This is a genomic window from Enhygromyxa salina, from assembly GCF_002994615.1.
Taxonomy (GTDB): domain Bacteria; phylum Myxococcota_A; class Polyangia; order Nannocystales; family Nannocystaceae; genus Plesiocystis; species Plesiocystis salina_A.
This window is the reverse complement of the sequence record NZ_PVNK01000141.1, coordinates 1-41,351: the sequence shown is the minus strand read 5'-3', so window position 1 is coordinate 41,351 and position 41,351 is coordinate 1. Positions and strand designations below refer to the sequence as shown.

Here is a 41,351-nt window from a genome sequence, read left to right as displayed (position 1 = left end):
GTAGACCGACAGCCCCATGGAGGCGGGGAAGCGTTGCGGGCGCTTGGCCTCGGGCTCGTCGCTGCCTGCGTCCTCGGCTTGACTCTCGCTGCCACCCGCGAGTTCACCCTGGGCTCCCTCGTCGTCGATGTCGAGGGCGCGGCCGAGCTGCGGGGCCAGGAAGCCCGTCAGGTACCAGCGCGAGGGCGGCAAGGGGAGGACCTCCTCGCCGGCGCCGGGTTGGCCTTCGCGTAGGAAGGGGCCGACGAGATCGGCCTGCAGCGCGTTCATGAGGTGCTCGCGTACGTCTTCGGGGGTCATGTGGCTGCCAGAGCATAGGTCAGGCGGGGGGGGGTTGTAAGATGTGTTGCTGACGGACAGGCTCGATCCGGTGATCGGGTCAAGAGTCCTCGGAGGAGAATAGGTCGGCCTGCGCGGTGCTGGACTTCTTTTTGGTCCGCTTCTTCTTGGCTCCCTGTTTTTTTGACTTCTTGCCGGCGAGGCCGAGGCGGGCCTCCTCGCGGGCGCGCTCGGCGTTGAGGACGTAGAGGCGGTCGATGACCTCGTCCTCGAAGGCCTGGTGGGCGGCGCGCTCGGCTGGCGTCAGCGGGCAATAGGGGGGGGGCTCGATGTCGGTCCAGCCATAGGCGTCAAGGACGGCGCGGTCCATGGCCTCCGTCAGGCGGCGGAGCTCGAGGATGGCGGGGGTGGTGTTGGTGGGGTCCTTGAGGGCGTTGTAGGTCTTGGTGAGGCCTTGGTTCGTCTCCAGCATGAAGCCGGCGCGAGCTTGATAGAATTCTTTGCCAGAGGATTCGACGGCAGGGATAATTGTGCTGGGTTTTTCACGGGGGAAAGCAAATGTTTCGAAGCAGTCAGATGCAGCATATCGCAAGTCGGTCTTCATTGACGATGACAGTAGACGCGCCCACGCTTCATGGGTCCGCGACTGAAGAACCGCAAAGGCCGTGTAATTCTCAAGCGGGAAAACACAGACGGCCTCGCTCAGTATTCGGTCATTAGGTTGGAAAGAAAAAGACAGATGTTTGGTCACTCGTGACGTGACCAGGCATCGCTCAACATTCTTGATAGCCTTCCGCAATCCGGGCCTAACATCACCAAACTGCCACCAGCGTTCCCTGACCGCCTTACGTTTCTGCCGATCTCGATCCGGCTTGACCCTCTCTCGGACAATGTCCAGTAGCCCTGGCCATCCACTGGCTTCAGCGAGGCTCAGTTGTGCAAAGTCGATCACGTACCTGAAGAATCCCTGATTCGGGCTTGCATTAATCTCCTCGCCGCTCAGATATGGGCGAATGCGATTGCCATTGGGGTCAAGCGCTGGTGCGAGAACTTCGAATTCCTCTTGTGTCAGAGTGAAACCTTGCCCACCAATCCAGCAACCGAGGAAAGCAAACCCCGAGTTGCTGGAAAGAGAAACAGCATCGTCGCGCTCGGGTCCGGGCCGTAGCCGCGAGTCAATGGCCGAGACCTCACGCGAGTCAAGTATGAGGTTGTTGCCAACCTTTTTGGCGGGCTGCCCTTGCGCAATATGAACAACACTGACAGTGACGGCGGCGGCACCGGGCCAGGGCAGGGAAGTAGTGGCATCGTATACTGTGATTCCGTTCGCTAGCAGATTTTGCAATCCGCTCCGGCGAGTGTCGCCTTGGGCGATCGTGTTGGGAGCAAGCATACCTGCTGTCCCATGGGGCCCCATAAGGACGGAAGAACGACGAAAGAAATGAGGCGAAAGGTCGGATTTGCCAAGAGAGCCTGGGTGAATAAAGAAGAGCCAATCCCGGTAGGCATCACCCAGCTCGCGCGATATACGCGACTGCCCCATGAAGGGAGGATTTCCGACGAATGCCTCCATGTAGGCGGCTCCACTTATTCCGTTGTCATCCAAGGGATCGGGGCGCTGTTCGAAAAACACTTCGGGGAACTCAAGCCACCAGTGAAACGGTGTATGGTTTTCGCGGATCTCTTCTGCCAACCTACGAATATCGGACGTCAGCCCCTCTTCGCCCCCAAGCCAGCGTTCGACCAAAGTTTTCCGGCGTTCTCGCTCGCGCTCCCTGGCTTTGCTGCTCTTGCCGTCGGTGAAGAATGACCCTACGCATGCATCCGCGATCATACGAATTTTCTCCGTCGCATGCTCGGCATGGTCCAGCAGTCGCCGCTTCTCCTGTTGACAAAGGCTGTCTTCGTACGCTGAGAGCGCGTGAATCTCTGAGCGATGCTCCAGCGCTTGGCCCAGCGAGTCCTTCAGCAGCGCCGCAAAGATCGGAACCTGCGTCGTTTTCTTCCAGTGGAAACTCGAAAGCTGCTCGAGGTCCAACCCCACTAGCGAGTCTCCATGTCGCAGTGAGTGGTCAACAAAGGTAAACGGCAGCTCCCGGCTCATCGTCACCAGCCACAACGAGAGCTTCGCCAACTCCACGGCTGCTTCGTTCTTGTCCACCCCATACAAACACCGCTGGGCCACCAACCGCCGTGCATGCAGATGCGGATCCCGGTGGTACTCGGCGATCCCCGCCACCGTCCCCTCCCGCGTCCACACCGCAACCAACTGATCTGCAAGCTGACGACAAGTCTCAACCAAAAAAGCTCCCGACCCCATCGCCGGGTCGCACACCTTCAGCGACAAGATCTGGGCCTCAGTCGGCCGCTCCCCCAAGCATGCAAAGATCGGCTCCAGCGTTCGCCGCACGATTCTCTCCGTCAATGATCGCGGCGTATAGTGGCTCCCAGATCGCCGCCGTTCATCCCCAGGCTGTAACACCAGCCGCCCCGCCAGCACCCGATGACGGCTCCGCGCACTCTTCTTCCCGGGCGAGAGCTCATTGAGCACTTCTGCCAGCGCATCATCCCCCTCGTGCGCCTTCAACCCGGCGTTGACCTTCTTTATTTGCCCCGCGCTCAGCGCACACACCTGCTTGAGCCACTTCTTGCGGTCCGCGGTCTTCATCGCCCGCAGCTCCCCGGTCTGCACCCACACCCGGTTCTTCCCGATCCGCACCGCAGGCGACCCCACGCGCAGCACGTGGTAGCCCATCAGCGACTCGTAGATCGACCCGATCTGCTCGACATCCAGCGCTCGGTAGCTCAAGCGCTGCCCCTCGAACAACACGAGCCGCTCCAGCGCCGCGTGCACGATCCCGTCGTCGACCGAGGGCGGCCGCAGCTGCGCCCGGGCTTCCGGCTGCCCAATCGCCGCCGTGCTCCCCGGGAGCCCACCCTCCAAAAAGGGAAAGCTTGACGGATCGAACAGCCGTCCCTGCCGCGGCGGCAGCTCGAGGTCTCCGTGCTTGACGCCCAAGAAGATCGCCCGAAACAGCGACAACAGCCGCCCGTAGGCCCCGAAGCGATGGTGCATCGACTCGGGGTGCATGCCCACGTCCGCGACGAGATCATCGTAGAGGCCCTGCACGCTCATGTACTTGGCGTAGATCGGATGCCCGACGGGCAGCAGCGCCTGGTCCTCGGAGTAGAGCAGGAACACCAGGCGCAGGACCACGCTCAGCACGCCCTGGTACAGGTGGTCGTGCGGAGCGTCCAGGGCAGGGCGAAGCCAGTCGATCAGCCCGCTGCTCGCATCTCGCGCCGAGGCCTGCTCGAAGCCCTCGAGCAAGATCTCTACAGCCTCGAACACCTGCGCGGCCAGATCCTTGGTGACATCCGCCTGCCGTCGTCGGCTCTCGCGCAGCAAGCCCTCGAGCGTGTGCTCCTCGCTGGCCTGGTAGGTCCGTCGTGCCCCCATCAACAGCTCGAAAGCCGCAAGCAGCGGGCGCCCGGCAGGCTCGGCCATATCGGCGAAGCGAAAGGTCAGATGCGAGGTCGACTCGGCCGCGGGCGCATACACCAGCCGAAGCTCGCGGCCGTTGCTCAGCAGGCCGATCGGCACCCCGGTGTGCCGTAGCAGCCGCTCCAGCTTCGAGGTCGGCGGGTAGCGCCAGCTCCCCGTGGCATCCTCGGCCTTGTCCAACGACAGCCCTGTGCCCTGGTCTGCGTCGTCGCGCACATCCCAGACGAGGGCGAGGTAGGGGCTGGCCTCCTCGTCGTCGCTCGAGCTCGACTCACTGCCGTCCTCTGGCTCGTCGCTACCAAAACCCCCAAAGAGATCATCGGCGCTGTCGTCTTCGAAGGGGCCGCGCGCGATCGCAAAGCTCGGGCGAATATCCTGCCGGCCCTCTTCGGCGTAAAAGTGCAAATCCATGGGCAGCGCATCCCGCTCGACCAGCATGCCCTCGGCGTCGTAACCGAGGAAGGTCTTGAACAGCGTGCGCAGATCCTCCAACCACACCGGCTCGTCGAGCTTGTCGGGGCGGTTTTTCCCAGCGAGGTCGGGCACGTGAACCAGCTGCTCCTTGAAGCGAGCCGACAGCTCGGGCCCCGTCGCCGGGGTGATCTGCGCGTCCGCGAGCACGGGCACGGAGAACACGAGGCCCTCGATCGGCTGGGCGAGGCCCAACCACTCCCGGTGGAAGCGAGTCTGGGTGTCGTTGCGGCTCATGTCATCGCCTCCGGCCACGCGACCACGAGCCCGACGGGCGTCAGCCGGGTCATCTGTACGTCGTAGAGCGCCTCGATCGCCCGGGGTTCATCCTCGAGCTCGACCTCGATCCGCTCCTCGCGGCGGCCGAGGTGCTCGATGTCCAGCTCGATCTGCCGGCGCTGGTTCTTGTCGCCGACCTCGAAGAGCTTGGTCTGGCCGAGCTCGCCCTTGGCCTCGCGGATCGCCTCGCGCTGGCGCTCGAGGAGTGCGCGCAGCTCGTCGCTTTCCTTGCGGGCCCGACGGGCGAGGCCGTTCTTGGCCTCGACCCCGCGGGTGTCGGCCTCGGCTCGCAGGTGCGGCCACAAGCTGGCGAACAGCTCGGGGGCCTGCGTGAGCGCCCGGCTGGCCGTCTTGTCGGCCAGCGCCCGACCACTGGCCGCGAGCGCCTGCTCGCTGACCTCGCGGGCCCTGGCGGAGGTCGCAGGATCCTTATAAGGCGTGACCTCGGCAGGCGACGAAGGCCAGGGCGCCGCGACCACGAGCATCTCGTCGTGCAACCGCGCCGCGCCCGGGCCAAAGAGCGTGAGCCGGGCGTAGGCCAACACGCGCGCGACCGTCTCGCCGGGCACGACCACGCCGCACACGCGGGACAGGTCGTGGGCCCCGTAGCCCTGGGCAAGGAAGCGATCCAGGATCCGCTTGACGAAGGGGTGCGCGAGGTGGAGCTGCTCGGCGTCGTCGGTCATGCGCTCGAGGGGCTCGAAGGTCACGGAGCGGGGTGGCTTCTTGCGCCACTCCCAGAACGCCTCCTTGCGCCCGCGCGGTGGACGGAGCGTGTCCAGGGTGCGTTGCCACGAGCGGTCGAGCTCGGGCAGCACGAAGCTCTCACGCCCGCTCGATGTCTTGGGCCCCTCGCCGAGGCCGCTGGAGCCGCTCAACCCCAGCCCGATATCGACGACCCCGCGCAGGGCCTCCGGCCCGACCTCGAGCGCCCGCCGTGATCGCTCGAGGCGCTGCCCCGCCCGGTGGATCTCCTGCTCGAGCAGCTCGAGCTTCTTGCGCTGACCCTCGAGTTCTTCTTCGGCGGTCTGGGTACGGGCGTCGGCGCCGATCGCTTCGACCTTCTTGGCGGTGCGATCGGTGATCCCCGGCTGGAGGGTGCGCTCCATCTCGTCCATCAAGACTGCCCCCACCGAGCCCAGCTCCCGCTGGACCGTGTCGATCTTGCGGATCAGGGTCTCGAGCACTCGGTCTTCCTTGCGGTCGGCATAGACGAAGTAGTGGCAGCGGACCTCATCGGCCTGTTGCAGGGTGCGATCAATGCGACCGTTTCGCTGCTCGAGGCGCGAGGGATTCCAGGGTACGTCGAAGTGGAAGAGATCGGCGCAGTGGGCCTGTAGATTTATGCCTTCACGAGCGGCATCCGTCGCTAGTAGGATCCGCACGGGGTGCTCGGCGGGCTCGGCGTTGAAGGCTCGCTGGACCTCGTCTCGAGTCTCATCGCCCATCCCACCGTGGAACACCAGCACCCGCTCATCGGCGCGCTCGGTGCCGGCGATGGCCTCAGCGATGATCTCTTGTAGGTAGCGCTTGGTGTCGCCGTACTCCGTGAAGATGATGACCCGGCGCTCGGACCACTTGGTCTTGGCTCCGCGCACCTTGGCCACGCCGATCCCCGGGCACAGGTGCTCGCGCAGCCACGCGAGCAGGGCGCGGGCCTTGCCGTCGGGTTGACGCCGGCCCTTCTCGGCCAGGGCCCGCATGGTCTTGAGCAGAGCCGTCGCTTCTTCGGAGGGCGACGGCAGCGCGGCCGAAGACGCGCGCACGAGGGCGTCCTCATCGGCTGCCGCTGCGTCGTCATCTACGCCGTGTAACTCGGGGTCTTCGAAGATCTCCTGTTGGGAGGCGGGCGCTCGCACGCTCACACCGCCGGCCTTGGTCACGGACCAGGAGTGAACCTCGAGTGTGCGCGCGAAGGCCTCGGGGCTGGACAGCAAGCGTTTTTGCAGGTTGACGAACACCAGGCGACCACGGCCCTTAGCCGGTGCGCACAGCTCCGTGTACCGGGCGAGTTGTTGGGCCAGCTCGAGCTCGAGGTCGTCGCCGCCGAGGTCCTTGGCCAGGGTCGTCGGAGGTTCCCGTGTCCCTTCCTCGGCGTCGTAGCGCTCGGCGCTGGCGTTCCACCCACGCTCGCCGTGCTCGAGGATGATGCGTGTCAGGATCCGACTCGGGAAGCGCTCGACGCCGAGCTGCCGAAGGTCGCGCTTGAGCCGGCGAACCATCACCGGGGCCAGGGCCTCGGCGCCCTTGACCGGTACTCCGCGGGTGAAGCGGATCGGGTCGAGGATCTCGAGCAACGCGCTGAAGGAATTCGAGTGCCCATTGTGGGGGGTCGCGCTGAGGAACAGACGGTTATCGAACTTCGGGGCCAGATCCCGAATTGCGCGGGTGGTGTCGCTGTCGACCGCGTACTTGCTCGCCGAGGCCGGGGCTGCGACGTGGGCCTCGTCGAGGATGAGCAGGCCCTTCTCGGCGCGGTGGCCGAGGTGGGCCAGTAAAGGATCGCGGTAGTCTGGGCGGCGGATCAGGGGGTGGCTGACGATGAAGCGGTTGTGGGTCGCCCATGGGTTGACGCCGAAGCCACGTTCGCGGCGGCGGTTGGCGATGAACTGGCGGCTCATGACCTCGAAGCGGAGGCCGAAGCGACGCATCATCTCGTCGCGCCACTGTAGGCTGACGGACGCCGGGCAGACGACGAGCACGAAGCCCGCCTGCTGGCGGAGGATGAGCTCCTGGAGGACCAGGCCCGCCTCGATGGTCTTGCCCAGGCCGACGTCGTCCGCGATGAAGAGGTTGGCGCGGGGCAGCTCGAGGGCCTTCATCAGCGGAGTGAGCTGGTGGGCCATGAGCTTGATGCCGGCACGAAACGGCGCCTGGAAGCGGGTGGGGTCCGCTGCGCTGACAGCACTCCACTTCAGGGCGTGTAGGTAGGCGCCGAAGTGGGACGGTGGATCGAGGCGCGTCGGCTTGCCGAGGCCGTGGGCCTCGGGCTCGATGACTCTCGCGCCGATCTCCAGATCCCAGAGGATCTCGAGCTTGCGACCGGGCGCGTCGTCGTCGAGACAGGCCAGGCGGAGCAGCGGTGACTCGCCGTGCTCCGCAGGCTCGACGGCCTCGATCAACCACTGTCGACCCCGAGCTGCGAGCACTTGCCCCGCGTGGGGAACACCGTCGTGCGACATCAGCGGAACGGGGGGGACCTCGCTGGATTCGAGACCTGCGGCGTGAGCGATCCTCTCGATCAGCTCAGGGCGTGTCGCCTTGCTGTCGTCAAGACCATGAGCTCGACAAACGCCCCGGAGTTCATCGCGGCCAAGCTCGCGGAGGATCTCGAGAAGGCGCGCGGAGCCAAGGGTCCTGGCGAGTGTTTCCGCGATTGCGGATTTAGTCTGCCTCGACGCCCGCAACCCAGCCCCAAACACTCGGCCGAGGTCAAAGAGTCGCTCGCGAGTTAGGGCGTCGAGCACCGACGCGGTCTCGGGCTTGCCGACATCACCGCCTGCTTTGGTCTCGATTGACTCGCGCACCGCGACAGGCTCGGGCTCGGGCTCAGGCTCAACTTCAGCGTTGTCGATGGCAGGCTCGGGCTTGACAGCGTTCTGGCCCAAGATCCTCTCGATGAGAGCAGCTTTTTTGCCGCTCGAGGTCAGCTCGTGTGCGCGACAAATCTTGCGGAGCTCAGTGAGCGGTAGCGCAGCGATGACTTTGGTGAAGCTGGCCGCCTTGGAGCGAGCAAGACCCTCGATGAACTCGTCCTTGGGGCTAGCCTGAGTGATCTCCAGTTCGAAATCCCTGGCAATACCGATGAGGCGTTTCTTGCTCAGGCAAGCGAGAGCGCTGCGCTTGGTCGGTCGAGGCATGGGCTGGGGGAGCGTACGCCTGCCGTCGCCCCGAGGTCAACGATGCTGTTGTCCGCGGCCGTCAGCTCAGTCTCGCTGAAACGACGTGGCGTCGCCGAGTGGTCCACGTGGTCGGATGATCGTTCCTGCGACGCGCATGCTCGGGGTAGTCTGCTCGACCTGTGAGTCAGTCCGACATCGAGACACGCATCGACAGTCTGCTCGAACAGCTCGAACGCGGAGACTTGCTCGAGCGTCCGGCCTTGCTCGAGCAGATTGTAGCGCTCGGCGCCGACGCGATCGCGGGCCTGCTCCAACGAAGCGAGCACAGCCAGGCGAAGACGGCCCTGCGCGAGCTCGTCGCTCAACTCGAGGGTGACGAGCGAGAGCGTGCGTGCACGATGTTGCGCTCGGGCGTGCGACGCGATCGGGCCGTTTCGGCACGGATGCTGGCACTGAAACTCCTCGGTGAGTACTTCACGGATTTGACCGGCTTCATCGAGAAGGTTGTCGAGACAGCGCTCGATACAGGGGAGTCGAACGAGGTCCGAGCGCGAGCGCTCTTGACGCTGGCCGCGGCTGCCCTCGATGGCGCGACTGCACGCGAGCTCAGTGGCAAGCTGCTGAGTATGGAAGCACTTGGAGGCACCGAGAAGGCCGGCCTGCGGGCTGCAGCGTTCGAGTGCTTCGTCGAGCACGCCGAGCACCTTCCGGTCGACGTCACGATGGCGAGCTTGGATCCCTTCCTGATCGCCGAAGGTGCAGGCGTGCGGACGCTGGGGCTGAAGCTGCTGGCAGCGGTGGGCGACATCGACGCGGTCGAGCGTATCGCCATGCTGCCAACCGCAAACGAGGATGCTTCCGCGCAGACTGCGATTGAGACGATCCTCGCTCGACCGATCAATCTCTACGCGCTGCGCTGGGAGCACTTCGAACACTTCGTCGGTCAGCTGTTGCGCAGCATGGGGCATCTAGACGTCGAGATCACCCGGACGGTACGCGACGACGGTGTTGACGTGATCAGCTATCGAGAGCGTGAGGACTTTGGGCGACAGACCCGCGAACGGTGGGTCGTCCAGTGCAAGCGCTGGACGAAAAGTGACGTCGACGTGAAGGCTCTCGAGGAGTTCGTCTGTCGCAGTCGAGAACAGGATGCAAAGCACGCCCTGTTTATCACGACTTCGGGCTACACCAAGCGTGCGCAGGACTACGCGGACGCCCACCTGAATGCGATCGAGATCATCGATGGTGACCAGCTGATTGGCATACTGGAGCGCCAGTTCGGGCCTGGTCGATACGTGATCCGCGGGCGCGATTGACTTCGATGCTCCATCCTCTGAACCAGCCGCCCTCGTCCCTGTTCTGGTCCGCCCCCGTCGATCGGGACACGGACTTCACCGCCGAGGATCCCCTCGCCCTCGACTACCTCGGCCAACAGGTCGGCAATTGGCTGTTCCCTGGCTTCACCACCCGCACCGGCCGGGCCCAGTACTACCTCGTCGTCCTCTACGGCCTCCACCTCGTCGAGCGCGCCATCCAACGCCACGGCTATCCCGGCGACGATCAGACCCGCACGAGACTGTTCGAACGTTGGGAACGCCTGTGGGCGCTCGCCACCCTCGAGTCTCGCCACGGCGAGCTCACCCGCGGTGACGTCGACGCCATGCGCGGCGTCCGAGGAGCGAAACGAACCTGGACTTCGGGCACCAAGCCACTGCCCCTCGACTTCATCCTCATCTCCCGTCAAAACGAGCTCGCGGGCCTCGGCGCGTACCTGAGCTCTCTACGCCACTACCGTCTGGTTGTCGATCATACTCTCCGTCCGTCGAGGGCCGCGCGCGAGCTGATCGACGACTTCTGGTCCGAGTCCGGCCCCCGAGGTCGTAGCCAGAGCTACACACGTTACGCCCTCGCCGCGCTCAATCTCGAGCGGACCTCGATCTCCCGCAAGTCGGGCCACGTCACGCTGGAGCTGCTGGGCAAGAAGAGTCGGCTCAGCGCGATCCGTCATCGCCGCCGACAGGCCACCCGCGAGCAGCTGTGGCAACTGCTTTTCGAGGGCGCCCGCGATCCCACCACGCTGGCCCTGGCGCTACAGATCGAGGCTGCCGATCGGGCGGGCGTGCAGGACCCCGCGACCTTGCTCGAAGGCATGGCCCGCGGAGACTGGGGTGAGCTCGACCTGAGCGTGCACGAGCACGTCAGCCTCGCGCTGGCCTTTGGGAAGCTCGCAGTCGCGCTCCTCGACCACTTCGATCGCTGCTACCAGGCGGTGCACGAGGCCGGTTGGATCGCCGACGCCGAGGCCGTCGCCGGGCTCGTGTTCTCGCGCCCAGAGACAGACCTGTTGCGCATCCGCTGTGCGGCGCTGCTCGAACACCCACTTCGCAGTCGCTTTCGAGAGCTGCGCTTCCACGGCCGACCGCTGCTGAAGCTGTGCGGCCAGCTAGCGAGCAGCGACCCCGTGACCTGTCTGGCCGCGTTGCTTGGCTTCCATCGTCAGGTCCAGCGCTCCCGTCGTGGCGGCGGCGCGTGGATCCGCCAGGCCGACACCAAGCTGACCCTGCAGGTGACCCACTACCGTGGCTACCGCAGCTATGCCCAGCTCCCGAGCTTCAAGTTGTGGACCGTCCGCAGCCTGCTGCGCGACCTGGGGAGGATCGCGTGAAGCTGGCCCAGGCCAACGTGCTCGATCGGCTGCCGGCCGACCAACCGTGCCTGGGGGCGGTGTTCACCAGCTTCGCCTTCGATCCCAAGACCTTCGAGGAGCAGGTGCTGCGGGCGGTCCTCGACCTGCGCACGGACCCGGCCGAGCTCCCAGCCCGCTACCTCGACGAAGGTCGGGCGCGGCTGCAGTCCTCGCCGGTCGCCGTGCTCGTCGACGCGGGTCAACGCCAGCCCGGCCGCCGCATGCCCTACGACCTGCTCGAGGTCGATGGCGAAGTCTTCCACCCCAAGGCGACGCTGCTGCTCTACGAGGACCACGCACGGCTTCAGATCGGCTCGGGCAACATCACGCGGGGCGGCTACGGCGGGAACGCCGAGCTCTTCGTGGTCCTCGAGCTGCGCTACGACAAGCCCGCCGATGCCGAGTTGCTGCGCAGCTTCGACGGATTTTTGGACCGCAGCGCGGCCTTGGTTCGGCACCCCGGGACCCAGCTCGCGCTCGTTCGTGCCGAGCTCGGCCGCCGCCTGCCTCCGGGGGCGCGAGGCTCGTCGCGCTTCGCGTTGCTCGACGGCACCCTCGACCGGCCCTTGCTCGACCAGATCTTCGACCTGCTCCCGGCTGGGGCCAAGGTCGTGCGCGTTGGCATGCTCGCGCCCTTCTTCGAGTCCGACAGCAACTCCGGTCGCGGGTCGTTGTTCACTCGTCTCGTAGAGCTCGCTGGCGCCGACATCCGGCTCGACGTCGGCATGGCCTGGGACAACCCCTCGCCGATCTGCGAGCGCGCGGAGATCCCCGCGTTGCGCGAGCGTCTCGACGAGCTGTGGTGTTGGCGTCACGACGGGGATGCGGGGCAGGTCGAGTACCTGGTCCCGACTCGGATCCTGCGCAAGAACTTCGAGTACGTCGATCAACGGGGCGCAACGCAGCGCTGGTCACGAGCCGACGCCGACTACGCTCGGGAGCGCAAGCGTTTTTGGCCCGTCGGCTCGCTCCACGCCTTCGCCCCTGCGCGAGCCCTCGTGCGTGCGGCCAAGACAGTCCGAAAGCTCGACACCTGGCTCTTCCCTGCGGTGCAGCTTTGCGATGGCCGGCCCGAGCCGCGTCCGCTCCACGCCAAGCTCATCATCATCGACTTCGAGCATGAGGGCGCCCGCCAGACTCTGGTCGTCGTCGGCTCCGCGAATCTGTCGCGGGCGGCGCTACTGCGCGGGCCGGACGGCAACGTCGAGGTGTGCGTGGCCTTTTGCCTGAACGGGGCCCGGCGGCTCCACGAGTTCGCGCCCGAGCTGGTGAGGGTGCCGCGTGCGCTCCTGAGCCTGGACGAACGCGAGTTCCCCGAGTTCGGCAGCCACTATGGCCTGTGCATTGAGCATGCCGTGCACGACCCCGAGGCCGGGACCCTCGACGTGATCTGGGATCGGCGACGGTCGGCGTCCGTCGACCTCCCAGCTTGGGAGCTTCGCTACGGCGATGAGCAACTCGCGGGCGGCCAGGGCGCGCCGCCCGAGGACCTTCACTGGGAGCCTTTCGTACTTCGGCCCGATCGCGCCGAGCTGACATTGCGCGTCGGCGAGCGGGAGTTCTCCGTTCCAATCTTCGTCACCGATCTGGCCAAGCTTCCGGTTCGTCACGCGGAGATAGACATGGACCTGCAGCTGCTCTTGCATGTCCTCGCCGGCCGAATGGGACGCGAGCGAGCCGCGGTGTTGCAAGAGCGGGCGCAGCGAGTCTCTGGAGCGCCAGGCTCGGGGGTCGGACTCGAGGCGATCTTTGGCGAGGGCTTTGGCCCTGTCGATGTGTTCCGAGCATGGTGGGGAGCGTGCGCGGACCTGCGCGAGCCTGGCTTCTCCGTCCAGGCGTTTCGGGTGACGATCGTCGGGAGCATGGGTCTGGAGGTCGTGTGGTCGAAGATGCTGGCGGCGGTGAGGGCAGATCCACCCGCACTGAAGAGGGCGCAAGCATGGTTCTTCGGCGCCGAGCTCCTGCGCGAGCTAGGCAAGATCCAGCTCGGTGCCGATCCGACCAGCCGCGCCAAAGCCGAGGTGCTCGAGCGCTTCACCTCACGCTTGCGACGCGAGTTGCGAGAGCTGACGCCGAGCGAGGGTGGGGAGACCTGGATGCGACACGTGGTCGAGTTCTACGGAGTGGCGCCATGACGATGACCTTGGACGAGCTGCGTGCGATCATGAGGTTGGACGTGCGGGCCAGGGCGGACAAGATTCCGCAGGCCGACATTGAGCGGCAGGAGCTGACGGTGCTGCGCGCTCGAGCGCTGCTGGCCGATCAGCCCGGTGTGGTCCTGGCCGACGAGGTCGGCATGGGCAAGACCTTCGAGGCCCTCGGCGTCGCCGCCCTGGTCCACCACGACAAGCCGCGCGCGAAGATCGCTATCATCACACCGGGGCCCGACCTCAACACCAAGTGGTCCAAGGAGCTCCCACACTTTGCCGCGGTCCACGACTTTGGCAGTCACACGGCGGTCAGGCGCCTGGGGGAGTTCGTCCGCGAGGCGCCAAACCACAGTGTCACGATCGCGCCGATGACCATGTTTCAGAGCGGCCACGGGGCTGCTGGGCGGGCGTGGTTGCTGTCGATGTACTTTCACTGGAAGGATCTGCACGGGCGCACCGGCAACGCGATTCTCAAGCGCTACGACAGCTCGCTGCACCGGGTCGATGTCTACGAACGCTTGTTCTTGGGTCGCTTCACCGCGGACGCGTTCAGCGAGAGCTCGCTGCGCCGGGCGTTTTGTAGGACCAAGGCGCACGGTGGCGCCGCGGGGCTCGACGATCTCTTCGAAGACGGGGGGCTCGACGCCTTCCGGTCCCAGCGAGCGGTGCGCGATGCCCTGCATCGCGCACGGACGCAGCTCGCGCGGAGCCAATTGCCGATCTTCGATCTGCTGATCGTCGATGAGGCGCACAAGCTCAAGAACGCCAACGCCCTGCGCACGCGTGGCCTGCAGACGACGATGAGCGGCCGCCACCGCAAGGCGATCTTCTTGACCGCGACCCCCTTTCAGCTCGAGGTCGGAGAGCTGCGCCAGGTCTTTCATTTGTTCGCCACGGCCAAGGGGGCGCCCAAGGATCTCGACGATCAGGTCCACGAGCTGCTCGAAGGGATCCGCGACTACCAGCGCTGCTACACGGAGTTCCAGACCAGCTGGGGGCAGCTCGAGACCGGGCAGGCCGCTGAGTTCCGAACCATCTACGCGGTTGATCCCTCGCTGGGAGGGGAACTCGACGATCCCTCGTTGCGGATCGTCGCGGCCTCGCTCCGCGAGCTCATCCGGCTCAAGGAGCAGACGCTCGAGCCAGGTCTGCGCCGATGGATGATCCGGTCGCTTCGCAGCGGGAAGCGCGAGTACCGAGACCACGACGAGCGCACTTTGGATCCTGTGCACGCCGGCTCAATGCCCTTTTTGGTCTACGAGCGCTTCATCGCCGAGCTTTTTCGCAACCCGGCCGAAGGTGGCACCCACAAGGCTGCTGCCGAGATCAACATGGTCTCGTCCTTCGCTGCTGCGCGCAGCGGCGCGCTGCTGTCCGACTCGGGCCGGAGCATGGGCGTCGAGGCCGAGAGCTACCGCGAGCTGCTGCGCTCAATCCTCGACGAAGCCGGCGAGGGTGATGGGCGCCATCACGCGAAGGTCACCTTCTCGCTCGAGGACGCGCTCGGGGCAGGGATGCGCGACGAGAAGACGCTGGTGTTCTGCACTCGAGTGGCGACGCTCCGTCGCCTGAAAGCGCGCCTCGAGGAAGCCTGGTACGCAAACTTGCTGCAGCGCTGGCGTGACGTCTATCCCGAGATCGAACGAGAGGCAGTGTTCGGTGATGTCGAGCGCGACGCCGCGGGCAGGGAGCGACGGCGCATCCCCGGTCGGCACCAGGCCGTGCAAAAGCGGCTCCACGCCCACAGTGACGCGCTCTATCTGGCACTGCGGGAGCGCTACCTCCACACCGTGTTGCCGATCGCGGCATGGGCACGCGCGCACGTCGATGAGTTCCTCGCCGCGGCGAACACCCGGCTCGACAGCCTGAAAGTGCGCAAGACGGCGGCCGAGCGGCGGGACTTCAAGCTCGCCAAGCGCTGCGTCGAGCAGGCCGCGGCGGCGCACTGGCACGCGCTCGGGAGTCCGACATCAGCGCTGAGCGCGGCCCCTCACCAAGAGGGAGTCGCCGCGTTGCTCGACGAGCGCTTCTTGGCCCTGGGTCTCGACCTGGTCAAAGATCCACTCGAGCAGGACGAAGCTGGGGACCACGAGCCGCGTTGGACGATCGATCGGGAGCTCGCGCTCGACGTCATCGGTGATGGGCGATCGCTGTGGCCGCGGGCGGCCACGCTGCTCAACGAGCTGGACCTCGTGCAGCGCGTGCGAGTTACTGAACTGCTCGCGCGATATCTGGGGTTTCAACAAGTCCCCTTCGTCGCCGAGCTACTCGGGGCGGCCAAAGCCGCGGGGCTCGGTGTGGACTCCATCGAGTCTCGGCCGCTGCGCCGGTTCATCGATCAATTTTGGGATCAGCCCACGGGCCGGCCGTGGCTCGAGCGCTTGATCGATTTCTTGCGCTTCTTCATCGACCGCGACGACAGCCATCGGGAGAGCATCATCGACGAGGTGCTTCAGTCGAGCAAGGCGGCCTTCGCTCGCCATACGAAGGACGGCAGTAGCCGCGAACGCCTCCGCGAGGCGTTCAATACGCCGCTCTACCCCATGGTGCTGATCGCCAACGAGGTCATGCAGGAGGGACTGGATCTGCACCGCAGCTGTCGTCGCGTGGTGCACCACGACTTGGCCTGGAACCCCGCACAGCTCGAGCAACGGGTCGGCCGAGTCGACCGCCTGGGGTCGAAGCTGCTTCGGCTACGGGAGAACGATGAGACGGAGAAGCTCAAGGTCGTCTACCCGATGATCCGCGGGACGATCGACGAGCGCCTGTTCGAGGTCGTTCGTCGACGAGAGAAGTGGCTGGAGTTCCTGCTCGGGGCGCCGCCGAATCTGCGCGAGTATCGGCTTGGAGACGAGGAGCCTCCGCCGCTGCCGGAGGGGCTCGCGGAGCGGTTGGCGGTGGATTTGGGCCCCGGGAGTCGATCGTAGGCTGGGCTGGGATAGTATCTCGCCCCCGTGAACAACCGGCCCATGCACGAGCTCGTCTCCGAGAACCTCCGCCGCCTGACCGAGGGCAAGGGCGTGTCGTTGGCGGCGGTCGCAGACCGAGCCGGCCTCGATCGCCGGGAGTTCTTCGAGGTGATCGCGGGCGAGCGCGAGGGCGACTTCGACTGGCTGCGCAAGGTCGCCGAGGCCCTCGACGTCGAGATCGCAGAGCTGGTTGTGGACCTCTCGTCGCCGGGCACGTGAGCCACCGGCCTACTGAACCGCGGCCTGGATGTGCAGCGTGCCGAGCACAGCGTAGGCAACCTGCTTGTGGGTCTCGGGCAGGCTGCGGATAACAGTGGCGAGCTCGTCGGCCTGGTCATACTCGTCGTGGACCAGAGCGACGACGGGGACCTTGAGCCCCGCGGCGATCTTGATCATCGTGTCGAACGACGGGCTCACGCGGCCCTGTTCGAGACGCCAGATCGAGTCGGCCGCAACTCCGGCAGCCCTTGCCAGCGCAGCCTGAGTGAGACCTCGACGATTGCGAAGGTCTCGGATGCGAGCCCCAAGCTCCTTGGTGTTCTTCACCGCCACGGGAGACTCCGGGAGCTGGGTATCGGCTGGCTGGTCGGGTCGTGCATGGTCACCCTTGCTGACATGCGGGTGCGAAGCGGGTGGAAGGCCACTTCGCTACTGGTCGGGCCCCGGCTTCGCCCAACAGGCCATGAAGCCGCCCAGAAACGCGGCCCCACGGCAGAAGTCTGATTTTTCTGGGGCCCCTTCCACAGGGCCGGAGGACACTCTATCAGTGCCCCGCGACGGTTGCAACGCGCATGTTTCCGTGTGGAGAGGCGGCGGATGCTCACGGCGGTGGTCGAAGTCCGCGACCGACATCGATGTCGATGCCGACCTGACCGGATGTCGGTCGGAGTAACGAGCACCTCGATCGTTATGGCGCAAGCAGAGCCGAGTTCGGGCTGTCAGAGAGTTTGAACTGCTTTGCGACCGGCCACCAAAGTATGGAGATCGGTTGGTGACTCGCTGAACCATCGACGAACACTTGTCGGTAGGACTTGGGCTACTTCGATCGGCGCCCATGGCAGAGCGAAAGCGCAAGCGAGAGCCAGACGCCGAGGACCAACGATTTGGTCGACACATCCGTTCGCTTCGTCGGGCCCGAGGCATGACTCAAGAGGTCCTCGCGGAGAAATCGCGGCTGGCCGCGGACACGATCCGGCGTCTCGAGCATGGGTCGTTCTCGCCGTCGCTCGATACGCTGCGCAAGGCATGCAATGGGCTCGGGATCCGGATCTCGACGTTGTTCGAGAGCTTCGAAATCGGTGAGCGCGACGTCGGTCGGGAGCTCGTCGATGCACTGTCAGGGCTCACCGAGCGCGAGCTAGCGATCGTGGCGGGTATCGTCCGCACTCTGCGGGACTTCAGGGGCGGCGAAGATGGCTAGCCCGCACGTGGCCCGGCCCGGACTCCGATTGATGTCCGGCGACGACTACGACGACCTCGCGGAGGCGGTGTTGCGTGGGGGGATCGACGGGGATGGGAGGCTCGACGGACCGCAGGAGCGGTTCACGGTTAGGCTGAGCTCCTGGGACTCCATGACGAAGGCTCTACTCGTGAGACTCGTGGTCGAAGCTGGCTCTCTTCGACGTGCGTTGCTCAGCGTGGGTATTCAATCGATAGAACTCGTCGATGCCTGGGCACGCGGCGCCATGTCAGGAATGTCTGCGAGCGTAACCTGGCTGGCAGAGCAGCCCGTGGTGACAACATCGGAGCCTCGGGTTCTCACGCGCTCGATGCGTGCTCGCCGGGGCGACGACTATGCTGACCTCGCCGAGCACGCCAGTTGTCTGGGCCTGGTTGGCGACGGTGCACTCGACTCCGCACGGCTGCGCGGTCGTTACCAGGTCGAACGTGGGCCATGGTTGCTGATGCTCGGGGATTTGCTCGGCGCGGTCGTTGCGGATGCTGGCTCCGTCGAGAGGGCAGCCTTGGTCCTCGCTGTACCCCCGGCCATTCTGATCGAGTGGGTCCGCTGGTTCGTGTCTCGGGGATCGATCGACGCTGCGAGTTCGCGGTGGCCGATCGCTCTTCCCGGAGATCAGGTCGATGAGATGGCCTACGCCGATCTCCTTGAAGCGGTCGAGCGTGGAGCTGTTGGTGGCGAGAACGAGCTCGACCCGCCCAGTGTCCGTGCCGTGTACGAGGTCCGAATCGACAGCTGGGAGCGTATGGAGGCGGACTTGCTGGGTCAGATCGTCGCGGATGCTGGTTCGATCCGGCGTGCGTCGAAGCTGATCGACATGCCGCGATCGACTCTGGGCGCGAGGCTCGCCCGAGCGCGACGCAGGCGACCATGAGCTGCACCCCACCCACCGGTTCGACCTGTACGCCGGTGTTTGTTCGTGTCCACGGGATCGCCCCCGAAGTACGGGGCGGTGTTCGAGCACCGCACGGGGTTGGTGTTGGCGAGCAGAACCCAGGCTCGAGTCGCCGTTCCACCTCGCGCCGACGATTCGAACCACAACCCAAGAATGGTCTGCCGCCAGACGGCGGCGGTGGGTTTTCGTGGGGAACCTACCCGTTTCGGCCCTTCGCCAGACATTCTTGGTGGTGAACATCAGAAAAGTCGTTTTCACGTATGTAGAGGGGGTATTGGAGGCCGAATTCGTATATGGGGACGGTTCGTGTGGAAATCGGTTTGGGCGTTAATGTGGAAAATCGGAAACGGCAATTCACTCCGTACTAACTGTTCGTTTTCGCGGAGTGATTGAGTTCCACACGGCCTCCACACGGACCAAAAAAAACCGCGTCTCAACCGTGCGACCCACGCGCACTCAGCGTGAGTCTCCGCGCCGCGGTGCTACGCCGAAACCCATTGGCGATGGACTTGCCTCCGGCCGCTCACGCAGCGGCCAGAGCACTCACGGATGAGGTGCCCAGTGCGTAGCGAAGAAGCGATCGAAATTCTCACGGCCGACCAGCTCGCCGAGCTCCTCGGCGTCAACCGCAAGACGATCTACGAGGCCGCGAGCCGCAGCGAGATCCCACACCGCCGGCTGGGCCGACGCCTGATCTTCGAGCGGGGTGCTGTGCTACGTTGGCTTCGCCAAGACGCGCTATCGGAGGAGAACACCGATGAGCGTTAGGAAACGAACCTGGCGGGACAAGCATGGCCGCCAACACACACGCTGGATGATCCACGTGCACCACACCTGGCCTGACGGCCGCAAGCAGTCCATCCGCAAGGTCTCCCCCGTGCAAACCAGGCGCGGCGCCGAGGCTTACGAGCGGGAGGTCCGCAAGCTGCTGGCGTCCGGCTCGTGGCAGGAAGGAGATCGCAAGCAGACCCCGACCCTCGAGGGCTTCGCCGAGGAGTTCCTCGCGTACCAAAAGACCCTCAACAAGCCGTCCGAGCTGGCGAACAAGGAGATGATCCTCCGCGTTCACCTGCTCCCGGTCTTCGGCAAGCGCCGGCTCGACAAGATCGACGAGCGGGCGATCGACGCCTACAAGGTCGAGAAGCTCGAACAGGTGACGAGGCGGGGCAAGCCCTACAACCCCAACACCGTCAACAAGCACCTCAAGCTGCTCGCGCGCATCCTCCGAGTCGCGCGCAAGTGGAAGCTGATCTCGGACGTCCCCGAGGTCGGCCTGCTCAAGTCGCGCAAGACCGACTTCGACTTCCTCACCTTCGAGGAAGCCGAGGCGTTCATCGCCGCGGCGAAGCAGCACACCCCGCACTGGCACCCCTTCGTGGTCGTGGCTCTGCGAACTGGCCTGCGGGTCGGCGAGCTCATCGCGCTACGTTGGCGTGAAGACATCGATCTCGCTCGCGGTCGCGTGACCGTGCAGCAGTCCTACAACCCGCACAACGGCTTCACGTCGACGAAGAACGACAAGATCCGCGAGCTCCCGCTGACGTGGGACGCGATCGCGGCCCTCGAAGCCCAGCGCGAGCTCGTCGACGCCGACAGTGAGCTCGTGTTCCCCGGAGCGGACGGCGAAGTCCTGTCCGCGAACAAGACCAACGAGGTCCTCGCGGAGATCTCCGAGGCCGCCGGCATCCGCCGGATCCACAATCACTGCACGCGTCACAGCTTCGCAAGCCACGCGGTCATGCGCGGGATCCCGATCCGCCAGGTCCAGGAGTGGCTCGGTCACGGCTCGATCGTCGTGACGATGAGGTACGCGCACCTGGCCCGAGGTCTGGGCGACGAACTGATCCGTCGTCTTGCCCCTCAGCCAGCTGCAGACCTGCAGCACACTGACAACCCACAGAATTCGGACCCCTCCGAATTCCCACCCCTACACCCCTCTAACAACCCGATCCTACACTGATCCCAGACCCTGCTAGAGCGTCACGGCAGTGACCGCGGATGAGAGGGACACCGTGTCCACGAGTATGGTCCCGCTGAGCGTCTCGCCGTCGGCCGTGCTCTGCGTCACCGTCCCCCCTTCGTAGAGGGAGACGTCGGTGCCGACCGAGAGCCACGGCGCCGAGATGACGAGGGACTGGAACGCCTTGCTCGGCTCCACCGCCAGCGCCTCGGTGCCGTTGTCGAGCCCGACGGCGGTCCCGGCCGCCTGCGCCGACGAGAAGGTGATCGCTACCGTTGGCTGGGTCGAGGACACGCTCGGCGTCTGGGCCATCCGCCCGGCGGCGCCCGAGGCGAGGAGCACGCCGCCCATGATCACGAAGTCACCGTTGTAATCGATGGCCCCCTGCTCGGGCCGCGTCCCGGGCGTCGGGCCGCTGATGGTGAGGCACCCACCGGTCATGAGGATCGACCCGTTCGAGTCGATGCCGTCGTTGCCCGACGTGACCGTGACCAGGCCGCCGTTGAACACGATGTCATAGGGATCAGGGTCCGACTCCACACCGTTCGGGTCGTCGCCGTCACCCGAGAGGTTGAAGCCGTCGTCTGTGGCCGTGACGTCGATCGTGCCGCCGCTGACGACGAGGTCGCCTGAAACGGACTCGATCCCTTCGTAGCTCTGGGGCACGGTGATCTCACCACCGTTGATCGTCAGCGTGAACTCGGCATGGACGGCGTCGTCAGCCGTGGCGATCTCGACGGTCCCGCCGTTCAAGACCACGTCGCCATCGGAGTGGACGCCGTCGTCGGAGGCGTCGATGGTGAGCTCGCCCGCGTCCACGACCACGAGCGCGCCTGCCTCGAGCCCCTTCGTCGAGGTCTCGTCGTCGGGCGTGAGCGAGGCGCCACCGCCGGACCGGAGCGAGAGCGCGCCGCCCGTGACGAGCGCGTCGGTCTCGGCCGTGACGGTGTCGCCATCGGCATTGACCGTGATCGTCCCGCCCGCGATGAGCAGGTAGCCGAGTTCGGCGTCCTCGTCCTCGTCGGACGCGAGCCCGTCACCGCCCGCCGTCACGTCGAGCGTGCCGCCACGGATGACGAGGTAGTCCTTGCCACGGATGCCCTCGTCGGGGGCCGTGACCGTGATGTCGCCGTCGCGGATCACCAGCCCGTCTTTGCTCGTGATCCCGTCTTCGAAGCTGGCGGTGACCGTGAGCGAGCCGCTGCCGCCGATCGACAGGTCGTCGTCGCTCCAGACGGCCGCGTTCTGCTCGGCGTCTGTGGGGTAAGTGGACCCGTCGGCGACGGTGTTGGCCGTTCCCTCTGCGAGGATCAGGGCGACCCTGTCGGCTTGGTCCACGCGGATGCCAGAATCGGACGAACTGGTGATCGACGCGCCAGCGAGCACGATCTGGACGACGCCCTCGTCGACGGAGTCCACGACGAGCTGGCCGTCGCTCAGCGTCCCACTCACGACGTAGGTGCCCGGCGCGGTGACGGTGATCGTGCTCCCGCTGGCGCTCGCCCCCGATCCGGTGACGGTCGCTGACGTGCCAGCGAGGGCGATGATGGTGGCCGAGGTGCTGTCGTAGCTGTAGTCGTCGAGGTCCTCGTGGTCGGCGACGTTGTCAGCCAAGGCGTCGGCGACCGTGAAGGGGTCGGCGTTGACGCTGTCGGCATCACACGCGAGGGCGGTCAGCGGGAGGTCGACTTCGGTGATGTCGCAGGCGCTGACCAAGAAGAGGAGGGCGAGTGAGGTGGGTACATACCGGGTCATTCGATGTCCTTGGTTGCGCTGTGGTCCCGCGCCTGCTTCCGCGACGCAGGGGGCGTTCGGGAGTCAAATTTTGCAGCATGCGTGCCAGTGGAGCGCGCGAGTGAGGACCAAGCTTTGGCCGTTCGGATCCCTGTCTTGCCTGCGGGAACCGCAGTTGTCGGTGCGGTACTCGTATTGGTGAGGCTCGCGCCCGAGGTCGACGAATGCACTCTTCATGGAGTAGCTAGCAGCCCGGGGTGCAATGCCTCGCGCCCCCTCGCTTGGCCTTTTCGCCGAGGGCTTTGTCGCCAAAACTTCCAGTACGCCCGGTACAGCGGCGTTTTGGCTTCGCGCCCTCGGCGAAATTTCCGGCGCGAGGCGACACGATGCATTGCACCCCGGGCTGCTAGGGTGGGTCTCCCGGGGCGACGGCGCGGACGTACCGCGTGCCCGCAGTCCGATCGGACTTTCACGGCGGGCAGCTCAAACCGGCAGCGGCGGGGTCTGCACCGACTCGTGACCCACGCTCGCGTGGCTCGGCGCAGACTGGGCCGCAGGTCGCGCGCGTGTCTGCCGTGCGAGTCAGCATGAGGGCTGCGCCGTGGTACCTTCCCGCGTTCATGTGCCCGTCCGCACGAGCCCGGTGGTTCGCCGCGCGTCATCTGGTGGCCGGGGCGGTCGGGTTGGTCCTCTCGGCTGTGGGCTGCGCTTCGTCATCCGAGGGCGGCGAGGCCGAGGCCACGATCCTGCTCTCACGCTGCGAGGGCGTAGGGGTCGCCGAGCTCCAGTGCGGCGTCCTGCGCGTGGAGGAGAACCGCGAGCAGCCAAACGGGCACCAGATCGAGCTCGAGATCGTGGTCGCGCCATCGACGTCGCGCACGCCCGCGAGCGATCCGGTGTTCTTCCTCGCCGGGGGACCGGGGCAGGGGGCGGCCGCGCTCGCGCCGATGATCGTGTCGAGGTTCGACGCGATCCGCCGCGAGCGCGACATGGTCTTCGTCGACCTGCGCGGGACCGGCGGCTCGGGGCCGCTGCGCTGCGACGTCGAAGATCCCGACGACCTCGGCGAGCTGCTCGGCGCGAGCTTCGACGTGACCAAGCTCGACGGCTGCGTGGCCGAGTTCGCCGCCGCGGGCGTCGACCCGACCCAGTACACGACCGCGGCGATGATCGACGACCTCGATGAGGTCCGCGCCGGGCTCGGCTACGGGCAGGTCAACCTCCTGGGGATCTCCTACGGGACCCTGGCCGCGCAGGTCTACATGCGCCGCCACGCTTCGCGGGTCCGCAGCGCGGTGCTCGACGGCGTGGTCCCGACCGACAGCTCGGTCTCGCTCGCGATGCCTTCGAACTTCGAGCGCGCGCTGAAGCTGGCGTTCGCCGACTGCCGCGAAGATCGAGGGTGCGCGGCCGCCTACCCCGGGCTCGAGCGCAAGCTCGCCCAGGTCCTGCGCGACCTCGACGAGAACCGGGCGCTCGAGGCCTTCAACCACCCGCGCACAGGGGCGCCCACGCGCGTCGAGATCTCGCGCGAGGGCTTCGTCCACGTGCTCGGGGGGACGCTCTACTCGAGCCAGTTCGCCGCCCTGGTCCCGCTGCTGATCGAGCGGGCCTACGTGGGCGACTGGGGCCCGGTCGCGGCGGTGGCCCTGCGCACGGCCCAACAGTCCAAGACCGTGAGCACGGGGCTGTACCTGTCGGTCGCCTGCGCCGAGGAGCTCGCGGGGGTCGACGAGGCCGCCCGGCGCGAGGCCACGGCCGGGCTCGAGTTCTTCGATGACCACCCGCTCGAGCAGCTCGAGCAGGCCTGCGCGCGCTGGCCCCACGCCGAGATCGACGCCGGGTTCCACGAGCCGATCAGCTCCGACGTGCCGACGCTGCTGTTGTCGGGTCGCTACGATCCGGTGACGCCGCCGAAGCTGGCCGAGCAGCTCGCGGAGCGGCTCGGCGACGCGCGCCACGTCACCGTCGACGCGGTCAGCCATGGCGTGTGGCACAACGGCTGCGCGCCCGAGCTGATCGCCGACTTCTTCGCCGCCCCCGACCCCGCGGCGCTCGACTCGAGCTGCCTCGATGGGCTCGCGCGGCCGGGCGTGTTCTTGTCGCCGAATGGGCCGTGGACGATCGCTAAGGGGCAGGGCGCCGACGCGCCGGTCCTCGACGCCGAGCCCGAGTCCGACGCCGAGTCCGACGCCGAGGCCGACTCCAACTCCGGCAGCGCCCTCGCCCAGGGCGAGCCGCTCGGGGGGAGGGCTGAGCCATGATCGTCGCCGAGGGCCTGCGCAAGCGCTTTGGCGAGCTCGTCGCCGTCGCCGAGGTCTCGCTGCGCGCCGAGGACGGCCAGATCACCGGGCTGCTCGGGCCCAACGGGGCAGGAAAGACGACGACCCTGCGCCTGCTCTACGGGTTGATGAAGCCCGACCACGGGACCGTGCAGATCGACGAGGTCGACGTGGTCGCGGCGCCGCTCGCAGCCCAGGCCAGGGTCGGGGTCCTGCCCGACGCCCACGGTCTGTACCCGCGGCTGTCGGCGCGCGAGCACGTGCGCTACTTCGGCGAGCTCCAGGGCCTGCGCGGCGACGCGCTCGAGCAGCGCATCTCGACCCTCGTCGAGCGCCTCGACATGCGCGGGATCGTCGATCGCCGGGCCCAGGGCTTCTCGCAGGGCGAGCGTATGAAGGTCTCGCTCGCGCGCGCGCTCGTCCACGGGCCCAACAACGTGATCCTCGACGAGCCGACCAACGGCCTCGACGTGATGAGCACCCGGGCGATGCGCAAGCTGATCCGCGGGCTGCGCGACGAGGGCAAGTGCGTGTTGTTCTCGAGCCACGTCATGCAAGAGGTCTCGGCCCTGTGCGACGTGATCGTGATCGTCGCCGACGGGCGCGTGGTCGCGCGCGGGACCCCCGACGAGCTGCGCGAGCTCAGCGGCCACCGCGATCTCGAAGACGCCTTCGTCAAGCTCACGGGCGTCGAGAGCGTCGAGTCGCTGAGCGCGGCGGGGGGGCAGGCTCCGTGAGCGCGCTTTCGTCGTGGCTGCGGGCGATGCGGATCGTGCTGCGCAAGGAGCTGCTCGACGGCGTCCGCGATCGTCGGGCGCTGTTTTCGGCCCTGCTCTACCCCCTGCTTGGGCCGCTGCTCTCGGGCCTGCTGTTCGGGTTCATGGCCGACAAGCAGCGCGACGCGGCCGAGGTCCCGGTCCCGATCGTCGGCCAGGAGCGCGCGCCCGAGCTCGTCGGCTGGCTCGAGGGCCACGGCGTCGAGCTCGTCGACGCGCCCGAAGATCCGCGCGCGGCCGTGAGCGAGGGCGAGGTCCCCTTCGTGCTCAGCGTGCCCGAGGGCTTCGGCGAGAACCTCGCGAGGGGCACGCCCGCGCAGCTCGAGCTGATCGTCGACGGCTCGCGCAACGACAGCCGCGCCGCGGTCGGCCACATTCAGAGGCTGCTCGAGTACTACGGCCACGACATCGCCAGTCGGCGCCTGCTCGCGCGCGGGATCGATCCCGAGGTCGTGCGCCCGGTCGTCGTCGCGCAGGTCGAGGTCGCCTCCGAGCAGGAGCTCGCGGCCAGCGTGTTCGCGTTCGTGCCGATGTTCGTGCTCATGGCGACCTTCATCGGCGGCATGCAGCTGGCCGTCGACGCGACCGCGGGCGAGCGCGAGCGCGGTTCGCTCGAGCCGCTGCTGCTCAACCCCGTGCCGCGCTCGGCGATCGTCGTCGGCAAGTGGCTCGCGGCGGTCGTGTTCGCGCTCGGCTGCGTGATCTTGACCCTGCTGTGCTGCGTGTTCGTGCTCGAGTACACGCCCGTGCGCGATCTCGGGCTGAGCCTGGATCTGACGGCGCTGGCGCTGGTCGGCGTGCTGCTCGCGGCCGCCCCGATGGCGCTGATGGCGAGCGCGCTGCAGATCCTGGTCGCAAGTTTCGCGCGCTCGTTCAAGGAGGCCCAGACCTATATCTCGCTGCTGGTGTTCGTGCCGATGGTGCCCGCGCTGATCGGCATGATGACCGGGCTCGAGCGCACGATTGGCGCGCTGCTGATCCCCGGCGTCGGCCAGCAGATCGTCGTCGAGCGAGTGTTCGGGGGCGAGGCCGTCGGCGCCCTCGACTTCGTCCTGCCGATGCTCTCGGCGATCGCCGTCGCGGCCGCGTGCGTGTGGCTGACGGCGTGGATGTTCAGGCGCGAGTCGGTCGTGTTCGGGCGCTGAACATCGGCCCCATCGGTCAGGCCCAGTCAGTCAGGCCCAGTCGGTCAGGCCCGCCGCGGTCGAGGCAGCAAGGGCGCCTTGGGCCGGCGGCGCTTGACGGCTCGCGACCACGTGCGCGGCTGCGGAGGCGGGCTCGTGGGCGGGCTCGCCGGGCTCGACGGCGGGGTCGGGAGCTCGAGGATCGCGTTGGCTTGCTTGGTCGAGGACATCGTGCTGACCGGGGACCCGGGTCGGTGCGGGGCACCGGCCGACCGTCGATGAGGGAGTCGACGAGTTCGCATCCAGACGGGTCCTCCGGCGATGTGAATGACACGTCGAGGGATGGTGCTACCCGAGGGCTCAAACACGAGTATCCCGAACTCGAGATTTTCGCAATGCGCGTCCACGTGCAAAGCGGGCTCACGACCGCGCGTTTACTGGGGCAATCATCGTCGCGCAAACCGACGCCATGGAGCCAGCCAGCTCATGGATACTCGATCGTCATCGTCAGTCGCCCGGCCTTGATCGTGGTCCCGGCTGGGAGCCGCAGCGGCTGGTTGGCGTCGACGCCGTCGACCGTGACGCCGCCAAAGGGCTCGACCGGGGTGAGCACGGCCTCGGTCCCGCGTCCGCCCCAGTGGAGCACCGCTTGGGCGCGGTTGGTGCCGTCGCTCGCGGTCTGGATCAGGCAGGCGTCGCTGGTGCCGATCTTCTGCTTGCCCGGGATGATGAACTCGAGCTCTCGGGTGCCGCGCGCGTCGTGGATGTGCAGGACCGCCGCGACGGGCGTCTCGAACTCGCGGCGGAGGATCGACGCGAGCTGCCGCGCGACCACTCCACCCGTGGCCGGGCGCTGGTCCGGCGCTTTTTGCAGCATCCAGTGGCACAGCTGCATCAGGCGCTTGGGCAGCTGCTTGCGACAGTTGCGGTAGCGATCGAGGGGCACGAGGTCGCGCTTGACGTGGGCCGAGAGCCACTCGAGGGGCTCGTCGAGCAGGCGCTCGCGGATCGCGTTGCACGGCTCCTTGGCGAACAGCGGCATGTGGGCCGAGAGCAGCTCGTAGAGCACGATCCCGAGGCTGTAGACGTCGCTGGCCGGGACCAGCTCGGAGCCGAGGACCTGCTCGGGCTGGCTGTAGTGCGGGGTCCCGACCAGCATGTGACCCATGGTCGCGGTGATGCCCATCGTGGTGCCCGGATCCCAACCGCGCGCGAGGCCGAAGTCGATGACCTTGCAGGTGCCGTCGGGCAGGATCCAGAGGTTCTCGGGCTTGATGTCGCGGTGGACGATGCCCATCTGGTGGGCCTCGTCGAGGCCGACGCAGGCCTCGTAGATCAGCCTGCACGCGCGGACTGGGTCCATCGGCTCGTGGAAGTAGTGGACCTCGAGCAGGTCCGCGCCCTCGAGTAGCTCCATGAGCATGTACCAGCGCTCGTCCTGGCCCATGCCGTGATCGAGGATCCGGACCACGTGGGGGTTGGTCAGCGACTCGAGGATTCGGATCTCGCGGAGCGCCCGCAAGGCGGTGGCCTCGCTCTCGACTGGGGTGCGCGAGAGCTTGAGCGCGACGGGCTCCGGGTGACCGGGGGCGCGGACCTTGTAGACCCGCGCGAAGGTCCCTGTTCCGAGTTCGGCGAGGATCTCGAACTCCTCATAGCGGTCTCCTGGGGCGAGGTCGGGGTCCATCGACGCGGCTCGAAGCGGGGGCACAAAGAGAATGCAGGATCGTGGGCCGTCGCGCTCGCGGCTGCCACGAGTGCCAGCAGTACCACGCGAGGAGCGGGTCCTGGAACGGCTGAGTCGGGCTCCGCGCGCGGATGGGCGCAGCCGCCGAGGCCCTCGACTACGAAGCTCGGTGGCGCTCGATTCCAAGCGTTCTAGGAGCGGGGATAGTGCATGCGCATGCTCAGCGCACCGAGCTCGATCCGCGCGCCCGCGGCGAGCTGCACGGGTCCGGCGAGCACTTGTCCGTTGACGGAGCACATGCCAGCTTCGACGGGGGTGAGGGTGGCCTCGGTGCCTGGGCCGAGCCAGTCGAGCTTGGCGATGACCCGCGCCTCGCCCCGGGCGGCCGCTCCGCCGATGCCCTTCAGGGCGATCGTCCCGGTCTGCTCGCCGATCGTGTGACTGCCCGGGACCACGATCTCCGAGCAGTGCTCGAGGTCGAGGGTCGCGGCGACCAAGATCGCGTACTCCTCGTGGAGGATCTCGGCGAGCATGCGGGCCGCGACGCCGCCGGTCGCCGGGCGCTGCTCGGGATCCTTCATCAGCATCGCGTGGACCACGGCGCGGGCTTCGTCGCTGATCGCCCGACCCTGGGGGTGGCGCTCGAGCGGGACCAGCTCCTTTTTGACGTGGGCGCCGAGCCAGCGGATCGGCTTGTGGGACAGGCGCAGGACCACGCTGGCCCAGGGCTCGTCGGGGAAGTAGGGCACGCGCCCGGTCAGGAGCTCGTAGAGCACCACGCCGAGGCTGTAGACATCGCTGGCCGGGGTCAGCACGCCCGACTCGACCTGCTCGGGCTGGGCGTAGTGAGGGGTCCCGATCAGCATGTGGCCGACCGTGGCCTGCTCGCCGACGGTCACGCTGGGATCCCAGGCCCGGGCGAGCCCGAAGTCGATGACCTTGAGCAGATCTCGGCTGCCGCGGGACGGCCCAGCCTTGGACCGACAGATCCACAGGTTCTCGGGTTTGACGTCGCGGTGGACGATGCCCTGGCGGTGGGCCTCGTCGAGCCCGACGCAGGCCTGGTAGACCAGCGAGAACGCGCGCTCGGGCAGCATCGGGTAGTCGAAGTCGTGGAGCTCGAGCAAGGTGCTGCCCTCGAGCAGCTCCATGACCATGTACCAGCGCTCGTCGGAGCCCATCCCGTGATCGAGGATGTGGACGACGTGGGGGTTGTGCAGGGACTGCAGCGCCCGGATCTCGCGCAGCGCCCGGATCGCGGTGATCTCGGAGTCGAGCGGGACGCGTGAGATCTTGAGCGCGACCACGCGATCGCCAAAGCTCGGGTGGCGAGCCGCGAACACTCGGGCGTAGCTGCCGCGGCCGAGGACCGCGAGGATCTCGAACTGGTCGTAGTGGTCGCCCCGGCGCAGGTCGAGCTCTTCGATGATCGCTTGAGTCATGACGGTGCCCCGGACGAGCCCGGTTGAGGATAGGCGAGGGCCATCCGGGTCCCGGCGACGTCGAAGTAGGTGCCGGGGACCAAGAGCACGGGGCGCTCGAGCAGATGGCCGTTGACCCAGACCGTGCCGTGGGGCTCGACCGGGGATAGCACGGCCTCGTGTCCGGGCCCGAGCCAGCGCAAGCTCGCGTGGGCCCGTGCCGGGCCGCCGCTGGCGATCTCGATCGTGCAGCTCTCGGTGTTGCCGAGCGTGAAGCCGCCGGGGACGAGCAGCTGGCTGGGGTTGGACCCGTCGGGTCGAGCGCTGCGCAGCATCGCGGCGACCTCGGTGTTGAAGATCGTATGGAGGATCCAGGCGAGGTGCTCGGCCGCGGCGCCGCCTCGCGTCGGGCGCAGCGCCGGGTCCTTGGCCAGCATCCAGTGGACGACGCGGCGCAGCTCGGCGGGCAGGCGCGCGCCGGCCGGGTAGCGGTCGATCGGGACCAGCTCGTTCTTGACGTGGGCCGACAGCCAGCCGAGGGGGTTGTCGCGGAGGCGCTCGCGCGCGCGGTTGAGGGGCTCGTCGGCGAACAGCGGGTTGTGGGCGCACAGCAGCTCGTAGAGCACCGTCCCGAGGCTGTAGACGTCGCTCGAGGCGACGAGCTTGCCGCTGTGGACCTGCTCGGGCTGGGCGTAGTGCGGGGTCCCGATCAGCATGTGGCCGACGGTCGCGTCGGTGCCCATCGTCGAGCCCGGATCCCAGGCTCGGGCAAGCCCGAAGTCGATGATCTTGCAGGCGCCCGAGCCCGCGGTGATCCAGATGTTCTCGGGCTTGACGTCGCGGTGGACGATGCCCATCTCGTGGGCCTCGTCGAGCCCGACGCAGGCCTCGTAGATCATCCGGGTCGCTCGGACCGGGTCCATCGGCGCGGCGAAGTCGTGGTGCTCGAGCAGCGTGGCGCCCTCGAGCAGCTCCATGACCATGAACCAGCGCTCGTCCTCGCCCATCCCGTTGTCGAGGATGTGGACGACGTAGGGGTTGCGCAGGTTCTGGAGGATGCTGATCTCTCTGAGCGCGCGCACGGCCGTGGCCTCGTCGGTCAGCGGCGCGCGCGAGAGCTTGAGCGCGACCGGAGCCTCGAACGCGGGCGAGCGGGCGGCGAACACCCGCGCGAAGCTGCCCTGGCCGAGGGCCGCGAGGATCTCGAACTCGCCGTAGTGGTCGCCCGGGGACAGGTCGAGTTCTTCGATGATCGCCGGTTTCATGGGCCGTGGCCGGCCCGACCATAACTCAGGGGCACAGGGGGGCCCAACCTCCCCATTCACGCCCGCTCGGGCCGAAGCCACCCCTTCCTCTCGCCGTCGGCCACCCGAGCGCGGGGAGCTTGCGAGTGATGTGAAGGCCGCCCGGGTGACCAACGAAATTTTGTCACCGCGAACGCAACGCGAACAACTTCGACACCGCCAGCTTGGGTCGGCGCCAGTGAGCTCGGCGAGCGGCGAGACCCGGAGCATGAAGGTGCCGCGGGTCTCGGTCGCGACCTCGCCGACGAGAAGATCAGAGCTGGGCTCGGGCTCGGGGGGGGTTGGATACACGCGGCAAGAACTGGGACCAGCGTGTCGTGCGCAATGTGGGGCGAGCTGGCTGTTCTTTGCGCTATCTGTGTGACGACATCAAGCCGCCGCTGTGGTAGGCCCGCCTCCGTGCCCCCGAGCCTGAGAAGACCGCGACACGCAACGATTCGGCTCCCGACCGTCGAGACCATGGAGCGATGGCTCTGCCCCGGTGGCGTCGTCGAGGATGTCACCCCCTCGGTCTCGACTGCGTGTCAACGGTGCTGATACCAGGCCGAAAATAGACATTCGGCTGCAGACCAATCCTAGGACCAAACACATGCATACCAAACGACTGGTTTCTCTTCCCCTCTTTGCGACTGTCCTCGTGACGACTTGCTCGTTGGCGATTGCGGCCTGTGGCTCCGAGCCCGAATCGATGGACGGCGAGACCGAGACCTCCGGCGACGGCGACGGCGACGGCGACGGCGATCCCGGCGACGGCGACGGCGACCCCGCGGAGACCTGCATGCCCGACTCGTGCGACGTCAACGCGACCTGCGACGACAGCTCGGGCATGATCGAGTGCACCTGCAACGAGGGCTGGGAGGGCGACGGCCTCGCTTGCGGCGACGTCGACGAGTGCGCCGAGCAGATCGACGACTGCGCTGGCATATGCACCAACGAAGAGGGCGGGTTCAGCTGTACGACAACTGAGACCTGCGCCGACGTCTTGGCCGCGCTGCCGGACGCCACCGATGGCGAGTACGAGCTGTTTCACAAGGGGGATTCGGCCCTCGGGTGGGTCGCCTACTGCCACGACATGGCCGGGACCCCGACCGAGTACCTGACCCTGACTTCGCTCGGGCCCGACTTGAATTTCTCCCAGTACACGGCCGGCGGGGGGGCGCCGGGGACGGACGTCCGGACCAACTACGAGCGCCTGCGCATCGACCCGCTGACCCTCGAGGTCGACATCGACGATCAGACCTTCTCGAACTCGGTTGGATCGGTCATGCACGGCGACCTCGAGGTCACGAGCCTGTCCTACGCCGTGGCGATCGGCTGCGAGAGCGACGTCGACAACGGCCTCGCCAACATCGATCTGCAGGGGACTCCCTTCGCCGTGACCGGTGAGTTTTGTCAAGGCGGCTTCCAGCCCCTCGGCGGAGCGACGAAGAGCATGAACGACCAGGTCGTCGACCTCACGGGCGGCGGCTTTTGTGGCTGGACGACCCCCACCGCCGATCCCTGCCCGGGAGAGCCGCAGACCGGGACCACGGGCGCGCGCTTGCAGCTCGGCTTCGCTCCCTGAGCGGACGCGTCATCACAGCCCGGCGGTCGAGCCGAAGCGGTCGTCGTAGGTCGGCTCGCAGTCGGACCGCTGGGCTGGATGACCTGGTCGACGGACGCTCCGGCCACGCCGTCGGCCCCGCGACATCGCCGCGACATCGCCGCGGCCCTAACCGAGGCTCAGAGCGGGCCCAATTTTTGATACTCGCTCGGCGTCATCCCCATGTGCCGCGCGAAGGCGCGCGAGAACGAGGGGTGATCGGCGAAGCCGACGCTGAGGGCGACCTCCAAGATCGGCATCTGCGTGGTTCGCAGCTTGCGGGCCGCGTGGCACAGCCTCAAGGTCCGCAGGTAGGCCCCTGGCGTCATCCCGACGACCTGCGAGAACTGGCGCAGGAAGTGATACTTCGACAGCCCCGCGACCTCCGCGAGCTCGTCGAGGGTCACGTTGTTGGCCCCGGTCTCGGTCTCGAGGTTGCGGATGTACTCGACGGAGCGAGCGATCTTGCGGTGGCCGACGCGGTTGGTTGAGCGCAGCATCGGCTGGCGGAGGTTGGAGAACTCCTCGAACGCGAGGACCACGACCTCGTGGAGGGCCGCGTCGATCGAGAGATCGGGCTCGGCGTCGGCGGGCGCGGTGTCGTGCGCGTCTGGCTCGGCGCCGAGCTTGATGCTGGTCTCCAAGAGGGTCTCTGGCAGCTCGATCTCGGGGTCGGGCGGGGTCCGGCTGTGAGGGAACAGGCGCTTGCCCTGCTGCTCGCGGACGAGGCTGAGCAGATCGACGAGCCGGGCGATGAGCTCGGGCTGGGGCCCGGCCTTGACCACGGTGAACTCGGGCGTGGAGGTGGGCGCGCCGAGCTCGGCGGCGAGGCCCTCGACGACCTCGCGGTCGACGTAGAGGCTGAGGTACTCGAGCTCGTCGTTGGCGGTTTGGTTGCCGGTGTGGACCTGCTGCGGGTTGATGAGCACGACGTCGCCGGGCGAGAAGCGCTGGGTCTTGCCGCTGACCTGGCACTCTTCTTCGCCCTTGATCTGGGCGCAGATCAGGTACTCGTCGTGGAAGTGGGGGCTCAGGGGCAGGGCCGAGTTGGGCCCCCAGGCGTGGTAGAGCGTGAACCCCGACCCACCGTAGAACGCCGCGCGGAGGTCGAGGCGAGCCATGGCCTGTACCTTACCCAAATCTCGCCCGGCTACCAGCGCAGTCCATCGCAATCCCGGCATCTCGCCGGTGAAGGGGCCCCGGGTAGACTCGCGCCGTGAGCCGAGATCCCCAGCACTCCCGTGAGCTCGAGCTGCTCGAAACCCGCCAGCGTGAAGAGGCGCCGGCCGCCGACCTGCGGGTCAACCGCGAGACCTCGAGGGTCCGAATTCCCGAGCAGGGCGCGCTGCCGCGATCCGCGGCGCTGCTCGAGCGCCTCTATCACGGCGAGCTCGTGCCCCGCGAGCGCAAGCCTCAGGTCATCGACACCCGCCGCAGCTGCGGGCCCTTCATGGTCTCGGTCGACGAGCCGCCGATGGTCCTGCTCGACGCCTGCAGCCAGATCGCGACCTTGAGCCACGGCTTCGCCCACCCCGGGATCCTCGCGGGCCTGCACGAGGGTCGCTTCGACGGCTGCCTGTGGGCCAACCCCGACAGCACGGTCACGCCGTCGCCCGAGCTCGACGACTACGGCGCCTACCTGCTGAGCAAGGCCCCGGCCGGGCTCGACCACGCGACCTTCGTGTGCGCGGGCGGGGCCGAGGCCAACGAGAAGGCGCTCCGGATCGCGCGCTTGAACAGCCCCGACCCGACGCGGCGCCGGGTGCTCGCGTTCGAGGGCTCGTTCCACGGGCGCACGCTCGTCAGCCTCGGCGCGACCTCCAACCCGGCCAAGCGCAAGGGCGTGGACATGCCCGGGTTCGAGGCGATCTTTTGCCCGCGCGATCTCGACGCCCTCGCGGCGGTGCTCGGCGAGCGCGGCGGCGAGCTCTACGCGGTCATCGTCGAGCCGATGATGGCCGAGGGCGGCGACATCCACCTCGCGCGCGAATTCTTGCTCGGGGTCCGCGAGCTCAGCCGCGCGCACGGCCTGCCGCTGATCATCGACGAGGTCCAGACCGGGTTCGGGACCTCGGGCAGCTTCTTTTGGTGGACGCACCTCGGCCTCGGCGACACGCCCGAGACCGCGCCCGACCTGATCACCTGCGCCAAGAAGGCCGGGCTCGGCGTGGTCCTGTCGCGCTGGGCCGACCCCGAGCCGGCGCCGGTCAACGTCGCCTCGGCTCTGCGCGGGTTGATCCAGGCCGAGACCGCCGAGCTCCAGGCCGAGCTCGAGGCCCCGATCCGCGAGCGCCTCCACGCGCTCGCGGCCGAGTTCCCCGAGCTGGTCAGCGAGCCGCGCGTGGCCGGGACCGCCTTCGCCTTCGATCTGCCCTCGGCCAAGGAGCGCGACGCGTTCATCGGCCAACGCTTCGCCCGCGGGTTCATGACCTACCACGCGGGCGAGCGCACGATTCGCTTTCGCCTCGCCTCGTGCTGGGAGCTCAGCCACCTCGACGATCTCTTCGCTCGGGTCGCGACGGCGCTGCGCCGCCTCGACGATCCCAGCGCCGCGGTCTACGAGCGCGAGGGCGGCAAGCGCCAGCGCTTCGGTCAGCTCGACATCCGCGAGATCACCGAAGAGGACTGGGCCGAGATCATGGCCCTCGAGCAGCGCGCCTACGAGCCCGCGCGGGCCGACAGCGAGGAATTCCTGCGCGCGACCGCGGAGGCCGGGCTCGGCCTCGTCGCGCGCGACGGCGCCAGCGACGAGCTGCTCGGCTTCGTGTTCGCGGCCGGGCTCGAGCACTACGCCGAGCTCTCGGGCCCCGACCAAGATCCCAACCTCGGGACCGGCAACACCCTCTACGCCGCGGATCTGACCGTGTCCGAGGGCGCGCGCGGTCGCGGGGTCGGGCGCGCGCTCAAGAGCCGCCAGATCCAGTGGGCGCGCGAGCACGGCTACACCTTCGTCTCGGGTCGCAACCGGATCGGGCTGACGACCCAGATGGCCGCGCTCAACCGCTCGTTCGGCGCCTACACGGCCAAGGTGCTCGAGAACCAGTACGGTGGCGACGCGACGGCCGAGTACTACCGGATCCCCCTGCGCAGCCCCGCGCCCGCCAAGAAGCACGCGCGCGGCCTCGATCTGGCCTCGGGCCTCCAGGCCCCGTTCGGGCCCCGGCCGGAGTTCATGGCCACGCGTGAGCTCGTCGGGCCGACGGCCTCGCGCCTCAACCTCAGCAACTGGGCGACGCCCGACTCGGTCCACTACTTCGAGCACCTCCGGGCGATCCTCCCGCGCGGGACCGGGCACCTGTACACGACCAGCTCGCGCGACGAGCTGCTCGACAAGTCGCTGCGCTGCCTCAAGATGGCTCGGGCCGAGGCCACGATCGCGGTCGGCTTCGAGGGCGGCTACCTCGGCCACACGACCGCCTCGGCCCGCTCGCTCAGCGACCCGGCCGGGTTCGGCGAGGGCTTCGCGCTGTTCGACTGGCCCCGGATCCCGCACCCCGAGGACGTCGGCGTCGCGGCCAGCGTCGCGGCGCTGCAGGGGCTGATCGACGCGCACGGGGCCGCGAAGATCGTCGCGGTGTTCGTCGAGCTCGTCGGCGAGCGCTCGGGCCGGGTCCTGGGCAGCGAGGCCGCGCTCGCGCTCGCCAAGCTGTGCAAGACCCACGACATCCCCCTCGCTGTGGTCGAGACCGCCTCGGGCGGCTACCGCAGCGGGGCCGGGGCCTGGGGCCTCGACGGGCTCGACGCCGGCTTTTGTCCCAACCTCGTGCTCTGGTATCCGGGCGGGCAGCTCGGGCAGATCTTCATCGACTCGCGCTGGTGGAACGGGGCGCCGCTGCAGCTGATCAGCACCTGGGACGGCGACGAGCTGTCGCAGATCCGGACCCACGAGCACCTCCGCGCGGCCCATCGCCTCGAGCTCGGGCCGGCGATCAACGCCCTGCACGATCTCGCCCACGAGGCCGCGGACGCGATCGGCGAGGGCGCGCGCGTGGGCGGAATTGGGCTGTACCGGACGCTGTCGTTCGGGGATCCGAAGCGCGCCGCGGCCGTCCTCGCCACCTGCCGTGACGCGGGGCTCCTCCTCGGTCGCGGCCTGCCCGACACGCTCACGCTGGTGCCCGCCCTCGACGTCGAGCCGGCCGCGCTGCGCGGCCCAGCGCGGACGATCCTGCTCGACGCGATCTCGAGTTCGGTCGGTGGCTGAGCTCGACCTCTCGGTGATCGGCGCGCTGATCGACGGCCGCGCCGCCGCGCTCGCCCGCGCGGGCGTCGGGCTCGACGCGCTGCGCCCTCACGTCGAGCGGCTGTGCGCGGAGGCGCCGGTCGAGGCCGGCGAGCTCCTCGCGCTCGCGCAGCGTTGTGGTCGACCCCTGCACGAGCTCCTCGTCCTCGACGGCGGCCTCGCCGAGCTGCTCGGCGGCGTCGGCTTCGAGCGCTCGCTCGGGCTCTACGTCGACGGTCCAAACGGGGCCGTGCTCGCGGGCGCCTGGGCGCTGCCGGCGAGCGAGGCGGAGCAGGTCGAGCTGCGCGAGGTCCCCGTCGACGACGAGGGCACGCGCCACGCGTGGGTCTTTGGTCTGCCCGGCAGCCTCGGGCTCGCGGGCATCTCGCCCTCGGGTCACGCGGTCGTCGCCAACCTCCTGCGCCCAAATGAGGCCGGACCGGGGATTCCGGGCTCGGCGCTGCTGCGTCAGCTGCTCGGGGCCTCGGACCTCGACCAGGCCCGCGCAAGCATCGAGGCCACGCCGCTGGCCGACGGGCGCAATTGGATGCTGGCCGACGGTCGCAGCTTCTTTGGCTACGAGCAGCTGGGCGCCGAGCGGATCTTGACGCGCGTCGGCCCCAAGACCGGACACGTCCACGCCAACCACTGCTTCGATCCCTCGCTGCGCCAGCGCGAGGCCCGGCCGCGCAGCGCCCCGAGCTTTCGCCGGCTCGAGCTGGCCTCGACCCTCTACGTCATGCGCCGCCCGGACACCGCCGCGAGCGTGCTCGAGTTCCTCACCGAGGTCGAGGAGGCCGCGTTCGCCGACCCGGCTGCCCGCGCGCACACGCAGCTGGCGATCGAGCTCGAGACCGGCCGCGCGCTGTGGCGCCGCCGGGCCGGCGACCCCATCGAGCACGAGCGGTGAGCTCGGCTCTCACTCCAAGCGTGGCTCGATCGTGGGACGCCTCGCCAACGACTTCGCGGATGAGGTGGTCGAGTTGCCTAGCAGCCCGGGGTGCAATGCATCGTGTCGCCTCGCTTGGCCTTTTCGCCGAGGGCTTTGTCGCCAAAACTTGCAGTACGCCCGGTACAGCGGCCTTTTGGCTTCGCGCCCTCGGCGAACATTCCGGCGCGAGGCGACACGATGCATTGCACCCCGGGCTGCTAGAGAGCTGTTGGGGTCGCATGGCCCGGCGACGGGCCAGCGACCCGCTGACGGGCCACTCGCTGCGACGCGGTCGGTGCCAAGTCATTGTAATGACTCGACTCATTATTGGTCCGCTGATTGCGAGTGGAAGCCGCCGATGGCCCAACTCGAGCAACTCGCCAGCGCCCACGAGAGCCTCGTCGAGCTCCTGCGAAACATGCCCCGGCGCGCGCTGGCCGAGATCGTGTGCGCCGCAGTCAACGTCTCCTCGGACGACGTCGCAGAGATTTATGAGCGGACCCCGAGCGTCGAGGTCTCTGGCCTGGCCCGGGCCGCCCGCAAGGTCGCCGCCGACCTCGTGCTGGTCGTTCACACCTTGGATGGCCGGATCCTCGAAATTTGGATCTTCGAGGTTCAACTCAGCTGGGATCGCAACAAACGCTGGATCTGGGCGTTGTTGCAAGCCGCGTTCGCGGCCGAGTCTCGTACGAATGCGATGGTTGTCGTCGTCGCACCCAGCCCGCGACTTCGCGCTCGGATGCGGAGGAAGCTGGTGCCGCATGTCGCGCCACCGCTGATCCTGCTCGAGCCGGATCAGATCAAGCTAATCGACGACGCAGACGAGGCACGCCGCCGCCCGCTCGAGACGATCCTCGGCGCCGTCTACCACGCCCGCGAAGACTCCCCATTCTCCGCTCGGGTGGCCGGGATCCGGGCCGCACTGCTTGCGCTGCAGACACTCGATTCTATCAGTTGCCGGCGCTACACTGTACTCGTCATGTCGATCGCACCCACCGCTGTCGTTCAACAGGCCATGGAGGAGCTGCGCGAGCGTGGCGAGCTCGACGAAGGCCGCTTCGAGACCTTCACCGAGATGGAGCGCGAGGGCTACAGCTTCAATCACGGTCGTGAAGAGGGTCTGCACATCGGTCAGATCGTGACCCTGCGTCGGGCGGTCGTCGACATCCTCGGGCTGCGGGGCTTCGCCGTGAGCGGGGGGCAGCGCGAGCGAATCGAGACCTGCAGCGACCTCGAGACGCTCGAGCGCTGGTACGACAGGGCACGAGCGCTCGCTGTCGACGGGACCCTCGAGCAGCTCTTCGACCGCTGACGCTCGACTGGACCAGGGGCGCTAGCACCCCGGGGTGCTAGCCTCCGCCAGATTGGGCTTCGCCCCGGATCACGAGCATCGGCAGACCTTCGGCGCGCTCGACCGTCGCGTCGAGCTTGGGGACAGTAGCGATCGCGGCCCGAGCGTCGTCGAGATCGAGGCACAGGGGCACGAGGCTGTTGACGAAGAAGAGGCGGGCGAGCACCTTGGCCGGGCCCGGGACACGCCAGGTCGAGATGAACGCGTCGACGTCGGCCGGGCGACAGCCGCGATCGCCCTCGGCGACGATGAGCTGGCCGCCGGGGGTGAGGACTCGGGCACACTCGCGCAGCCCGCGAGCGGGCTCGCTCCAGTGCTTGAGCGAGCCGAGGCTGTAGACGAGGTCGAAGCTGCCGTCGTCGAAGGGCAGGTCGAGGGCCGAGCCTTCGACGAACTCGACGCGGTCGCCAACGCTCGCCCCTCGACCTTTGGCGCGCTCGATCTGCTCCGGCGAGAGGTCGAGGCCCGTGACCCTGGCCTCGGGCTCGCGCTCGGCGACTGCGAGCGTGACCTGGCCACCGCCACAGCCGACGTCGAGCACCCGGAGCCCGGGTCTCAGCTCCGGCTCGATCCAGCTCATGCAGCGCTCGTGCAGGGCACCGATCGCCCGCTCGACCAAGCTGTCGTAGATCAGCGATTCGAGCGGCGTGTAGTTGTGGAGCCCACGAAACGCCGAGAGGATCTGCATCGGGGCCCAAGGTACCAGTCATCGGACCGCGGCAGTGGCGGCGCGGGGTTGGTGAGCGCCGAGTGCCGATCAGAGCCCGCCTGCTAAGCTCCCAGCCGCGCCCGGGGCCCGCTTTGCCTCCCCCGGTCGCCAGCGAAAGCTCCAGCCCTTCACTCGAGCCCCATCATGACCGCGAACAGTCTCAGTGCACGTCAGCGTCAGCATGTGTTCTTCACCTGGTCGGCCCAGGCGCGCGCGCGGCCGCTCGAGATCATCGACGCCGAGCGGGCCCGCTTCGAGGTCGCCGGGAAGGGCTGGGTCTGGGACCTCGAGAGCCAGGTCTACAACGTCAACGTCGGCCACAAGCACGCCCACGTCCAGGCCCGGATGATCGAGCAGGTCGAGGAGCTGCCGGCCTGTGCCCCGAGCGCGGCGCTGCCGATCCGCGCCCAGCTCGGCGAGCTCCTCGTCGCGCACACGGGCATGGCCAAGGCCTTCTTGACCACCGGGGGATCCGAGGCGGTCGAGAACGCGATCAAGATCGCCCGGCTGGTCACGGGGCGAACCAAGATCCTCACCCGGCGCAGCAGCTACCACGGCGCGACCCTGGCCGTGCTCGAGATCGCTGGCGACGCGCGCAAGCGGCCCTTCGAAGCGACGATGTCCGCGGGTCTGCACATCGACGATCCCTACCCGGCGCGCGCGCCCACGCCCGAGCGAGCCTCGGATTGGCTCGAGAGCGCGCGCGAGCTGGTCGCGCGCGAGGGCGGCGAGACGATCGCCGCGATCCTGCTCGAGGGTTTTACCGGGACCAACGGGATGCAGCATCCGCCGAGCGACTTCTGGCCGGGCGTGCGGGCGCTGTGCGACGAGCATGGGATCTTGCTGATCGATGACGAGATCTTCTCGGGCTTCGGCCGGACGGGGCGGTGGTTTGCGCGGGAGCGCTTCGGCGTGGAGGTCGACATGATGACCCTCGGCAAGGGCCTGACCTCGGGCTATGCGCCGCTGGCCGGGGTGATGGTCAGCGAGGCGATCGCGCGCCGCTTTGACGATGAGGTCCTGTGGTGCGGGCTGACCCACTACGCGCACCCGGTGAGTTGTGCGGCGGCGGTCGGGAGCATTGAGGTGCTCGAGCGCGAAGGGCTGCCCGAGAACGCCGAGCGGGTTGGGCGGGTGTTGGAGCAGGGGTTCGCGGGCTTGAGCGAGCGGCACGCGATGGTGGTTGGGCAGCGTGGGTTCGGGTTGATGCGCGCGCTCGAGCTCGATCGTAGCGCGCAGGAGTTGGTCGAGCGCGCGTGGGAGCTCGGGGTGTATCTGCCCTCGCGGGGGCCGATGGTGTGGGTCTGCCCGCCGCTTTGCCTGCGCGAGGAGGAGGCCGAGACGATCCTGGGCCTGCTCGATCAGGCGCTGGCGCGGTCATCCGAAGGTCTCCAATGAGCTCGTCGATTGTCGTGAACGAGCCGCGTGTCATGCGCAGTTGCCCGTCTCGGCCCAGGTCATCGTCGTCGAGCGCACAGCGCTTGATTCAGGGCTGCTAGCAGCCCGTGGTGTAATGCATCGTGTCGCCTCGCGCCGGAATTTTCGCGGAGGGCGACAAAGCCCTCGGCGAAAAGGCCAAGCGAGGCGGCGCGAGGGATTGCACCACGGGCTGCTAGGCTTCGCGTCTTGGCTCTGACGCGTCGTCAACTATCCCTGAGCCTCGCGCTCTCCCCCGTCCTCGGTCTGTGGCCGCGGGTCGGCCACGCGCGCGCCCCCCGGGTGCTGATCGTCGG

At 67.8% G+C, this 41,351-nt stretch carries 27 protein-coding genes and 1 pseudogene; 17 read left to right on the top strand and 11 right to left on the bottom strand.

The window, feature by feature from the left end; all coding sequences use genetic code 11:
• The 4 genes and pseudogenes from ENSA5_RS14665 to ENSA5_RS39750 form a co-directional block, all read right to left on the bottom strand.
• Window positions 1-300: hypothetical protein (locus ENSA5_RS14665; RefSeq protein ID WP_146155704.1), on the bottom strand; the 300-nt coding region annotated here is incomplete at its 3' end.
• Window positions 301-379: 79 nt separating this feature from the next.
• Window positions 380-4,492, bottom strand: a complete 4,113-nt coding sequence (locus tag ENSA5_RS14660; RefSeq protein ID WP_106392281.1) for a type IIL restriction-modification enzyme MmeI — start codon at window positions 4,490-4,492, stop codon at window positions 380-382.
• Window positions 4,489-7,683, bottom strand: coding sequence for a DISARM system SNF2-like helicase DrmD (gene drmD / locus ENSA5_RS14655; protein WP_444843367.1), 3,195 nt, complete (start codon window positions 7,681-7,683; stop codon window positions 4,489-4,491). The genes ENSA5_RS14660 and drmD overlap by 4 nt, the downstream gene beginning before the upstream one ends.
• Window positions 7,684-8,151: 468 nt before the next feature.
• Window positions 8,152-8,394, bottom strand: a pseudogene (locus ENSA5_RS39750) (SAP domain-containing protein); the annotation flags it as partial.
• A gap of 161 nt (window positions 8,395-8,555) precedes the next feature.
• On the opposite strand from ENSA5_RS39750, the gene ENSA5_RS14650 reads away from it, so the two are divergent.
• From ENSA5_RS14650 to ENSA5_RS14630, 5 genes are read left to right on the top strand one after another with little or no spacing between them, the layout of a single operon-like run.
• Window positions 8,556-9,692 (top strand): restriction endonuclease, encoded by a 1,137-nt coding sequence (locus ENSA5_RS14650; RefSeq protein WP_106392279.1) that lies wholly within the window; start codon window positions 8,556-8,558, stop codon window positions 9,690-9,692.
• Window positions 9,693-9,697: 5 nt separating this feature from the next.
• The gene (locus ENSA5_RS14645; RefSeq protein ID WP_106392278.1) at window positions 9,698-11,041 is read left to right on the top strand and encodes a hypothetical protein; all 1,344 of its coding nucleotides are present in this window, start codon (window positions 9,698-9,700) and stop codon (window positions 11,039-11,041) included.
• The gene (locus tag ENSA5_RS14640) at window positions 11,038-13,197 is read left to right on the top strand and encodes a phospholipase D-like domain-containing protein (protein WP_106392277.1); all 2,160 of its coding nucleotides are present in this window, start codon (window positions 11,038-11,040) and stop codon (window positions 13,195-13,197) included. Before ENSA5_RS14645 ends, ENSA5_RS14640 begins: the two co-directional genes overlap by 4 nt.
• Window positions 13,194-16,139, top strand: a complete 2,946-nt coding sequence (locus ENSA5_RS14635) for a helicase-related protein (RefSeq protein ID WP_106392276.1) — start codon at window positions 13,194-13,196, stop codon at window positions 16,137-16,139. Before ENSA5_RS14640 ends, ENSA5_RS14635 begins: the two co-directional genes overlap by 4 nt.
• A 27-nt stretch (window positions 16,140-16,166) precedes the next feature.
• Entirely contained in the window at window positions 16,167-16,400 is a 234-nt protein-coding gene (locus tag ENSA5_RS14630; RefSeq protein ID WP_258182854.1) for a helix-turn-helix domain-containing protein, read from the top strand.
• Window positions 16,401-16,409: 9 nt separating this feature from the next.
• On the opposite strand, the gene ENSA5_RS14625 is transcribed toward ENSA5_RS14630, so the two are convergent.
• The gene (locus ENSA5_RS14625) at window positions 16,410-16,727 is read right to left on the bottom strand and encodes a helix-turn-helix domain-containing protein (RefSeq protein WP_181197755.1); all 318 of its coding nucleotides are present in this window, start codon (window positions 16,725-16,727) and stop codon (window positions 16,410-16,412) included.
• Window positions 16,728-17,235: 508 nt separating this feature from the next.
• Between ENSA5_RS14625 and ENSA5_RS14620 the strand changes: the two genes are divergently transcribed.
• The 4 genes from ENSA5_RS14620 (at window position 17,236) to ENSA5_RS14605 (ending at window position 20,495) form a co-directional block, all read left to right on the top strand.
• Window positions 17,236-17,601, top strand: a complete 366-nt coding sequence (locus ENSA5_RS14620) for a helix-turn-helix domain-containing protein (protein WP_106392274.1) — start codon at window positions 17,236-17,238, stop codon at window positions 17,599-17,601.
• Window positions 17,602-17,632: 31 nt separating this feature from the next.
• A complete protein-coding gene (locus ENSA5_RS39185) occupies window positions 17,633-18,514 on the top strand; it encodes a hypothetical protein (RefSeq protein ID WP_258182853.1) in 882 nt (293 codons plus the stop codon).
• A gap of 582 nt (window positions 18,515-19,096) precedes the next feature.
• On the top strand, window positions 19,097-19,303 hold the full coding sequence (locus ENSA5_RS14610) for a helix-turn-helix domain-containing protein (RefSeq protein WP_258182852.1): 207 nt from the start codon (window positions 19,097-19,099) through the stop codon (window positions 19,301-19,303).
• 46 nt (window positions 19,304-19,349) lie between these two features.
• Window positions 19,350-20,495: a tyrosine-type recombinase/integrase gene (locus ENSA5_RS14605; RefSeq protein ID WP_258182851.1), complete on the top strand. Its 1,146-nt coding sequence runs from the start codon at window positions 19,350-19,352 to the stop codon at window positions 20,493-20,495.
• A gap of 12 nt (window positions 20,496-20,507) precedes the next feature.
• On the opposite strand, the gene ENSA5_RS14600 is transcribed toward ENSA5_RS14605, so the two are convergent.
• Complete coding sequence (locus ENSA5_RS14600) at window positions 20,508-22,250, bottom strand: carbohydrate-binding domain-containing protein (RefSeq protein ID WP_106392271.1); 1,743 nt, start codon at window positions 22,248-22,250, stop codon at window positions 20,508-20,510.
• Between the two features lie 599 nt (window positions 22,251-22,849).
• Here ENSA5_RS14600 and ENSA5_RS14595 point away from each other — a divergent pair.
• Genes ENSA5_RS14595 through ENSA5_RS14585 form a run of 3 tightly spaced genes read left to right on the top strand, consistent with a single transcriptional unit; the run spans window position 22,850 to window position 26,432 of the window.
• Window positions 22,850-24,493, top strand: coding sequence for an alpha/beta hydrolase (locus tag ENSA5_RS14595; RefSeq protein ID WP_181197754.1), 1,644 nt, complete (start codon window positions 22,850-22,852; stop codon window positions 24,491-24,493).
• Window positions 24,490-25,248 (top strand): ABC transporter ATP-binding protein, encoded by a 759-nt coding sequence (locus tag ENSA5_RS14590; protein ID WP_106392269.1) that lies wholly within the window; start codon window positions 24,490-24,492, stop codon window positions 25,246-25,248. The genes ENSA5_RS14595 and ENSA5_RS14590 overlap by 4 nt, the downstream gene beginning before the upstream one ends.
• Window positions 25,245-26,432, top strand: coding sequence for an ABC transporter permease (locus tag ENSA5_RS14585; RefSeq protein ID WP_106392268.1), 1,188 nt, complete (start codon window positions 25,245-25,247; stop codon window positions 26,430-26,432). Before ENSA5_RS14590 ends, ENSA5_RS14585 begins: the two co-directional genes overlap by 4 nt.
• Window positions 26,433-26,895: 463 nt before the next feature.
• Here ENSA5_RS14585 and ENSA5_RS14580 read toward each other — a convergent pair whose 3' ends face one another.
• From ENSA5_RS14580 to ENSA5_RS14570, 3 genes are all read right to left on the bottom strand, one after another.
• The gene (locus ENSA5_RS14580) at window positions 26,896-28,122 is read right to left on the bottom strand and encodes a serine/threonine protein kinase (RefSeq protein WP_258182850.1); all 1,227 of its coding nucleotides are present in this window, start codon (window positions 28,120-28,122) and stop codon (window positions 26,896-26,898) included.
• A 167-nt stretch (window positions 28,123-28,289) separates the two neighbouring features.
• Complete coding sequence (locus ENSA5_RS14575) at window positions 28,290-29,540, bottom strand: serine/threonine-protein kinase (protein WP_106392266.1); 1,251 nt, start codon at window positions 29,538-29,540, stop codon at window positions 28,290-28,292.
• Window positions 29,537-30,784 carry an FHA domain-containing serine/threonine-protein kinase gene (locus ENSA5_RS14570; RefSeq protein ID WP_106392265.1) on the bottom strand — a complete coding sequence of 416 codons (1,248 nt, stop codon included), beginning with the start codon at window positions 30,782-30,784 and terminating at the stop codon, window positions 29,537-29,539. Before ENSA5_RS14570 ends, ENSA5_RS14575 begins: the two co-directional genes overlap by 4 nt.
• A gap of 727 nt (window positions 30,785-31,511) precedes the next feature.
• Between ENSA5_RS14570 and ENSA5_RS14560 the strand changes: the two genes are divergently transcribed.
• Window positions 31,512-32,387 carry a GON domain-containing protein gene (locus ENSA5_RS14560; protein WP_106392263.1) on the top strand — a complete coding sequence of 292 codons (876 nt, stop codon included), beginning with the start codon at window positions 31,512-31,514 and terminating at the stop codon, window positions 32,385-32,387.
• Window positions 32,388-32,545: 158 nt separating this feature from the next.
• On the opposite strand, the gene ENSA5_RS14555 is transcribed toward ENSA5_RS14560, so the two are convergent.
• Complete coding sequence (locus ENSA5_RS14555; protein WP_181197753.1) at window positions 32,546-33,526, bottom strand: AraC family transcriptional regulator; 981 nt, start codon at window positions 33,524-33,526, stop codon at window positions 32,546-32,548.
• Between the two features lie 95 nt (window positions 33,527-33,621).
• Here ENSA5_RS14555 and ENSA5_RS14550 point away from each other — a divergent pair, with 95 nt between their 5' ends.
• The 3 genes from ENSA5_RS14550 (at window position 33,622) to ENSA5_RS14540 (ending at window position 38,870) form a co-directional block, all read left to right on the top strand.
• Window positions 33,622-36,609, top strand: coding sequence for an aminotransferase class III-fold pyridoxal phosphate-dependent enzyme (locus ENSA5_RS14550; protein ID WP_106392261.1), 2,988 nt, complete (start codon window positions 33,622-33,624; stop codon window positions 36,607-36,609).
• Window positions 36,602-37,537 carry a carcinine hydrolase/isopenicillin-N N-acyltransferase family protein gene (locus ENSA5_RS14545; protein WP_106392260.1) on the top strand — a complete coding sequence of 312 codons (936 nt, stop codon included), beginning with the start codon at window positions 36,602-36,604 and terminating at the stop codon, window positions 37,535-37,537. Before ENSA5_RS14550 ends, ENSA5_RS14545 begins: the two co-directional genes overlap by 8 nt.
• Before the next feature lie 379 nt (window positions 37,538-37,916).
• Entirely contained in the window at window positions 37,917-38,870 is a 954-nt protein-coding gene (locus tag ENSA5_RS14540; RefSeq protein ID WP_106392259.1) for a hypothetical protein, read from the top strand.
• Between the two features lie 37 nt (window positions 38,871-38,907).
• Here the strand turns inward: ENSA5_RS14540 and ENSA5_RS14535 are convergent, their stop codons facing one another.
• Window positions 38,908-39,597, bottom strand: coding sequence for a class I SAM-dependent methyltransferase (locus ENSA5_RS14535; protein WP_106392258.1), 690 nt, complete (start codon window positions 39,595-39,597; stop codon window positions 38,908-38,910).
• 165 nt (window positions 39,598-39,762) lie between these two features.
• Between ENSA5_RS14535 and ENSA5_RS14530 the strand changes: the two genes are divergently transcribed.
• Window positions 39,763-41,016 carry an aminotransferase class III-fold pyridoxal phosphate-dependent enzyme gene (locus ENSA5_RS14530; RefSeq protein WP_106392257.1) on the top strand — a complete coding sequence of 418 codons (1,254 nt, stop codon included), beginning with the start codon at window positions 39,763-39,765 and terminating at the stop codon, window positions 41,014-41,016.
• Window positions 41,017-41,351: the final 335 nt, after the last annotated feature.

What these genes read in the sequence shown, in the direction of transcription:
- ENSA5_RS14660 (WP_106392281.1), bottom strand. Translation starts at nt 4,492, where the DNA reads ATGAGCCGCAACGACACCCAGACTCGCTTCCACCGGGAGTGGTTGGGC.
- ENSA5_RS14645 (WP_106392278.1), top strand. Translation starts at nt 9,698, where the DNA reads ATGCTCCATCCTCTGAACCAGCCGCCCTCGTCCCTGTTCTGGTCCGCC.
- ENSA5_RS14635 (WP_106392276.1), top strand. Translation starts at nt 13,194, where the DNA reads ATGACGATGACCTTGGACGAGCTGCGTGCGATCATGAGGTTGGACGTG.
- ENSA5_RS14620 (WP_106392274.1), top strand. Translation starts at nt 17,236, where the DNA reads ATGGCAGAGCGAAAGCGCAAGCGAGAGCCAGACGCCGAGGACCAACGA.
- ENSA5_RS39185 (WP_258182853.1), top strand. Translation starts at nt 17,633, where the DNA reads ATGTCCGGCGACGACTACGACGACCTCGCGGAGGCGGTGTTGCGTGGG.
- ENSA5_RS14605 (WP_258182851.1), top strand. Translation starts at nt 19,350, where the DNA reads ATGATCCACGTGCACCACACCTGGCCTGACGGCCGCAAGCAGTCCATC.
- ENSA5_RS14600 (WP_106392271.1), bottom strand. Translation starts at nt 22,250, where the DNA reads ATGACCCGGTATGTACCCACCTCACTCGCCCTCCTCTTCTTGGTCAGC.
- ENSA5_RS14595 (WP_181197754.1), top strand. Translation starts at nt 22,850, where the DNA reads ATGTGCCCGTCCGCACGAGCCCGGTGGTTCGCCGCGCGTCATCTGGTG.
- ENSA5_RS14590 (WP_106392269.1), top strand. Translation starts at nt 24,490, where the DNA reads ATGATCGTCGCCGAGGGCCTGCGCAAGCGCTTTGGCGAGCTCGTCGCC.
- ENSA5_RS14575 (WP_106392266.1), bottom strand. Translation starts at nt 29,540, where the DNA reads ATGACTCAAGCGATCATCGAAGAGCTCGACCTGCGCCGGGGCGACCAC.
- ENSA5_RS14570 (WP_106392265.1), bottom strand. Translation starts at nt 30,784, where the DNA reads ATGAAACCGGCGATCATCGAAGAACTCGACCTGTCCCCGGGCGACCAC.
- ENSA5_RS14560 (WP_106392263.1), top strand. Translation starts at nt 31,512, where the DNA reads ATGGACGGCGAGACCGAGACCTCCGGCGACGGCGACGGCGACGGCGAC.
- ENSA5_RS14555 (WP_181197753.1), bottom strand. Translation starts at nt 33,526, where the DNA reads ATGGCTCGCCTCGACCTCCGCGCGGCGTTCTACGGTGGGTCGGGGTTC.
- ENSA5_RS14540 (WP_106392259.1), top strand. Translation starts at nt 37,917, where the DNA reads ATGGCCCAACTCGAGCAACTCGCCAGCGCCCACGAGAGCCTCGTCGAG.
- ENSA5_RS14535 (WP_106392258.1), bottom strand. Translation starts at nt 39,597, where the DNA reads ATGCAGATCCTCTCGGCGTTTCGTGGGCTCCACAACTACACGCCGCTC.
- ENSA5_RS14530 (WP_106392257.1), top strand. Translation starts at nt 39,763, where the DNA reads ATGACCGCGAACAGTCTCAGTGCACGTCAGCGTCAGCATGTGTTCTTC.